Source organism: Chroococcus sp. FPU101 (assembly GCF_017312365.1).
Classification (GTDB): Bacteria; Cyanobacteriota; Cyanobacteriia; order Cyanobacteriales; family Microcystaceae; genus Chroococcus.
Window position 1 is genome coordinate 402982 of sequence record NZ_BLJI01000001.1, and the last position, 57671, is coordinate 460652.

45 protein-coding genes, 1 tRNA gene and 2 pseudogenes (2 of these 48 only partly in view) are annotated in these 57671 nt (G+C 37.6%); 31 read left to right on the forward strand and 17 right to left on the reverse strand.

The features are described from left to right. Positions 1 to 190 carry the 3' end of an MFS transporter gene (locus CFPU101_RS01695; RefSeq protein WP_206813594.1) on the forward strand. Its footprint begins 953 nt before the window's first position, so the window shows 190 of its 1143 coding nt (coding positions 954–1143); the start codon falls outside the window, past its left edge; it ends in the stop codon at positions 188 to 190. A gap of 153 nt (positions 191 to 343) precedes the next feature. Here the strand turns inward: CFPU101_RS01695 and CFPU101_RS01700 are convergent, their stop codons facing one another. Genes CFPU101_RS01700 through CFPU101_RS01715 form a run of 4 tightly spaced genes read right to left on the reverse strand, consistent with a single transcriptional unit; the run spans position 344 to position 5513 of the window. After that, positions 344 to 1102: an aspartyl/asparaginyl beta-hydroxylase domain-containing protein gene (locus CFPU101_RS01700; RefSeq protein ID WP_206813595.1), complete on the reverse strand. Its 759-nt coding sequence runs from the start codon at positions 1100 to 1102 to the stop codon at positions 344 to 346. A 2-nt stretch (positions 1103 to 1104) separates the two neighbouring features. Then, positions 1105 to 2181: a WG repeat-containing protein gene (locus CFPU101_RS01705; protein ID WP_206813596.1), complete on the reverse strand. Its 1077-nt coding sequence runs from the start codon at positions 2179 to 2181 to the stop codon at positions 1105 to 1107. Positions 2182 to 2198: 17 nt separating this feature from the next. Further along, a complete protein-coding gene (locus CFPU101_RS01710) occupies positions 2199 to 3818 on the reverse strand; it encodes a glycosyltransferase family 39 protein (RefSeq protein ID WP_206813597.1) in 1620 nt (539 codons plus the stop codon). Between the two features lie 9 nt (positions 3819 to 3827). Next, on the reverse strand, positions 3828 to 5513 hold the full coding sequence (locus CFPU101_RS01715; RefSeq protein WP_206813598.1) for an alpha/beta hydrolase: 1686 nt from the start codon (positions 5511 to 5513) through the stop codon (positions 3828 to 3830). A gap of 132 nt (positions 5514 to 5645) precedes the next feature. Here CFPU101_RS01715 and CFPU101_RS01720 point away from each other — a divergent pair, with 132 nt between their 5' ends. The 6 genes from CFPU101_RS01720 to CFPU101_RS01745 all read left to right on the forward strand — a co-directional run bounded on the left by CFPU101_RS01720 (position 5646) and on the right by CFPU101_RS01745 (position 11341). Next, complete coding sequence (locus CFPU101_RS01720) at positions 5646 to 6515, forward strand: alpha/beta hydrolase (RefSeq protein WP_206813599.1); 870 nt, start codon at positions 5646 to 5648, stop codon at positions 6513 to 6515. Between the two features lie 85 nt (positions 6516 to 6600). After that, positions 6601 to 7530 carry a hypothetical protein gene (locus tag CFPU101_RS01725; RefSeq protein WP_206813600.1) on the forward strand — a complete coding sequence of 310 codons (930 nt, stop codon included), beginning with the start codon at positions 6601 to 6603 and terminating at the stop codon, positions 7528 to 7530. A gap of 193 nt (positions 7531 to 7723) precedes the next feature. Further along, positions 7724 to 8197, forward strand: a complete 474-nt coding sequence (locus tag CFPU101_RS01730; protein WP_374191918.1) for a hypothetical protein — start codon at positions 7724 to 7726, stop codon at positions 8195 to 8197. A 156-nt stretch (positions 8198 to 8353) separates the two neighbouring features. Next, entirely contained in the window at positions 8354 to 9688 is a 1335-nt protein-coding gene (locus CFPU101_RS01735) for a Mur ligase family protein (RefSeq protein ID WP_206813601.1), read from the forward strand. 5 nt (positions 9689 to 9693) lie between these two features. Then, entirely contained in the window at positions 9694 to 10488 is a 795-nt protein-coding gene (locus tag CFPU101_RS01740; RefSeq protein WP_374191923.1) for a type 1 glutamine amidotransferase, read from the forward strand. A gap of 70 nt (positions 10489 to 10558) precedes the next feature. Then, positions 10559 to 11341, forward strand: a complete 783-nt coding sequence (locus CFPU101_RS01745; protein WP_206813602.1) for a hypothetical protein — start codon at positions 10559 to 10561, stop codon at positions 11339 to 11341. A gap of 52 nt (positions 11342 to 11393) precedes the next feature. On the opposite strand, the gene fabZ is transcribed toward CFPU101_RS01745, so the two are convergent. After that, on the reverse strand, positions 11394 to 11879 hold the full coding sequence (fabZ, locus tag CFPU101_RS01750; RefSeq protein ID WP_206813603.1) for a 3-hydroxyacyl-ACP dehydratase FabZ: 486 nt from the start codon (positions 11877 to 11879) through the stop codon (positions 11394 to 11396). Between the two features lie 422 nt (positions 11880 to 12301). Between fabZ and CFPU101_RS01755 the strand changes: the two genes are divergently transcribed. Further along, entirely contained in the window at positions 12302 to 13117 is an 816-nt protein-coding gene (locus CFPU101_RS01755) for a squalene/phytoene synthase family protein (RefSeq protein WP_206813604.1), read from the forward strand. Positions 13118 to 13169: 52 nt separating this feature from the next. Here the strand turns inward: CFPU101_RS01755 and CFPU101_RS01760 are convergent, their stop codons facing one another. Continuing rightward, positions 13170 to 13742 (reverse strand): manganese efflux pump MntP family protein, encoded by a 573-nt coding sequence (locus CFPU101_RS01760; protein ID WP_206813605.1) that lies wholly within the window; start codon positions 13740 to 13742, stop codon positions 13170 to 13172. Between the two features lie 291 nt (positions 13743 to 14033). On the opposite strand from CFPU101_RS01760, the gene CFPU101_RS25335 reads away from it, so the two are divergent. Then, positions 14034 to 14183 carry a hypothetical protein gene (locus CFPU101_RS25335; RefSeq protein WP_242577714.1) on the forward strand — a complete coding sequence of 50 codons (150 nt, stop codon included), beginning with the start codon at positions 14034 to 14036 and terminating at the stop codon, positions 14181 to 14183. Beyond that, a pseudogene (locus tag CFPU101_RS01765) lies at positions 14161 to 15011 on the forward strand (2-hydroxyacid dehydrogenase). Before CFPU101_RS25335 ends, CFPU101_RS01765 begins: the two are co-directional and overlap by 23 nt. Positions 15012 to 15104: 93 nt before the next feature. On the opposite strand, the gene gyrA reads toward CFPU101_RS01765, so the two are convergent. The 3 genes from gyrA to CFPU101_RS01780 form a co-directional block, all read right to left on the reverse strand. Continuing rightward, positions 15105 to 17678 (reverse strand): DNA topoisomerase (ATP-hydrolyzing) subunit A, encoded by a 2574-nt coding sequence (gene gyrA, locus CFPU101_RS01770; protein ID WP_206813606.1) that lies wholly within the window; start codon positions 17676 to 17678, stop codon positions 15105 to 15107. Between the two features lie 212 nt (positions 17679 to 17890). Then, positions 17891 to 18223 carry a phosphomannose isomerase type II C-terminal cupin domain gene (locus tag CFPU101_RS01775; protein WP_206813754.1) on the reverse strand — a complete coding sequence of 111 codons (333 nt, stop codon included), beginning with the start codon at positions 18221 to 18223 and terminating at the stop codon, positions 17891 to 17893. A gap of 94 nt (positions 18224 to 18317) precedes the next feature. Next, positions 18318 to 18698, reverse strand: coding sequence for a DUF4359 domain-containing protein (locus CFPU101_RS01780; RefSeq protein ID WP_242577715.1), 381 nt, complete (start codon positions 18696 to 18698; stop codon positions 18318 to 18320). Positions 18699 to 18789: 91 nt separating this feature from the next. On the opposite strand from CFPU101_RS01780, the gene CFPU101_RS01785 reads away from it, so the two are divergent. Beyond that, positions 18790 to 18862 (forward strand) — tRNA-His (locus tag CFPU101_RS01785). A 502-nt stretch (positions 18863 to 19364) separates the two neighbouring features. Here the strand turns inward: CFPU101_RS01785 and CFPU101_RS25935 are convergent. Next, the gene (locus tag CFPU101_RS25935) at positions 19365 to 21884 is read right to left on the reverse strand and encodes a calcium-binding protein (protein ID WP_206813607.1); all 2520 of its coding nucleotides are present in this window, start codon (positions 21882 to 21884) and stop codon (positions 19365 to 19367) included. Positions 21885 to 21990: 106 nt separating this feature from the next. Then, positions 21991 to 22131, reverse strand: a complete 141-nt coding sequence (locus CFPU101_RS01795; protein ID WP_206813608.1) for a hypothetical protein — start codon at positions 22129 to 22131, stop codon at positions 21991 to 21993. A gap of 471 nt (positions 22132 to 22602) precedes the next feature. Between CFPU101_RS01795 and rpsB the strand changes: the two are divergent. The 10 genes and pseudogenes from rpsB to cax all read left to right on the forward strand — a co-directional run bounded on the left by rpsB (position 22603) and on the right by cax (position 37455). Then, a pseudogene (rpsB, locus tag CFPU101_RS01800) lies at positions 22603 to 23405 on the forward strand (30S ribosomal protein S2). 73 nt (positions 23406 to 23478) lie between these two features. Next, a complete protein-coding gene (tsf, locus tag CFPU101_RS01805) occupies positions 23479 to 24219 on the forward strand; it encodes a translation elongation factor Ts (RefSeq protein ID WP_206813609.1) in 741 nt (246 codons plus the stop codon). Between the two features lie 152 nt (positions 24220 to 24371). Beyond that, positions 24372 to 25241, forward strand: coding sequence for a hypothetical protein (locus CFPU101_RS01810; RefSeq protein WP_206813610.1), 870 nt, complete (start codon positions 24372 to 24374; stop codon positions 25239 to 25241). A gap of 21 nt (positions 25242 to 25262) precedes the next feature. Further along, positions 25263 to 27719: an ATP-dependent DNA helicase RecG gene (recG, locus tag CFPU101_RS01815; protein WP_206813611.1), complete on the forward strand. Its 2457-nt coding sequence runs from the start codon at positions 25263 to 25265 to the stop codon at positions 27717 to 27719. 16 nt (positions 27720 to 27735) lie between these two features. Beyond that, a complete protein-coding gene (locus tag CFPU101_RS01820; protein ID WP_206813612.1) occupies positions 27736 to 30618 on the forward strand; it encodes a glycerol-3-phosphate acyltransferase in 2883 nt (960 codons plus the stop codon). A gap of 137 nt (positions 30619 to 30755) precedes the next feature. Beyond that, on the forward strand, positions 30756 to 32198 hold the full coding sequence (glmM, locus tag CFPU101_RS01825; protein WP_206813613.1) for a phosphoglucosamine mutase: 1443 nt from the start codon (positions 30756 to 30758) through the stop codon (positions 32196 to 32198). Between the two features lie 112 nt (positions 32199 to 32310). Further along, the gene (hpsL, locus tag CFPU101_RS01830; RefSeq protein ID WP_242577716.1) at positions 32311 to 34017 is read left to right on the forward strand and encodes a hormogonium polysaccharide biosynthesis protein HpsL; all 1707 of its coding nucleotides are present in this window, start codon (positions 32311 to 32313) and stop codon (positions 34015 to 34017) included. 27 nt (positions 34018 to 34044) lie between these two features. Next, the gene (gene hpsN / locus CFPU101_RS01835) at positions 34045 to 35079 is read left to right on the forward strand and encodes a hormogonium polysaccharide biosynthesis glycosyltransferase HpsN (RefSeq protein ID WP_206813614.1); all 1035 of its coding nucleotides are present in this window, start codon (positions 34045 to 34047) and stop codon (positions 35077 to 35079) included. A 39-nt stretch (positions 35080 to 35118) separates the two neighbouring features. Continuing rightward, on the forward strand, positions 35119 to 36288 hold the full coding sequence (gene hpsO, locus CFPU101_RS01840) for a hormogonium polysaccharide biosynthesis glycosyltransferase HpsO (RefSeq protein WP_206813615.1): 1170 nt from the start codon (positions 35119 to 35121) through the stop codon (positions 36286 to 36288). An 84-nt stretch (positions 36289 to 36372) separates the two neighbouring features. After that, positions 36373 to 37455, forward strand: coding sequence for a calcium/proton exchanger (gene cax, locus CFPU101_RS01845; protein ID WP_206813616.1), 1083 nt, complete (start codon positions 36373 to 36375; stop codon positions 37453 to 37455). 211 nt (positions 37456 to 37666) lie between these two features. Here cax and coaE read toward each other — a convergent pair whose 3' ends face one another. After that, positions 37667 to 38260, reverse strand: a complete 594-nt coding sequence (coaE, locus tag CFPU101_RS01850; RefSeq protein WP_206813617.1) for a dephospho-CoA kinase — start codon at positions 38258 to 38260, stop codon at positions 37667 to 37669. Between the two features lie 137 nt (positions 38261 to 38397). Here coaE and CFPU101_RS01855 point away from each other — a divergent pair, with 137 nt between their 5' ends. From CFPU101_RS01855 to CFPU101_RS01880, 6 genes are all read left to right on the forward strand, one after another. After that, a complete protein-coding gene (locus CFPU101_RS01855; protein ID WP_206813618.1) occupies positions 38398 to 38751 on the forward strand; it encodes a phenylpyruvate tautomerase MIF-related protein in 354 nt (117 codons plus the stop codon). Between the two features lie 121 nt (positions 38752 to 38872). Further along, the gene (gene bchH, locus CFPU101_RS01860) at positions 38873 to 42556 is read left to right on the forward strand and encodes a magnesium chelatase subunit H (RefSeq protein ID WP_206813619.1); all 3684 of its coding nucleotides are present in this window, start codon (positions 38873 to 38875) and stop codon (positions 42554 to 42556) included. A gap of 21 nt (positions 42557 to 42577) precedes the next feature. Continuing rightward, positions 42578 to 43228 carry a phosphorylase gene (locus CFPU101_RS01865; protein ID WP_206813620.1) on the forward strand — a complete coding sequence of 217 codons (651 nt, stop codon included), beginning with the start codon at positions 42578 to 42580 and terminating at the stop codon, positions 43226 to 43228. A gap of 72 nt (positions 43229 to 43300) precedes the next feature. Next, on the forward strand, positions 43301 to 44392 hold the full coding sequence (gene rseP / locus CFPU101_RS01870; protein WP_206813621.1) for an RIP metalloprotease RseP: 1092 nt from the start codon (positions 43301 to 43303) through the stop codon (positions 44390 to 44392). Further along, positions 44393 to 45073: an endonuclease III gene (nth, locus tag CFPU101_RS01875; protein WP_206813622.1), complete on the forward strand. Its 681-nt coding sequence runs from the start codon at positions 44393 to 44395 to the stop codon at positions 45071 to 45073. 231 nt (positions 45074 to 45304) lie between these two features. Next, positions 45305 to 45862 carry an HPP family protein gene (locus CFPU101_RS01880; protein ID WP_206813623.1) on the forward strand — a complete coding sequence of 186 codons (558 nt, stop codon included), beginning with the start codon at positions 45305 to 45307 and terminating at the stop codon, positions 45860 to 45862. A gap of 28 nt (positions 45863 to 45890) precedes the next feature. On the opposite strand, the gene CFPU101_RS01885 is transcribed toward CFPU101_RS01880, so the two are convergent. The 4 genes from CFPU101_RS01885 to ftsH4 all read right to left on the reverse strand — a co-directional run bounded on the left by CFPU101_RS01885 (position 45891) and on the right by ftsH4 (position 49866). Then, on the reverse strand, positions 45891 to 46334 hold the full coding sequence (locus CFPU101_RS01885; RefSeq protein ID WP_206813624.1) for a pentapeptide repeat-containing protein: 444 nt from the start codon (positions 46332 to 46334) through the stop codon (positions 45891 to 45893). Between the two features lie 186 nt (positions 46335 to 46520). Then, positions 46521 to 46706: a hypothetical protein gene (locus CFPU101_RS01890; protein ID WP_206813625.1), complete on the reverse strand. Its 186-nt coding sequence runs from the start codon at positions 46704 to 46706 to the stop codon at positions 46521 to 46523. A gap of 165 nt (positions 46707 to 46871) precedes the next feature. Then, the gene (locus CFPU101_RS01895; protein ID WP_206813626.1) at positions 46872 to 47840 is read right to left on the reverse strand and encodes an SGNH/GDSL hydrolase family protein; all 969 of its coding nucleotides are present in this window, start codon (positions 47838 to 47840) and stop codon (positions 46872 to 46874) included. Positions 47841 to 47994: 154 nt separating this feature from the next. Then, positions 47995 to 49866, reverse strand: coding sequence for an ATP-dependent zinc metalloprotease FtsH4 (ftsH4, locus tag CFPU101_RS01900; RefSeq protein ID WP_206813627.1), 1872 nt, complete (start codon positions 49864 to 49866; stop codon positions 47995 to 47997). A gap of 308 nt (positions 49867 to 50174) precedes the next feature. Here ftsH4 and cobA point away from each other — a divergent pair, with 308 nt between their 5' ends. Further along, the gene (gene cobA, locus CFPU101_RS01905; protein ID WP_206813628.1) at positions 50175 to 50942 is read left to right on the forward strand and encodes a uroporphyrinogen-III C-methyltransferase; all 768 of its coding nucleotides are present in this window, start codon (positions 50175 to 50177) and stop codon (positions 50940 to 50942) included. 74 nt (positions 50943 to 51016) lie between these two features. Here the strand turns inward: cobA and CFPU101_RS01910 are convergent, their stop codons facing one another. Beyond that, positions 51017 to 51514, reverse strand: a complete 498-nt coding sequence (locus CFPU101_RS01910) for a hypothetical protein (RefSeq protein ID WP_206813629.1) — start codon at positions 51512 to 51514, stop codon at positions 51017 to 51019. A gap of 392 nt (positions 51515 to 51906) precedes the next feature. On the opposite strand from CFPU101_RS01910, the gene CFPU101_RS01915 reads away from it, so the two are divergent. The 3 genes from CFPU101_RS01915 to CFPU101_RS01925 all read left to right on the forward strand — a co-directional run. After that, positions 51907 to 55548, forward strand: a complete 3642-nt coding sequence (locus CFPU101_RS01915) for an AAA family ATPase (RefSeq protein ID WP_206813630.1) — start codon at positions 51907 to 51909, stop codon at positions 55546 to 55548. A gap of 128 nt (positions 55549 to 55676) precedes the next feature. Continuing rightward, positions 55677 to 57353: an ATP-binding protein gene (locus CFPU101_RS01920; protein WP_206813631.1), complete on the forward strand. Its 1677-nt coding sequence runs from the start codon at positions 55677 to 55679 to the stop codon at positions 57351 to 57353. A 39-nt stretch (positions 57354 to 57392) separates the two neighbouring features. Beyond that, a protein-coding gene (locus tag CFPU101_RS01925) for a response regulator (RefSeq protein WP_206813632.1) crosses the window boundary here: on the forward strand, positions 57393 to 57671 show its 5' portion. 117 nt of this gene lie beyond the right edge of the window; 279 of the gene's 396 nt are visible here — the first part of the coding sequence; the start codon lies at positions 57393 to 57395; its stop codon lies beyond the right edge, outside the window.

Sequence of the window (57671 nt, forward strand, 5' to 3'; positions counted from 1 at the left end):
TTTTGTCCAAGGTGCGATCGCTACAGCAATTGGCATCGGTGCCTCTCTAAGTAATTTGATGACTGGATTTATTGTTCAACAAGCTGGCTATAAGACTGGATTTCTAACGCTGGCTGGGATTGCTGCGATCGCGTTTTTAGTCTTTAGTCTAGCTATGCCTGAGACGAGACCAAAACGAGAAAAAGCATAAAATATATTGGTTATGTATCCATATAATAAATTTTATGTATCAAAGCTAAAGTCGGTTAAAACCGACTAATTTTGTAGGTTAAAACCTTTTTATGGCCTTTTAGCTGTTTGCTCTCGAAAATTCATTTTACGGTAGATTTCGTAAACTAGCATTTCAAGAATTAAACTGTCTTTCCCAATCATCTAATCTTTTCTTACCTGTGCGAACATAGGGGGAAATGGAAATCAGCCAGATAAAAAATGAATTGAGTAAAGAGACTGGAAAACGTAAGGGTCTGACGATATCTAAAAACAAAACAACTCGAATTTCATCGGTATCGTTCCAAACCTCATGGGGAAAAGTATCATCAAACATCATGCTTTTGCCTTCTTCCCAATATTGATAATCATTGCCGACTCTAATGCGACATTTTTCTTTTTCTCTGGGAACTTTTAACCCCAAAAGATAGCGAAGAACTCCTTTATGTGGCCCGCGATGGTCTGGAATGTGTTTATGAGGGAGTAGGATCGAAAAGAAAGCGGTTTTCATCCCTGGTATTTGTTCAATTAAACGAGTTGTTTCTGGACACCGTGCGCAGTTTTTTTCCGCTTTTAGACCATAGGCATAGAAAAAATAAGTTTTCCAGCGATCATCATTGGTAACATCGTATTGATCGGGTGAAACATCTTGAAAATTGGGAACGGTTTCTAATTTATTTAAAATTTGATCGACTTCTTGTCTAATAATCTTCCAATTTGATTCGATCTCTGTTGTCCATGCAAACTCTTTAGGATCAAAAAAGGTTTTATCTCCAATAATGGAGGATTGAGCATATAAAAATTCTAGCCGTCTTACAACATTTTCGCCTTGAGCAATGACGATCTGTCGTTGTTTAGCCTTAAGTTCTGATAAAAATTTACGAATCGATGCCATAGTTATTCAATATATCCCCAAAGATCTCCTAATTTTACTTGAGCAAGTCCTTCTTTAAAAGAACCAGCTTCATTAAATTGTGGATTAACGATATATTGTCCAGTTCGATCAATATATCCCCAGCGATCCCCTAACTTTACACCAGCTAATCCTTCACTAAAAGAACTGACTTTATTAAACTGAGGATTAATTACATATCTCCCTTTTTTATCAATAAATCCCCATTTGTCTCCCAATTTAACCCCAGCTAATCCTTCTTTATAAGATTCTGATTCATTAAACTGTGGGTTAATAATATATCTTCCCGTTTTGTCGATAAATCCCCATCTATCTTGTGTTTTAACTCTTGCTAAACCACTACTAAACGAATCCGCTTCATTAAATTGTGGATTCACGGCAAATCTACCTGTAGTATCAATAAAACCCCATTTGTCTTGTACTTTTACTTTAGCGATTCCTTCTTTAAATGATTCTGCTTCTTGAAATTGTGGATTGATTACAAATTGTCCTGATGTATCAATGAAACCCCAGCGATCATTGACTTTTACTTTAGCCAATCCACCGCTAAATGATTCAGCTTCATTAAACTGTGGATTAATCACAAATTGACCTCCTTTATCGATATATCCCCAACGATCTTTAACTTTTACTTTAGCTAATCCACTACTAAATGATCCTGCTTCTTTAAACTGTGGATTAATGACAAATTGGCCATTTTTATCAATAAATCCCCAAAGATTTTCGGTTTTGACAGATGCTAGACCTTCTCCAAAACTATTCGCTTTTTGGAATTGCGGATTAACTACAAATTGTCCTTCTTTATCGATAAAACCCCACTTATCTTGTAGTCTCACTCTAGCAAGTCCTTCTCGAAACATATCAGCTTCTTTAAACTGGGGATTAACAACATAATTAATACTAGATGGTGTTGGACGATTTGTTCTATTTCTTTGAGAAATTATAACTTGATTAGATTTAAGTACAATTTCTTGAGCATAGCTAGATTCTAAAAAAAATAACGGGTATCCAGTAGCGACAACGATTGGTAAAACTGATAATTTCCAACGATACTTAAACATATCTACAACTTCTCCAGCTAATGAGTTTGAGAACAAACCTGATTAGATTCTTGAATTTTCCACAGCGATATAAAAATTTCATTTGTTACCATTAATTTAGGTTGATAAACTTTCTCTAACTGTATTTGTTGATTTTCCTGTTTTATTTTATCTTGAAATTTTACAGAGGGATTAAATACAAAGATATTGTTACATTTCTCTAGAATTTGTGATAAGTCTGGGTTAGAGTTGATATTAACTTGAGTTGTTTTATCCAATAAATAACTCATTGAAATAATGTCAATTGCTTGTTCTGGTTCTGCTAGTAAAATAGAGTTATGACTTTGGTTAATTATGGATGCGATCGCAGGATTATAAACATTACGAGTTTTTTGATACCTTGGTGATTTATCCCAGAGATAGATACAAGAACAGACACCAATCAAGATTAAAATAATAAAGCTTCTTTTCCAAAAACGTTGATCTTTTAAGAAAATTTTATGAGCAAATAAATGCGCTACTGCTAATTGAATTCCAATATAAATAGGAATCATATACCGAATAGCTGTTGAACCTTGTCCCCCTGTCACTAAATCATATAATCTGAAAATAATCATTGAAGCAAAAATCTGTATAAACACAAACAACCAAATTGATTTAGACGTTTGGCGATACAGAAAAAACAGAGAATAACAAATTAAAATTAGTAAAGTCAAATCAATCGTTGCTCTAGTCACTATCAAGGGGTCAAAGGCTAAATAAATCGGCGTTTCGATAAAAATAATAAATGTACTATAAAGCCAAATAATAGCAACCGCTAAAAGTCCGATCTTAACTCTCATCCAAGTTGTATTATCTTGAATCCGTTGTAAACTATGAAAAACAATCCATAACCAAGGACTAAAAGAAATTAAACCAAGACTAACTGCAATCAGATGATTTTTATATTTTTGACTAAACTGAAATTTCTCTAGCAATAAAACATAAATTTGATGTCCCAATAAAACTAAAATAGAAAGTAAAGATGTATATAAACTTAAAATTATACTAATGAGATAAAAAAGCCAATTGAAATAATTATTTAAACGTAAGGCTCTTAACAACGTAATACTAGATACTAATAATGTAACAATCCATAAACTATAGGGTCGTGCTTCTTGAGCATAAGATACATAAAAAGGAGAAACCGAAACAAGAGAAAGAGTCACCCAACCCACTAAATTTGAGTTAAATAATTCTTGACATAACCAATAAAAACAAGGTAAAGCGAGTAAACTTAAAATAAGTGATAAACTTCTAACTTCTGCTGGATTTCCACCGAAAATCTGTACCCAAAATCGCGTAATAATAAAATAGAGTGGCGCGTGTTCTGGACTTTTAATTAAAGCCTTAAAAGTATCATTAAAGTTTTTGTCTGGATTTAATTTTTGATAATATTGCAAATCTTTAATATTGATCAATCCTTTTTTTGACACATCTTCAATTATGTCTTGTTTGGTATAGCCCGAAATTCGTGCCGATGTCAATACTTCATCAACCCAATAAATTTTAGTTCCTAAATTAGCACAACGAAAAATTATGCCTAGAACAAGAAGAATAATAAAAAAGCATAACCAACGAGGTATTTTTTCATAAGAATCACTCCACCTATTTTTCATGACTGAATTTCAATTTTTTAAAGCTCGACTATTTTGAGTCATTTGAATTGATTGTAACAAGATTAAATCATAAGGTTTTTCGGTCAAAATATCAGCATAGGGTTGTTGTAAGTATGAACGATACTCCTCATCTTGTTCCAGATAGACTTTAAAAAAAGCGAGATTTAAAGCACTTAAATACTTATGAGTTAATGCTAATAATTGTTCAGCCGATAATTGTCGATCCATTATTTTATTCAGTACACTTAAACCAATTCTGGTATGAGGGAGTTTTTCAGCAATGGAAAAATATTTATTAGGAGTTGTTAGCCAACTAAATGTAGGAGTTTGTTCAATGAGCAAAGGGGTAATTAAATCTTCATCACTCGCTTGCCAAAAAACAGGTATATCAATTTGACTAATTCCTGTTTGTCCATAAAGACTTCTACCAAAGGGAACCAGCACATAAATAGCTTTAACTCTGCTATCTTTTAAATTATAATTTTTTCGAGGTAATTCTAAAGCTCGACATTGATGAACAATCGAAATATTAATTAAACTTTTAGTTTCCTCACAATCTTGTTCTAACTGCTTAAAATCAATTGTTGCACCAGCTAAAGCGAGAGCCGTCGTACCTCCAAAAGAATTACCAAAAACGCCCACTTGTTGTAAATTGAGTTGATTATTAAATTGATTTGAATTTAGTTTTTCAAGTTGATTAAGAACATAAGTAATATCTAACGGACGATCAATATATTCTGTTGCATCAAAAGATTCTTTATAATAACCTTGATAAAATTCTTTTTGTCGTAGAGCATTACTACCCACATGATCTGGAATAATAACAGCAAAGCCATATGAAGCAAGATGATGCGCTAATTGTTCAAAACGATCAAGATTAGCACCCAACCCATTAGAAATAACAATAACAGGAAGTTGAACTTGTGTATTTTTAGGTAAATATAAATCAACAACAATCTTACGGTTTCGTTGAGAATCAAAAAAAGTTTGAGTTTGCTTGCTTGTACTCAATTGTCCTAATTGTCGTAAATCTAATGGTGAAGACATCGCCTTGGTCATTTCTTGACTTTTAGAACGATTTTCAGACACATCTACAATTGATTGAGAATTTTCATTACTACCGTTGATTTCTCCAAGCTGTTTGACAAATAAACTCGTTTTGAGAGCTAAATCTGTTGCTTCTCGAATAAGCTGTAAACCCTTTGCTACATCAATTTGAACCTCGGTAGTTGGAAACTTATGTAAAAAATTAATAACATTGAGTCCTTGAGGGTCTGCGGATGCTTGAATCATCGCTGCTCGTATACCATAATAACCGCTACGACCGCCTGGAAGTTGTACAACATTACCGACAAAGTTAAGAACTCTATGTCCTGAATAACTATGACCTAATTGATGTAAAACAACGGGACTAATTGGATATGAAGTTGTTAAAAAGGATTGTAGCTGCTTTTTTTGTTGACTGGTCAAACGATTAATAAAAAATGCTAGATCTGATTTGACTTTTCCTTGAGTTGCAAAGGTTTCTAAGGACTCAACCGAAACTGACCAATTAAAAGGGCCATATTTTAGATTAATATTTTCTGCAGCATAAACTGGTAATGCTGTCAAGACGGTTGTCAAGATTCCTGCTAGACTAAACAGATTTTTGGGTTTAAAAATTGCTAATTTTTTCATTAATTTAATTGATGTCATTAAAATAAACCGTCTCCCATCTTGGCACGTTCCTTCGTTTTAAAGTCTGCTGCGTATCCTAATCAGCCCCGCTCTATAATTTAAGGTAAATATTGCTCAATAGACAAGCCTTATTTAGGCTCTAATCTTGTCATGTCTTTCGGAGTTAATCATTATTTGCTTAAAAAACTCTGTATTTCAGGAGGAATTTGTATTTTAATTTATCTCGGTTTGATTCTATCTCTGAGAGTCTGGCAAACTCGTTTAATGTTTTTTCCGTCCGAAGTGTTGAGAAATAGACCTTCTGCTGTTGGTCTCCATTATGAAGATGTTTGGATTCAAGTACAACAAGAAAAAATAAATGCTTGGTGGATTCCATCTACTCACCCCAATAGTCCAGTTATCTTATATCTACACGGCAACGGCAGCAATTTAGGAGATTTACCCGAAAAAGTTTTATTATTACATCAATTAGGCTTATCTGTACTGGTGATCGATTATCGGGGGTATGGACTCAGTAAAGGTGATTTTCCTAGTGAACAAAGTGTTTATCAAGATGCTGATGCTGCTTGGAACTATCTTACCGTACAGCGCGGTATTCCTCCTGAGAAGATCGTTTTGTATGGTCATTCCCTCGGTGGTGCGATCGCTATCGAATTAGCCTACCGACATCAAGACGTAGCAGGGGTTATTGTTGAAGGAACTTACACCTCGATGCGGAAAATGGTCGATTATACCTTTCCTTATCTGTGGCTACCGACTGATTTAATTCTGACACAACAGTTCAACTCAATTGAAAAAATACGTGTGCTAAATATTCCTTTTTTGTTCATACATGGTACTGACGATCGCGTTGTCCCCTATCAAATGAGTCAAGAATTATACGCCGCCGCCTCATTCCCTAAAACATTACTTCTCATTCCCAATGCAGGACATAATAACCTAGCTGCGACTGGTGGACAAAAATACCTTAAAGCTATTTCAGATTTTATTCAGAGTGTCAATTTAGAAACGACTCGCTAGAAGCAGTTCTTGAAACAAAATACAGAATTATTCAGGTTCATGGACTATTATAATTCAAAAACCCTCATTTCTTAATATTATCTTTATGATCAATCGCTCTCTCAAAAAAATGATTGTTCTAACGACTATAACGATCATTTTCTTGTTGTCCCTTCATACTATTTCTTTTTCAAACAACCTACAATTACCTGATATCAGTGGGGTGGCGTGGGTAGAGGGGAATTGCTTTATAGTGATTCACGATGCTAAGGATAGTGGTTCTGATCCATCACCTAGAATTAGTCTATTACAAATCCCCTCTGAGCAAGACAAACTGAGATGGCAAGCGTTACCGATTAATTGGCCAAAATCATTAGGTATCAGTAAAGATCTTGAAAGTATTACCGCTATTCCAGAAACGAATCTATTTTTAATAGCAGAAAGTGGCGATAAAAAAAACTATCAACGTTTGTTTTTATTAGCCTATGAAGAAGAGGTTAAAGGACAATGCTTAAATAATACTCAAATTCCACAGGTTAAAATCATTGCCGAGACGACTTGGCCTGTGAAAGTTGAAAATGTGGAAGCGATCGCCGTTACAAAAATTAACAATCAGTATCTTTTCCTTTATACTGAACGCGCTGACAGTCAAGCGAGTACGGAGATTCATTGGACGACTTTAACCTTAGACCCCCTAAAATTTGGTGAATTTCGCTCGATTTCTTTTCAAAGTTCCTTTGGTAGTGGCAAAAATATCCGCCAAATTTCTGATTTAGCGATCGATAGTCAACAGAATCTTTACATCGCTTCTACCTACGATCTTGGCAATACTGGAGCATTCCGCAGCGCAATCTATCGTATTGGGCAAATTTCAGACGACAATAATCTTATTCTTGAGCCACTTCCTCAAAAGATGGGCGAAATCAATGGATTAAAAGTAGAAGGGATCGCAATTCAAAAATTACCGAGTGGGGATCAAATCTTCTTTGCGACAGATGATGAAAATTATGGCGGAGTCTTGCGACCACTTTTGTAATAAATAAGTTACAAGATTTTCAAACAACCAGTAATTAGCTTATTTAAGCGAGAAAATCTAATAATATTACAAAAATATTAAAAAATCGAATAAATCTGCGATAAGCTACTCTAATTGTGAAGTAGATCTTTGCTAACTAGGTAAAGATATCATCTTTCTTTGTCAATAATTTTTGTAACAAAACAATATTTTTATGTTTTCCCGTATAACCGTATTAGGACTTTTAGCTTCATTCCTTGGACTAAGCTTACCCGTTCAGGCTCAAAACTGTACCCCTATCCCCTTAGTCGGTAAACCACAGACTAATGAAGTAACTAAAACGGTCGCACAACCGACGATACCCGGCCCTTTTGGCATTAAGATTACTCGCAATAACTGGAATACAGATTGGGCAGTTTCTAGTGATGCCAATTTTACTCGCTATGTGGCTACCATTACCGCCAGTGATGGAGGTACCTTTGATATCAAGTTTTTTCTTAAATACAGCGACCAAACCGAAGATGAATTCTTTAATAATCGTGAGAAAAGACTAGCTGCTGGGGAAACCTTAACGATAGAAGCTGTACCTCGTTCTGCTACTGAACAACCATTTCATGTCAATCTTTTCGTGAATGGGATACCTGCACTAGGAAGAACTTACACCGTTTCTGTTGTTGGTTGTCGCTAAACAGATCTATTTTAATCTCCTCTCCAACTTCAACGATTAGATTAAGTTGGAGATGTTTCATCATGTCAGGAGTTCGTGGAACTTCACCGATCAACCCAATATCTATAGCAGTAAAGTATTCTAAATAAGAATATAGAAACTGATTATATTAACCTCATGCAACTGTTTGATCGGATTCGCTTAGGTTTGGCAGTTGGAACCGCTAAAACCGTTACCGCTATTGTCAAACAACTTCGTCTCGGCGCAGCCAGTGTGTTACCTGGTGAGATTGCGCGTCGTCTGCATCCGCGTTTATTACCCTTATTGTGTGAACAGGTTCGCCAAGGGGTGATTTTAGTCGTGGGAACCAATGGCAAAACGACCACCTCATTACTTTTAAGTACTATCTTAGAACGCCAAAACGCGAAAATTGCTCATAATATTACGGGTGCTAATTTAATTAATGGTCTAATTACGACTTTACTCGGAAATACGAATTTATTTGGTCAATTAAATGCCGATTACGCGATTCTAGAAGTCGATGAAAACGTTCTACCACTGGTTTTAAAAGACTGTCGCCCACGTTTTATCGTTGGATTAAATTTATTTCGAGATCAGTTAGATCGTTATGGTGAAGTCGATACGATTAGTCGTCGTTGGCAACAAGCGATCGCACCTTTACCCAAAACAACAACAGTTATTCTAAACGCTGATGATCCGACACTTTCCTATTTAGGGCAAAATCTCCCCCAAAAAGTTCTCTTTTTTGGCTTAAGTGAAACAAATTTGTATTTAGATGAAATTCCTCACGCCGTAGACTCGATTTATTGTCCGAACTGTGGTCATTCTCTAGACTATCAGGGTGTTTATCTGTCTCATTTGGGTGATTTCCATTGTCCATCTTGTGGTTTTGAGAAAAGCCAGCCGACTCTAAATAGCAAAGACTGGCCGCAAATTCTGATCGGTGTTTACAACAAATACAATACCTTGGCTGCGGGTTTAGTCGCTAAGGAAATTAGCATCGATATTGATACCATTTTTGATACCGTGAAAAACTTTAAAGCGGCTTTTGGACGCGCCGAAGAATTAACGGTTAATGGAAAAAAAATTCGGATTCTGCTGTCTAAAAATCCTGTAGGAATGAATGAAACGATCCGCGCTGTCAAAGATCTACAAATTCAAGGAAAGCCATCGACTACTTTAGTAATTCTAAATGACCGTATTCCTGATGGTACCGATGTTTCTTGGATTTGGGATGTAGACACTGAGAAGTTAGCTAGTATTGGTGGAACGCTCATCGTTTCAGGCGATCGCATTTACGATATGGCACTTCGCTTACAATACAGTCAGAATTTAGCTAATCAATCTAATTTAATTGTTAAAGAAGACCTCAGAGAAGCGATAGAAACGGCATTAGAATCTACAGAAATAGGTGAAACACTGTATATTTTGCCAACTTATTCAGCTATGTTAGAAATTAGAGAAATCTTAACAGGAAGAAAAATTTTATAAAAATGATGGAATTAAGAATAGGCTGGTTATATCCGACTTTAATGAGTACCTATGGGGATCGCGGAAATGTGATTACCTTACAGCGTCGTTGTCAGTGGCGGAATATTCCCGTAAAAATCATCCCTCTCGAACAACAAACCGAGATTGATGCTTTTAACGAGGTTGATCTGATTGTCGGTGGAGGGGCGCAAGATCGACAACAAGAAATCGTCATGCGCGACCTAAAAGGGGCAAAAGCAGACGCAATTTCTACCAGAATTGAAACAGGAGTCCCAGGTGTGTTTACCTGTGGCTCACCGCAATTGCTAGGACACTACTACGAACCCGCTTTAGGGCATCGGATCGAAGGTTTAGGGATTTTGGATCTCGTTAGTAAACATCCCGGCCCTGATGCTAAACGTTGTATCGGTAACGTTGTTTTTGAGATTACAGCCTCTCCTCTTGCTTCTGACCTAAAAACCCGATTCGGTGAGTCTCCAGTGGTGATAGGCTTTGAAAATCACGGTGGGAGGACATATTTAGGACAGGTATCCCCCTTGGGAAAAGTTATTCAAGGCTATGGCAATAATGGAGAGGATGGATATGAAGGGGCTTTTTATCGTCATGCGATCGCTACTTATTCTCACGGCCCATTATTACCCAAAAATCCTTTTATTGCCGATTGGTTAATCCAAAAAGCCCTCGAAGTAAAATATCAAACTTCAATAAATTTAACAAAACTTAATGATTCTTTAGCAAATCAAGCCCGTCAAGCCATGTTTAAGCGATTAGACTTAACGAGCATGGCCAATAACCCCTAAACTGTTGATATGGACTATATGGCAGAAGCGATATTTATTGCCATCGATATCTATTGGCAAATCAACCATTATGACTGCAAACGCATTTGATCGTACTACGGCTGGCTTTTTGATCGTGATCCTTCCTTTAGCGATCGTGATTATGATTCTTTTCACGGCGTGGAAATTGATCTTACTATTAGTAGGATTAAGCCTAGTCTGGACAATCTGGCAAAACTATCAATGGACGAAATGGTCAAAAACCATTGATCCCGTTTTTCATCAATTAGTGACCGAAAATCAAGGCTGTCTCACGGTAATGGATTTAGCTCAAAAAACCAATCTAAGCGGATGGACTGCCAAAAAGTTTTTAGAAAAAAAAGCTGACGAATTTGGCGCACAACGCAAGAATTTAGGGGATGAAGGCGTTGTTTACTACTTTTTGACGGCTAACGCATTAGGAAGTATTTTTGCTGATAGTGATCCCGATGTAGAACAAGATAACGAAATTGTTGAGCCTAAAAGTTCTTCGGCTAGTTCTGCTGAACCCTCTGTCATGAACATTTCTAAGATTCTTGATTTTGAAGAGGAATCAGAAAATGTTGAAACCACGGCTAATTTAGCTTTGACTGAAGAAGATGAAGAAGATGAAAACGAATTAAGTGATCCTGAAGAATCTCACACTCAAACCACTCAACTATCTCTCATTCAATCAGAATTAGCTAAACGACTCGATACGAATGCCAGTACCATTGGTAGACGGAAATCTGAGCCAGACTTTGCTCAATGGAGTCAAAGTAGAGATCCTGAAGGTCTAGCTTGGAAGTATCTCAGAAGAAGCAGAACCTTTGTTCCGATTGAGCAAGGAAAATAACCCCCCATGAACAGGTTATACACTTTCGTAGAGACGCGATCTGATTGGGTCTCTACTCAAACAAAGAAAAAATCATCTCACCTTGGACAACCAATTGATCATCAACGTATCCAGATCCTTGCATCTTCGCAATTCGGTTCATTTTAAAGGAAAGAAGTTCGACCGTCATCACTAACTGATCCCCTGGAATGACCCGACGACGAAAACGAACTTTATCAATTCCAGCAAAAGCAAAAAACTTTCCTCGCATTCCTGGTAATAAAACTAAAATAATTCCCCCGACTTGAGCCATCGATTCAACAATCAAAACACCAGGCATCAAAGGCATCTTAGGAATGTGTCCTTGGAAAAAAGGTTCATTCATTGTTACATTTTTAATACCGACGGCTTTTTGACCTGGAACATAATCGACAATGCGATCCACCAAAGCAAAAGGGTAACGGTGAGGCAGTAAGTCCTGAATCTCTTGGATGTTAAAGGTAGTTTGAATCGGTTGCTCTTGTTCTTGGATGACTGTGTGATCAGCGATTGTAGACATGGGGATTCTTTAAAAGAGATACTTTAAACGAGCCAGCCTTGAAAGAAACATCGTCAGCTAATTTCTGGCTAGATTTATCAGTTTAAAATGATTTGGCCCATTTGAAAACTGTTCTATCTAAAGGTAGATTAAGAATTCAGCCTTAAATCAATCATTAAATGATTATGAAACCTTTTTTTGGATATTTTATTCTTTATTGGATAGATGAGTACTACTATAAAAGTGAATTCTTACAAAAGGAAAGAACAGGCTTTGCTTAACCCCAGTCTTGCTTCAATCGAATTTATGTTCTCTTGCTATTTCGTCTAATCGTAATACAATAGACAGCATCTTGTCGTCATAAACATCAAAATACTCGGATTAGATCTAAGGATATATTACTTGTATGCTATTGCATCAGGAAAGTGTGAGGAGTGTATTAAATGAATTTGCGTGATAATGCTTTAACCATTCTCCAGCAAACCAGTCGAACCTTTTATATACCGATTAGTCGTTTACCCTCGCAACTACAAGAGGCTGTAGCTTCAGCTTATTTGTGTATGCGAGCGATCGACGAAATTGAAGACCATCCTACTTTAGACAATTTTACTAAAGCAAAACTACTGAGAAACATTAGCTTAAATTTGCAAGCTGCTGTTGAAAGTTCTACTATTGACGACTTCTCTCTTGATTTATCTCTTCACCAAAAAAACCTTCTTCCTGAAGTGACGCAAAGAGTTGGAGAATGGGCCCTTTTAGCCCCTCCTAGCATTGCACCTCGTGTTTGGGATGCAACGGCGGCAATGGCTGATCGGATGGCTTATTGGGCGGAATCAAACTGGGAAATTCAAACCGAATCTGATTTAGATAAGTATACCTTTAGTGTGGCGGGTGCTGTAGGTTTATTACTCTCTGATCTGTGGGCTTGGCATGATGGAACTAAAACGAATCGTTTACACGCGATCGGTTTTGGTCGAGGATTACAAGCCGTGAATATCCTCCGAAACCATCGCGATGACAGAGGACGAGGTGTTAATTTCTTTCCGACTGGCTGGCAAGCTAAGGATATGCTGTTCTATGCCCGTCGTAACCTCATCCTAGCCGATTACTATACCGAATCGCTTCCCAAAGGCCCAGCACTCGATTTCTGCCGAATTCCCTTGGCTTTAGCTCATGGTACTCTAGATGTGTTAGCCCTTGGTAAAGAAAAACTCAGCCGTAGTGATGTGATGGCTTTAGTTGAAAAAATTACTGCTTAACTCAAGTTAACTGATCGATGTTTAGGGTGGGCCAAGCCTACCCTTTTATTTTTCAACTAAACAACAAATGCTCACATAAAATCTTACTGCCAATCAGAATTAAAATTAGTCCGCCAATTATTTCGATTTTTTGATTAAACAACCCACCAAAGCGATGGCCGAGGAAAACAGCCATAAATGACAGAACAAAGGTAATTACACCAATCAAACTACACGCTAAAATAATCGAACTTTTGAGCATCGATAAACCCAAACCCGCCGCTAAAGCATCGATACTTGTGGCGATCGCTAAAGCCAACAATGTTGAATTATCTAAAGGATTAAACTTTTCTGCTTCGTCTTTTTGAAAGGATTCATAAATCATTTTGCCGCCAATTAATCCCAATAAAACAAAGGCAATCCAATGATCAAAACTGGTCATGAAATCTCGAAAAGTTAGACCAACAATCCAACCAATCATCGGCATGATCGCCTGAAATACACCAAAGAAAAGAGCAATTTTTAAAGCTTTATTAATTTTAATATGGCGAATCATTAAACCACTGGTCATCGAGACAGCCATTGCATCGGCAGAAAGGGCTAAAGCTAAACAAGATGTTGTTAAAAATTCGGCAGAAGTTAGCATTCTAATTTTTATTAAATATCATTGCTATATCTTACCTAACTTTTTCTTCAATTAATCATCATAGTTTTTTCATTTTTTTATCATTAATAATTCATAGTTGAGCCTTGCAGTGCTATTGAAAAATGCTCTTAAATGAAATTTTTATAGAATAATTTCTTTAGTGTTTTGTAGATGACGCTGTGAATTTAAAGCGATAATCTATGATTAAGTGTGGCTTGCTAAAACCATAGAGCAATCTAGCTACGAGCATTTACTATTATATATAAGAAAAACTCATCCATTATAAAAAAAATGAAAATCGCTGTTTTTAGTACTCGTTCTTATGATCGTCCATTCTTGCAAACTGAAGTCGATCGTTACAATCATGAGTTAGTTTTTTTAGAACACCATCTCACCCCAGAAACAGCTAGTTTAGCACATGGTTTTCCTTGCATTTATTAATGATCAAGCAGATGAAGCGACTCTACGCACTTTAGCGAAGGGTGGAACTCACATGATTGCCTTGCGCTGTGCGGGATTTAATAATGTTGATTTAAAAGTTGCCCAAGAATTAGGGATCAATGTTGTACAAGTTCCTGCTTATTCCCCCTATGCGGTGGCAGAGTTTGCGGTGGCTTTGGTTTTAATGCTCAATCGTAAACTCTATAAAGCTTATAATCGTGTGCGGAATGAGAATTTTATTTTAGATGGGTTACTCGGATTTGACCTTAATGGTTCAACAGTGGGCGTTATTGGTACGGGAAAATTGACTCAATCTTTGCTCAGATTATGAAAGGCTTTAATTGTACGATTTTGGGATATGATGTCTATCCTAGTCCCCAGTTTGAAATTGGAAAATATGTATCTTTAAACGAATTATTACAGAAATCTGATATTATCTCACTCCATTGTCCTTTGATGAGCGAAACACATTATTTAGTCAATTCTGAAACAATATCTCAAATGAAAGATGGTGTAATGATCATTAATACCAGTCGTGGCGGTTTGGTAGATACTAAAGCAGTAATTGAAGGCATTAAATCGGGCAAAATTGGGTATCTTGGTATTGATATTTATGAACAAGAAGCCGATCTTTTCTTCAGAGATTTGTCAGATACGATTATTCAAGATGATGACTTCCAGTTATTACAGTCCTTTCCAAATGTTGTAGTTACTGCACACCAAGCCTTTTTTACCCGTAACGCCCTACAAAATATTGCTGAAACGACGATCGCTAACATTACCGATCTCGAACTTGGCAAAGACTGTTCTAACGTGGTGAAAGAATAATTTTAAGATCGCAGGGGTTGAGGATGAGAATAGATCAGCCTATCCTCAACCATTTCTTAGATTAGACAATACGAGCAATATCTTTTTTCGCTCTTATTCGCTTTCTCCTTCTTCTTCGTCATCTAACTCAGAGGGAGGAACTAAAGCAACGGCGGCGATCGCATCATCTCCATCTAAGCGTTGTAATCTGACACCAGTCGCAGTACGAGATTGCAGGGAAATTGCTTGTAAGGCTTGTCGAATCACAATACCTCGGCTAGTGACTAACATTAATTCGTCTTCTGAATCTACGACTCGTAGGGCGATTAATTGGTCACCAGAGACACGGAATTTGATGGCTCGTACCCCCATACCTGCTCGATTTTGCAGACGGAACTGGGTCACTGGAATGCGTTTGCCAAAGCCATTAGCGGTAACAGCTAGTAACCAGGGGCCTTGTTGTGTTCCTTCTTCGACTAAAATTTCTTCCATGTCGTCGACTGTCTCTTCCTCTAAACTATCAGTATCAGAAGCGATATTTGCGACGATTTGGGCGGGTAGAATATCCATGCTGATCAATGCGTCATTAGCCTTAAGTTTCATGGCTTTTACGCCTTTAGTCGCCCGTCCTAGAGGTCGTAATTGTTGGGCATCGGCTTTAAAATGAATCGCCATTCCCTGACGCGAGCCAATAATAATACTATCTTGATCTTTGGCTAATCTAACCCAACGTAGTAGATCACCTTCTTCTAGGGAAATTGCAATTAAACCATTAGAACGAATATTGCTAAATGCAGAAAGGGCGGTTTTTTTAATGAAACCGTTACAAGTCAACATGATGAGATATTCGTCTGCGGTAAATTCTTCTACTGAGACCATTGAGGTGATTTTTTCCTCTTTGGATATCGGTAGCATTTGCACGATGGGAATACCTCTAGCGGTTCTAGAACTCGCAGGAATTTGATAGGCATTAACGGTATAAACCACACCGCGATCGCTAAAGAATAAGATATTGTCGTGATCTTTACAACTGATAAATTGTTCAACTACATCATCTTCTTTAATTTTAGCTCCCGATTTTCCCCTAGTGGCTCGACTTTGTGCGCCAAAGGTATTAGCAGGCATCCGCTTGATGTAGCCTTGTTCAGTCAGTAAAATGATTGCTTGTTCGTTGGCAATTAAATCAGCTTCTTCAATTTCGTCTTCACTGGGAACAATTTCAGTCAGACGGGGTTTAGCATGAAGGGTTTTAATTTGTTGAACTTCATCGATAATAATTGCGTCGATGCGTTCCCGTTTGTCTAGAATATCTTGTAGATCGGCGATCTTCGCTTGTAATTCTTCGTGTTCTGCCTGGATTTTTTCAGCTTCTAATGCAGTTAAACGCCGTAGTTGCATTTGTAGAATAGCATCAGACTGGGCTTCAGTTAGACTAAATTGGGAGACTAATTCAGCTTTAGCTGTAGCCGTATCCGCCGCCGCACGAATCAGATGTATGATCTCATCTAGGTTATCTAATGCTACTAATAACCCTTGTAAGATGTGATCTCTTTCCGATGCTTTGCGGAGTTCGTATTGGGTTCTGCGGATGATCACTTCAACGCGAAAATCAAGGAAAACTTGTAGGAATTGCTTGAGGGTTAATAGTTGCGGTTCACCATTAACGATAGCTAACATATTCGCCCCAAAGTTAGATTGTATGGGGGTTTGTTTGTAGAGATTATTTAAAACAACTCTTGGATAAGCATCTCGTTTGAGTTCAATAACGATCCGCATCCCATCACGATCGCTTTCATCTCGGATATCTGAGATTCCTTCTATCCTTTTATCGTTAACCAATTCAGCAATTTTTTCAACTAAGGCGGCTTTATTGGTCTGATAGGGAAGTTGCGTTACAATAATGGCTTCTCTGTCTGGTCTTCCGCGATGTTGGATCGTTTCAATACTGGCTACACCGCGCATCGTAATAGAACCGCGTCCACCTGTATACGCTTCTTTAATGCCAGATGTTCCTAAAATTTGTCCACCTGTGGGAAAATCGGGTCCTGGTATAATTTTATTGAGTTCTGCGTTGGTCATTTCGGGGTTTTGGATCAGTGCGATCACGCCATCCACCAATTCACCTAAGTTATGTGGGGGAATATTGGTCGCCATCCCAACGGCAATACCAGAGGAACCGTTTAGTAATAGTTGCGGAATTTTGGCGGGTAAAACGACGGGTTCTTGTTGCGATCCGTCAAAGTTGTCGATAAAGTCTACGGTTTCTGCTTCGATGTCTTGTAATAATGCTTGACTCGATAATGCTTGTAGGCGACACTCGGTATAACGCATCGCTGCGGGGGGATCGTTATCAATTGAGCCAAAGTTCCCATGACCTGAAATTAATGGACTCCGCATCGAAAAATCTTGCGCCATCCTTACTAAGGCATCATAAACGGCTGTATCACCGTGTGGGTGGTATTTCCCTAATACTTCCCCGACGACACGGGCGCATTTACGAAAAGGACGATCGGATGCTAAACCTAATTCATACATAGCGAAAAGAATGCGACGATGAACAGGTTTTAAACCATCTCTTGCATCAGGTAACGCCCTTCCGACAATCACGCTCATGGCGTATTCTAGATAAGAGCGAGACATTTCATTACTCAGATCTGTGGGGACTATCCGATCTTGGGCAAAAGTCATATAGGAAAACTCCGTAGAGGAAGCGTTAAAATATTAAAATGGATACTGTATGCTAATAGACGACTGTCTTTTAGATGAAATGTCTTTTAGAGGAAAATTTGCTGCTTAAAAGCTCTGCAAGATCATAAATATTACAAGACTTGTTAATATTTTAACACAATTGGTATGACCAATGACTGATGACCGTTTACTCACTGTTGACTGATGACTAATTAATCTTCTTCGTTGGGAAAACGGATAATATCATCATCACCGAGATATTCGCCGTTTTGGACTTCAATCATTACCAAAGGAATTACCCCAGGATTTTCAATACGATGGGCGGTATTCATTGGCACATAAGTCGATTCTTTTTGTTTTAGTAACGTTTCGTCACCATTACAAATCACTCTAGCCGTTCCAGAAACGACCACCCAATGCTCACTCCGATGATAGTGCATTTGGGTACTCATGTGATGCCCTGGTTTAATGACTATGCGGTTGATGCGATAACGGGGGCCTTCTTCTAAAACTGTCACCGTTCCCCAAGGTGGAGTTCTCGTCATCTCGACTTCTTGAGGAGAAAGAGGAATATCTATATCTGGGGTTAGATTGTCTGCTGGCTCACTCATGGTTTTAGAAAAATCATTTACCCTTAGTTTACATCTCCAGCACTTGATAGGTGTAAAAATTTTGTAGAACACCAATCGTTTCAAATTGATAGCTAGGAACAGGTGAGGGTAAAGATAGTTCCGTTTGGTAGATACTAAACAAAAGGAAATTTTGGCGTTTTGTGGTTTGAGTAATGACTTCTTGAAGTTGAGGTTGGCCCGTATCGACTAAATTTTTACACTGACTTCGCACAACACTCAGAAAATCGCCTTTTCCTTCAATCTGCATACACAGATCTTCTTTTAAATATGTCGTCATTTGATCTGTTGCATATTTTTCATAGGCAACTTGTCCGGGGTTCGTTACTACCATCATCCCCCCAACACTGATCAATACTAGACCGATACAGGTATTTATCCAATGAGACAATCTGATCAATCCTCTTTGAATTTGAGTTGCATTAACTCCTATAGGACTTTCAAAAGTCCTATACTCTATGTTATAATGATTTAAGACAATGGCGAGTGTAGCCAAGTGGTTAAGGCAGTGGTTTGTGGTACCACCATTCGAGGGTTCAAGTCCCTTCATTCGCCCTTATTATAATCTGTAGCAGTCTGAGTTGCTCCAGAATTAGACTACTTTCTTAATGATTAGGTAAATTACAGATGGCAAGTGGTGAAAGGAAAAAAGGATTAGCCGACTTGAAGAGGGCTACCAAGAATTAGATAATATTGTAGACCCGCTTCGGATGGCTCGGGGAAGCTTTTAAACTACTAGAAGAAGTTAAATCGGAAGTACCATCGGCTAGTCGTAAGTTAGATTTGATTCTACAACATATTACAAGAATCAATGAGTAGTTTAAGTGTACTTGTTATTTGGATTAGCTTTTTTAGATGACAAATTCTCAATAAAACTTGTGATCACTGCTGTTTAGTTGTTGATTTGGAAACCCCACCCTGTACCATAATCGGTCAGGGTCGGGGAGTTGTCAAATGATTGTAATGTGTCAAAAAGCTACACTGTTGAAATCAATATGACTGGTTAAAGAATAATCTAAATTAAGAAAACAATGACACTTCAATTCATTGAAATGATTTAGAAAAAGGCAATATCCAAAGACGGCACAAAGCCAATTCCTAGATTAGCTTGTAGAGTTGCAAATTGACTCACTGTTCCAGTTGATGACGTGAAAAACAAACCTCCCGTTGTATTATTGTAGGCAAATTGGCTAGTCGAAAAAGCACCAAATCCAGTGGCAGAGATAAAAATGACATCATTTTCGAGGTAATTAAAGTCTGTAATTTGATCAATTCCATCAAATAGAGAGAAAAAGACAAATCCATCGGCACCTATACCACCCGTTAAAGTATCATTACCCGCTTCTCCATAAAGAAAATCACTTCCCGTTCCCCCAATAATACTGTCATTGCCCGTAAAGCCGAAGATATCGTCATTTCCTGCATCTCCGTTGAGGGTATCATTACCACCATCTCCATCGATAAAATCATTACCACTTAAACCATTAAGAAGATTACCTTGTACATCACCTGTAATCGAATCATTTTGATTGGTTCCAGTTACATTATCGAAATTAGTGACTGTAAAATTTAATGGATTAGCAGACGCTCCAGAAATATTAAAAACTTGAAGACTTCCCGTCAACAAATTTGCGGTAATTGAGACTGGAGAAGCCGCAGTAGAGGCATTAATCGTATTATTAGCAACGGCAGCATTTGCAATAATCGTTTCTACTTGAAAGAGTTGATCGCTCCCTGCACTCCCTTTTTTTACTGTACCAGTGGCTAGTAAAGTAATAGCTTGAGTGAGACTAGAATAGTTTACTGTGTCAATGCCTGCATCACCCTTAATTTGATCGGTACCTGTATTTCCAAAAAACAAATCATTACCATTACCACCGATTAAAGAATCATTACCTGATAATCCTCCAGCGATCGTATCGTCGCCTAAACCTCCGTTAATCGTATCGTTACCTGAACCCCCATCAATGCTATCATTACCTCCATTGCCATTGAGGATATTATTTTGAGTATCACCAATGATCGTATCATTCTGATTTGTTCCACTAACATCATCAAAATTGCGGACAGTAAAGCTGAGAGAAGAAAATCCAGGAACACCCGACACCACTAAACTTTGAGTTAGTAGGTTAGCGTTAATGGTAGCTGGAGAAGGAGCCGTTGAAGCATCAATCAGGTTATGGGTAACTCTGGAATCAACGATAATGGTTTCTATTAAAAATAGTTGATCCTGTCCTCCACTTGCTTTGGTCAGTGTCCCTGTAGGTAAAAGAGTAATTTTTTGGTTAAGGCTGGAGTAGTCAGCGATATCAGTCCCTGTACCACCACTGAGAAGATCATTACCTAAACTTCCTTTTAGGGTGTCATTACCATCGCCACCGACTAGACTATCATTTCCTGTACCGCCGTCAATAGTATCATTCCCTGCACCGCCATCAATGGTATCATTTCCATCATTGCCCAGTAAAAGGTTATTTTGTAAATCACCAATAATCGTATCGTTTTGATTACTTCCTGTGACATTATCAAAGTTAATAACGGTGCGAGTCACGGAGGGTACATTGGGAATGCCGAGGACTGATAAGGTTTGAGTAGTTAGGTTGACATTAATCGAAACAGGAGTCAGCGCACTAGAAGCATTGATCAAATTATTAGCGGCGGTGGCATCTGCAATAATTCTTTCAATTTGGGTAATGTCATCTGTACCGCTACTTTTTTGAATCAGACCTGTAGGTAACAAAGTAATAGCTTGTCTTGTTCCAGTATAGTTAACGGTATCTATTCCGTTGCCACCATTAAGCAGATCACTACCCACACCACCAACTAGAGAATCGTCTCCGTCACCCCCTAATACAGTATCATTGCCTAAACCGCCATCTAAGCTATCATTGCCTAAACCACCATCTAAGCTGTCATTCCCACCATTGCCTTTTAAAATATTGTTTTGAGCATCACCAATCACCGTATCATTTTGATTAGTTCCTGTCACATCATCAAAATTGGTGACGGTGAAAACTAGAGGGTTTGCCGAACCAAAAGGAACATTAAAAACCTGTAAGCTTTGAGTTGTTAAATTTGCATTGATGAAAATAGTAGGATCATTTGTCGTTGCATCAATCAAGTTATTGCTAATGGTACTATCAGCAATAATAGATTCTATTTGAAAGAGTTGATCGAGCGAACTGGTACTAGTTCCTTTCAAAACGCTTCCAGTGGCGCGTAGTGTAATTTTTTGTTTGATAGCGGAGTAATCAACAGTGTCAAATCCTGTTCCTCCATTAATTTGATTAGCTCCTAGACTACCTAAAAAGAAATCATTTCCTAGTCCACCACTTAGAAGATCATTGCCTAAACCTCCATCTAGGTAATCATTGCCATCACCTCCATCAAGACTATCATTTCCACTGCCACCAAATAAACTATCATCACCCAATTCTCCCGAAAGGGTGTCATTAACATTTCCTCCAATTAATAAATCATTACCGCCACGTCCAAACATCAACCAATTATCAGCTAAAAAAGGTGTAGCCGATTTGATATTGTTAGAATCATCTCCAACAAAATTTTGTAAAGCCATGTACTTGCTCTGTTTAAATCAAAAACTTTTAAAATTGTTTAATTCTTTCATTATTATTTATAAAAGTCAATTCATATATTTCAGTATTATTAAACTAGGTAGTATTTTAAATATTATTCTTTTCAAACCAAGCTGATAAACTAATTAACGTCAGTTCTGGATAAAGCAAGCAAGACGTATGAGACGACGTTTTAAGCGGATTGATCTCCCCCGCTAATCTTCCCAAAGGTTGTAACTTAGCTGTCATGAAGGTTAAATATCTTTTTGCCCAAGAAGTCAAACACCGTCAAGCGGAACGAGAATATCAACAACGTCTAACCCAAACCCAACAATATATTATTTAGAGAACTAAGACTATTATTCAAAACCACTTGATCACAAGACATCAAAAGCCAGATCAACATCTTAGAAAAAGCCTTTAGTAGTCCCCTCACTCAAGTCATTAACCGAGAACTCAACATCCTACGACGTAATAGCATCACTGGAGAGAATTTATTAAAACAACATCAGATGCGCCAATGGAGCAACGATCGCCGCTTATCCCCACTATCCCCTCCCGTACCGCAAATTATTTGTAGTGAAGCCTTGATTTAAGGTTAACAAAATGATAGTATTAAAAGGCTGTAAAAAAAATGCACATTTAGGAATTCGGGTGTTTCTAAACCTAGAGAAATCCCCCTGAATGGAAGCTAAACCCGAATAGGAGTCAAAATCAAAAATGCCAGTAGTTACACTTGCCGAACTGTTAGAGTCAGGCGTTCACTTCGGTCATCAAACACGCCGTTGGAACCCGAAAATGTCTCAGTACATTTATACTGCCAGAAACGGGGTACATATCATTGACCTCGTTCAAACAGCCGAACTGATGGAAGAAGCTTACGACTATGTGCGTAAAGCATCAGACAAGGCAAGCGGTTTTTATTCATTGGAACCAAGAGACAAGCGGCGGGAATTGTTGCCTCTGAAGCCGTAAGATGTGGTTCTAACTTCATTAACCAACGTTGGTTAGGGGGAATGTTAACCAACTGGGAAACCATTCGAGGTCGTGTTGAAAGGCTCAAAGAACTTGAAGAACTCGAAGAAAGTGGCGCGATCGACAAACGACCCAAAAAAGAAGGTGCAGTATTACGTCGAGAACTCGGTAAACTACAAAAATATTTAGGCGGAATCAAAACGATGCGCCGTTTACCTGATATTGCGGTCATTGTTGACTTACGTCGAGAATACAACGCCATTAAAGAATGCCAAAAACTCGGAATACCGATCGTATCTATGTTAGATACCAACTGTGACCCCGATGCCGTCGATATTCCCATTCCTGCGAATGACGATGCAATTCGGTCAATTAAATTGATCATCGGTAAATTAGCCGACGCAATTCACGAAGGTCGTCACGGTAAACTAGAAGGCGAAGAGGAGTACGAAGAGTTTGAAGATAACCTCGATGAAATAGAAGATGATTACGAGGAGGAAACTCCCGACTGGGCAACTGGATATACTGACGAAGACGACGATAAATAAGACAAAATAAACGGAGGGGTTAGAATAAATCCCCTCCAAAGAAGAAAAACGATCTTGGTAGGATTAAATCAACATGGCGGAAATTTCGGCAAAACTGGTTAAAGAACTACGCGAAAAAACTGGCGCGGGCATGATGGACTGCAAAAAAGCCCTAGCCGAAAACGACGGCGACATGACAAAAGCCGTTGAATGGCTACGGCAAAAAGGAATTACTTCCGCAGAAAAAAAAGCAGGTCGAACCACCGCAGAAGGGATGATCGGTCAGTACATTCATACTGGTAGCCGTATTGGTGTACTGGTAGAAGTCAACTGTGAAACCGACTTTGTTGCCCGACGTGAAGAGTTCAAAGATCTAGTCGGTAACATTGCGATGCAGATTGCCGCTTGTCCTAACGTAGAATACATTAAGGTTAGCGATATTCCCGAAGCAATCATCCAAAAAGAAAAAGATATTGAAATGGGACGCGACGACCTTGACAATAAACCCGAAAATATTAGGGAAAAAATTGTACAGGGACGTATTGAAAAACGTTTGAAAGAACTTTCACTGTTAGATCAACCTTATATTCGGGATCAGAATATCACAGTAGAAGAGTTGATTAAACAAACTATTGCAGCCATTGGCGAAAATATTCAAGTACGGCGTTTTGTTCGGTTTGTTTTAGGGGAAGGTATTGAGAAGCAAGAAGTTAACTTTGCTGATGAAGTTGCCGCCCAAATGGGACAATCTATAGCCGAAAAAGAAGCTGAACCCCCCAAAGCAGAAGTACAAGAAGAAAAACAGGCCGCAAAATCGAATAAAAAGAAAAAATAACTGCTAATCTTTCAAGGTTAAAACGAGGGTGGGTCTGACTCACCCTGTTTTCATATATTTAACGTGAGGTCACGTTAAAATTATTTAGGGATTTGGTTTATTTGATCTAACCCCTACAATCATCTAATTATTAAGTTTCCTCACTAACTCACATGACTGGCAAAATACATCATTTAAAACAAGAATTAGCAGCTTTAGAAGCAAAGACAACAGAATTTGTAGAAACATTCCGTAACCTCTATCAAACTTATTTAGATACACTTAGTCAATCAGTATCTAAACAACTCATTTTAGCGAGTTATCAACTCTGTACACATAAATATCCTCAAGAATTTATACAACTGACCTACAGTCAAAGACAAAAATTACAAGAAGAAGTTAAAAAAATTGGTAAAAATGCCAACAATAAATTATTAGAATTATTGACTAGAAAACCTCAACAAGTTAAACGAGAAACAATTAATATTTTAGAAGAAATGTTAATGGGGATCGAATCAACACAAGATTTAAATAATTCTCCCAAAGAAGAAGTAGAAGAAGATTTGAATGATTTCAAAAAACCTGATGTTTTACTAGACTGGATTCAACAAATAGATAAGGGAATTATTCAAGTATTAGATGAGCTTTCAATGGAACTCAATGAGCAATTACAGAAATTTAAAATATTACCTCCTCAGCTTCCGAAACAAGTAATTAATCTGGCAATTCAAGCTGAAGTCCCCGAACATACATCAAGTGGCAATCCAAATTTATTAGATGTATTAATCGAAACAGAGAATAAAACAAGTGAGTCAGAAAAGACCGAAGAGGAAACGACTAATTCTCAAATTACAAAATTAATCGCTATTCATCTAAGATTAACTGAAATTGAATTTGCTGACCCCAACCTAACATTACAACGAAAGCAGATTCGTCATTTATTAGACCAAACTATACAACTGAAAAAACAGTATTACAAAAAACAAAAAGAATGCGCGATCGCTGAAGCCGAATCAGCATGGCGAGCATCTTGGTATGACTAAAAAAATGTTAAAATATTGGATATGAAAGAGGAAACCGACTGGATTAGATTGCAAAAAGCCCTATCAGTAGAAGCGGAAAAAGGATTTACTAACCTACAAGGAAATCAATACCGCTTTCATGAATTTATGTGTCTTAGCTTTGGTCAATCTCCTCCGTTTGGAACTCCCCTAGAAGCGCGGCGAAGATGGTTAGATTTAGCAGTTCAATTTTCCCGCTATCCCCAATATTCAGAATCACTCCGCCAAGAATTAGTCATTAAAACAAGACAATTTTTACAAGATTTAAAACAAACCTTAGAAAATCCGCCAGAACCTCCTAAACCGAAAATTCCCAACATAACACCCGTTACTGAAACCGCTAAAATTGTTCGCACAGTAACATTAGATCAACCCCTAGCGCATCTAACCGCAGTTGGGACAAAAAAAGGTCAAGGCTTAGAACGATTAGGACTCAAAACTGTTAAAGATATTCTGTTTTATTATCCTAGAGATCATATTGATTATAGCCGTCAGGTTTATATCTCAAATTTAGAAGCAGGGGAAACTGTAACCTTAGTCGGAACCGTAAAACGATGTAACTGTTTTACCAGTCCAAAAAATCCTAAATTAACCATTTTTGAAATTGTTATTAGCGATCGCACTGGACAGCTTAAACTTAATCGCTTTTATGCAGGAAGCCGTTACACTAACAAAGGATGGCAAGAAAGACAAAAACGCTTTTATCCCCCTGGTTCAACCATTGCTGCATCAGGATTAGTCAAAAAAAGTAAATATGGCGTAACCTTAGATAACCCAGAAATTGAAATCCTAGATAGTTCTGGGTCACAAATTGAATCGATTAAAATTGGTCGTGTTTTACCCGTCTATCCTTTAACTGAAGGAATCGCGGCTGATCTCATTAGAAAAGCCGTCGTCGAAGCATTAACCGCAATCAATCAAATTAAAGATCCTTTACCGATTAATCTTAAAAAACTTTATGGATTAATGGATTTAAAAGAAGCGATCGCTAACATCCATTATCCTGAAAACTCCGATCTATTAACCCATGCTAGAAGACGATTAGTTTTCGATGAATTTTTCTTTCTCCAACTAGGATTTTTACAACGTCGTCACAAACAACAGCAAACTCAAAGCAGCGCAAGCTTTAACCCTAGAGGGCAAGTCATCGAGCGTTTTAACGAAATTTTGCCGTTTAGCCTGACAAATGCCCAAAAAAGGGTGATTCAGGACATTTTACAAGACCTATCCACCACCACCCCAATGAATCGTTTAGTACAGGGGGATGTCGGTTCAGGAAAAACGATCGTCGCCGTTTATGCGATCTTAGCCGCCATTCAATCGGGATATCAAGCCGCTTTGATGGCCCCTACTGAAGTTTTAGCCGAACAACATTACCGAAAACTCGTCACTTGGTTTAATCTCCTTCATCTTCCCGTCGAACTGCTAACTGGATCAACCAAAACTGCAAAACGTCGAGAAATCCATAGCCAACTCGAAAACGGCGAATTACCCTTACTCGTTGGTACACACGCACTAATCCAAGATCCCGTCAACTTCCGAAAATTAGGTTTAGTCGTCATCGATGAACAACACCGTTTTGGGGTACAACAACGGGCCAGACTACTATCTAAAGGCGAATCTCCCCACGTCCTCAGCATGACTGCGACTCCCATACCACGAACTCTCGCATTAACCCTACACGGTGATTTAGATGTCAGTCAAATCGATGAACTTCCCCCAGGACGACAACCCATCCACACCACCGCATTAACAGGACAACAACGAACTCAAGCGTATGAATTGATTCGGCGAGAAATTGCTCAGGGAAGACAAGCTTATATTATCTTTCCGATGATCGAAGAATCCGAAAAATTGGACTTACGGGCCGCAGTTGAAGAACATCAACGACTCTCAGAGGTGATATTCCCTGATTTTCAAGTTGGGTTATTGCATGGTCGAATGAATTCTGCTGAAAAAGAAGCCGCTTTAAACGCTTTTCGGGATAATCAAACTCAGATTATTGTTTCAACCACTGTGATAGAAGTTGGGGTTGATGTTCCCAATGCTACAGTTATGTTAATCGAAAATGCCGAACGGTTTGGCTTATCTCAATTGCATCAATTACGTGGGAGAGTTGGACGCGGTTCACATCAGTCCTATTGTTTGCTGATGAGTAGCAGTAAAACAACCGATGCGCGTCAAAGACTCAGTGTATTAGAACAATCTCAAGATGGCTTTTTTATCTCAGAAATGGATATGCGTTTTCGAGGGCCAGGAGAAGTGTTAGGGACTCGTCAGTCTGGTCTACCCGACTTTGCATTAGCTAGTTTAGTTGAAGATCAAGAGGTTTTAACCATTGCTAGAGATGCTGCTGAAAAAATCATGTTAAGCGATCCAACCTTAAAATATTCTCCCTCATTGAAGAGAGAATTAGACGACCGATATCAGAGAATGTTAGGGTCAGATATTTTAAATTAACTGCTATATTCAAAACATGGAACAAGTTTGGGGTTCTCTAATTATCTTTTTGATCTGTCCTTTACTAGGGGGTCTTCCGCTAATTGACTGGATCACCTATGGACTGAGTAAAAAACGATTGTCTAAAATAGGAACAAAAAATATTTCTGTATCAGCCGCATTTTATCACGGTGGTCAGTTAGCAGGAATTTTAGCCGTCCTGTCCGAAGCAGCTAAAGGAATTATCGCGGTCTTACTCACTAGACTATTTTTTCCATCAGGTTCAGTGTGGGAATTATTCGCTTTAATTGCCCTCGTGATGGGACGCTACTGGATGGGAAAAGGCGCAGGAACCACTAATGTTTTTTGGGGCGTTTTGGTACATGATCCAGTCGGGGCAATTTTAACCCTTGTGTTAAGTTTAATTAGTTTTACCCTGTTCCGCGATCGCAAATCTGGTAAATTAGTTGCCTTGTTTGTCCTAGCCTTGATTTTAACCCTACGTCATCCCAATCAAAGCGAATATATCATTGGTGCGATCGCTCTTACCTCACTTCTTGCTGGAATCTATCAAAAAATTCCAGATGATTTAGACTTACCCCAAACGAATGTTAATCCAGAGTCTAAAAAAATGTTTCGTTTTTTTCGAGGTGATCACGCTATTCTGACCTTAAATGATCCTTTAAATCCTCAAAAAGTAGGACAAAAAGCCGCAACTTTATCTAAATTAAAACGTTTGGGCTATGCGGTTCCTGATGGTTGGATTTTACCCGTAGGAGATGACTTTTTTTCTTTAATTAATACTCTTAATCCTACCCTTGATGATCCTTTAGCCGTTCGTTCATCTGCAATAGGGGAAGATGGAGAAACTGCCTCGGCTGCGGGACAATATACCAGTATTGTAAATATTACCAACTCTGAAGAATTAGAATCGGCTATTTTAATCTGTCAGAACTCCTATAATAGTCCTGCTGCATTGCAATATCGTCAAGATAAACAGCAAAAAGATACTGGGATGACGGTACTCATTCAAAAACAAATTAAAGGTGTTTTTTCGGGTGTCGCCTTTAGTCGTGATCCCGTCAATCAACTGAATACAGATGTCGTCATCGAAGCATTACCAGGGGATGCGTCGAGAATTGTTTCTGGAAAAGTTACCCCCGAACGATATCAAGTTGAAATTAGTGATCTTAAAAATAGTAACTTAGATGAAATAGAGATTTATATCTCTGGACAAGGTGATGTTCCTCAACATTTAATTAAACAAGTCGCTATTCTGACTCGACAATTAGAAGATTTATATCAAGGACAACCCCAAGATATTGAATGGACATATGATGGTCAAACACTCTGGTTACTACAGTCGCGTCCTATCACCAATTTACATCCCATTTGGACACGGAAAATCGCAGCAGAAGTGATACCTGGGGTCATTCGTCCGCTTACTTGGTCAATCAATCAACCCTTAACCTGTGGAGTTTGGGGTGAAATTTTTCAAATTGTATTAGGGAAACGTGCCAAGGATTTAAACTTTGAGCAAACCGCTACACTACACTTCCAAAGAGCTTATTTTAATGCAACTTTATTAAATACTATTTTTCAAAGAATGGGACTGCCACCTGAAAGCTTAGACTTTTTAACCAGAGAGGCAAAACTTTCTAAACCTTCCTTGTTATCGACTCTTAGAAATTCACTCGGTTTACTGCGTTTAGCTTTTCGAGAATGGCAGTTAGAAAAAGATTTTCAGCAAGATCTACAGCGTTATTTTCTTCCAACTTTAAATTATTTTAACTACCATAATTTAAACAATTTGTCAATTGAAGACTTATTAAATCAAATTGAACAAATTTTATTAGTTCTCAAAAAAGCCACCTATTACAGTATTTTAGCCCCCTTAAGTTTTGCCATCAGACAAGCAATTTTAAAAGTTCCCTTAGAAGAATTAGATAACACCGCCGCCCCCGAAGTTGCATCAATCCAATCGCTGGCAAATTTAGCCGAAGAAGTGCATCATCTACTGCCGATCTCTACCATTCAAGCAGATGATTATGCGTCCCTTTTTGCCCATTTAGCCGAAATTCCCGAAGGCAAAAACATACTTAATCGTTTTCAAGAATGGCTAGAAAGCTACGGTTATTTAGGAGAAATTGGGACAGATATTGCCGTACCTCGTTGGCGTGAAGATCAAAGACCTATTAAAGCATTGTTTTTTAAATTTCTCTTAAATCCTGAACCCACATCAATTCCTCAGTCAGCCACACAAAATCAACAAACATTATGGCTACAAAAACGACTCGCTTTAAAAAACAAAACCACCGAAATCTACTCGAAATTACTATCTAACTTACGTTGGCATTTTGTGGCGTTAGAAAACAAATTAATTGCATCTGGGCAATTAAACCAAGTCGATGAGATCTTTTTCCTCAAATATGACGAAATAAAAGCATTAACTCAACAATTATCCAATCTTACTGATTTAATCCAACAACGACAATTACAATTCCAAGAAAATCAAGAACTAACTCAAATTCCTTATGTTGTCTATGGACAACCTGCATTAACTAATAAAATACTCTATTCTAAATCTTCCTCCCGAAAAAGATTACAAGGCATTGGCGCATCGCCAGGACAAATTGAAGGAACCATCAAAATCGTCAAAACCTTACAGCAATTACCCATTATTGACGCACAGACAATTTTAGTTATACCCTATACTGATTCGGGTTGGAGTCCAATTCTAAGAAGTGCAGGAGGAATTATTTCAGAAGTCGGCGGACGTTTATCACATGGTGCCATTATTGCTAGAGAATACGGTATCCCTGCGGTGATGGATGTTCATCATGCTACCGAACTTCTAAAAAACGATCAACGGGTTCGTATTGATGGACAAAAAGGAATCATCGAAATTTTGGAGAGCTAGAAACATATCGATAATTCCGTCGTCATGCCGAATTATACCATAGAATAAATTTTTCGCTATATACTTTAAGCTGTAAGTAGCAATCTTATAAAATTCTTAAATCTCGTGTGTGTGATGTGTGAGGAGCTTTTTTTAATATGGTTACTTCTATTTCTTATAAAGTCAAAGGTCATCGAGAAGAATATCATCAAACATTGAACTCAATTCTCGCTTTACCTAAATCCCCTTTGTTTGGAACCGATGGCATTCGTGGGTTAGCAGGGGATTTGTTGAACGCCCCTTTTGCCATGCAATTAGGATTTTGGGCAGGACAAGTTTTAAAAGAATCTTCTTTAACAAACGGCCCTGTCATTATTGGACAAGACTCTCGTAACTCCAGTGATATGTTAGCAATGGCGATCGCATCGGGTCTAACCTCTGCGGGTTTGGATGTCTGGCAGATTGGTTTATGTCCTACCCCTTGTGTTGCCCATCTGACAAGAGTTACAAATGCGATCGGCGGGATCATGATTTCCGCCAGTCACAACCCACCCGAAGATAATGGAATTAAATTTTTTAGCCATCAAGGAACCAAAATCTCATCCGACCTTGCTGGACAAATCGAAGTAGGATTAAGAGGATTAGCGACGAAACAGGGGGCAAATACTAATCAATGGGGGAAATCTTACTATTACCCTGAAATGACGCAAAATTATGCTCAAAACCTGTTAAATGCTTTGCCATCGGGTTTAGATTTTACAGGGATGAGAATTGTTTTAGATTTGGCTTGGGGTGCTTCGGCAAAAATGGCACCAGATCTATTTAAACAATTAGGGGCTGAGGTGATCGCTTTACATGATCAACCTAATGGCGATCGCATTAATGTCAATTGTGGTTCAACCCATCTAGAATCTATACAATCTGCAGTACAAGCGTATCAAGCCGATCTCGGTTTTGCCTTTGATGGCGATGCGGATCGCGTGATGGCGATTGATGCAATGGGTAAAGTCGTTGATGGAGATTACATCCTTTATTTGTGGGGACAATATTTAAAAAATCACAATTTACTCCCCAATGACCTGATTATTGCTACAGTGATGGCTAATTTAGGGTTTGAACGAGCTTGGCAAAAGTTAGGCGGTCAGTTCATTCGTACTGCTGTAGGAGATCAACACGTTCAAGCTCAAATGTGGGATACTGGGGCAATGTTAGGTGGCGAACAGTCTGGACATATCATCTGTCATCATTACGGTGTATCAGGGGATGGTGTACAAACAGCATTACAGTTAACCGCTTTAGTGCGTCAGTTAAATGTGTCATTAGATGAATTAGTCGCCCAAAGTTTTCAAACCTATCCCCAAATTCTAAAAAATGTACGGGTAGAAGATCGAGATACGCGCTGTAACTGGAAAAACTGTGATCCTTTACAGAATGCGATCGCCCAAGCCGAAACAGCAATGGGAGAGCAAGGACGAATTTTAGTTCGTGCATCGGGAACAGAGCCTCTAATTCGAGTCATGGTAGAATCTGCGTGTGCTAAGAAAGCTCAATATTGGTCAGAACATCTCATTCAAGTTGTGCAACAGTACCTAGCCGTTTAATCGTCGTGCTAAACTTGAGCAAATTGATTGAAACACCACGACAGATGTACAGAATTGCTCGTTGTGGTGTATTAATTGATGAAGTCAAAAAAGCTCATGGTCGAACCACTCCATGTTAAAAAGAAAAATTAAACCTCTAAAAAGAGCGAAAAAAAAAGAAACGACAAAACTGAGTCTGCAAGAGCAATTAGCTCAAAAACGTCAAGCTAAAGAAAACCAAAAAAAGCTAGTTACTGTTTTATCCATTGCGATCGCGGCAGGTTTAGTAATGGCTTTACCATTAGCCTTAATCACTAAACCTCTTTATGGTCTAGTTGTTGCGATTGCAATGCCAATCGCTATCTTATCTTTTTGTTATCCTCGTGCTGCTTTATGGGCATTCCTCATTTATCTACCTTTTAATGGAACGATTACTTACTGGATTTCTAACGACAATCCAATTATGCAAGTAAGTAAAGATATTTTTTATATTCCAGCCTTATTCGGTCTAATAGTGGAGTGTGCCAAGAACAAGAAACCCATTTTTGTTCCTAAAAAATTGATACCTACATTAACACTATTATTTGTTTTTTGTCTCTTAGCTTTATTTGTAGTTAGCTTATCTAATGAACAGTTACCCTTCTGTGAGTCATTGACAGTCAAATTTTTAGAAAGGCCAGAAGGTGGGTTGCCAATTCGGGTTCCTTGCAAAGAAGGTAGTCCTTTTCTTCAAGGTGTACTTGGATTAAAAGTTTTAATTGGTTATATTCCTCTGATTTTTTGTACTTATTATTTTTTAGATAGTAAAGACAAATTATTAAAAATTGGTCGGCTACTTGTTGTTCTCGCCATTATTTGTTGTAGTTTGGCATTTGTTCAGTATTGGTTACTTCATACGGGACGCTGTGCAGGAACAAGAGAAATGACGGGAAACGATTTGTTCCAAGCCCAAATTGCGGCGCGATGTTTTATCGGTGGTTCGGTTTTATTTAGTCCAGAATACGGACAAATTAGATTACCAGGAACATTTGCTTCTCCTTGGCACTGGTCATGGTTTTTAGTTGCTAATAGTACAATTTGTTTTGCAAATGCTTTTAGTGAAATCTCCTTTTTTTGGAGAACAACATCGCTAGTGGGATTAGCGTTAGTGTTTATTAATGCGATTATTTCTGGCCAACGAGTTGCTTTTCTGTTAGTTCCGCTTCTCATCGTTATTTTGTTAATTCTGACGGGACAATTTAAAAATCTTAAACAATTAATGTTGATTGTTGGTTTAGGTGTATTGTTATTTATTGGCTTTTCCCTCTTTAAACCTGAATTTATTCAAGAACGAGTTGATAGTTTTGTGAGTCGTTGGAATGAAAGTCCACCCCAAGAGTTTATTGTCAAACAATTGCAATTTGCTGCTGAGGCACAAGGTGGATTTTTAGGAAGAGGTTTAGGTAAAGGAACATCTTCAGCGCGGGTATTTGGCCCGATTACCTTTTTGGAAACATTTCATAGTAAAGTAATTTTGGAAATAGGTTGGATTGGATTTTTTATCTATATGACCTTTTTGACCAGTTTACTGATTTTTGCTTTTCAAGCCTATCGTTCGATTCGTGATCCGAGTCTGAGAAGTTTTGCATCTAGTTTTTGGGTCTTTTTGGTCATCATTAGCTATTTACCTTATTGGTATCCTCTAGATACAGATCCAGTAGGGATTTACTATTGGTTTTTTGCGGGTATTATTTTTAAATTACCGATCATCGACAAACAAGAACAACAATTAAAAGAAAATCCCTCTTTAAATCTGACAGAAACCTTAAAACGTAAGCGCAAGAAACTATCTTTAGCTTAGTTAATCACAGAACCCTTGCTTAAATTTATGACACTTCCTTTGATCTCTGTAATTATTCCAACTTATCGCCGAGAAGAACCTTTAAAGGATACTCTCGAAGATGTTTTGCAACAAGACTATCCCGCTTTGGAAATATTGGTAGTTGATCAAACTCAAACCCATACCAATGAAGTACAATCCTATCTCGAAAACTTAGCACAGTCTAAGAAAATTCAATGGTTTCGTGTGAATTGGGCAAGTCTACCTGGGGCGCGAAATTATGGGGTAAGGCGAGCTTCTGGAGAGATTATTCTGTTTATTGATGATGATGTCAAGCTTCCTGAAGGCTATTTTCAGGCTCATGCCCGTAATTTTTTAGAACGTCCTGATGTGGGTGTTGTTGCGGGGCGAGTTTTTGATCGGATGAAACTGGCTGACTCTCAGAAATTGAGTACCAGTAAATCTTCCTATGAAATTGAATACTTACCCCCCGAAGCAATGAACCCGGGGATTGCTTGGTATTATATTGATTTAGTTCATACTACTAAACCTCAACAGGTTATATCTCCTAGAGGCTGTAATATGTCGTTTCGGCGCGATATTTTTATTAAATATAATATTTGGTTTGATGAACGTTTTAGAGGCAATGCGGTTCGAGAAGAATCCGATTTTTCTCTGAGATTACGGGCTACAGGTTATCATGTTTGGTACGATCCAGAAGCTTATTTAATCCATATTGGTGAGGAAACGGGCGGTTGTCACGATATTAATACTCGCTCGTTGTCCTATCAAATGACGTTTTATCATAATCATTTTTTAATGGCTTTAAAAAATTTAACGCCAAGCCAACAATTTAGTCTTTATAGTAAGTTATTTGATTGTCATGTTTTGGGTAATCCACCTTGTAATAAAAGTGGTTCACCTCTAAAAATTATCTCTCGTGGAATTTTTTATAGTTTAGGTTTTTTAGACGCTGTAAAATCTCAAATTAAATCTTTTTGGGATGATGGACAGGTTTATACTAAACAAGACAAAAATCAGGTTCAATTAATCAAAAATGAACCTTTGTCTTTAAAGAGTTAATTTGTCTCCAAATCAACACCAATAGATGCAGAGCAGTTTATGAAGATTTTAGTCGCTAGTCATACTTATATTGTTGAGCTCAATTGTGAAAAATTAAAAGTACTGACTCAAATACAATCTGATATTGAAGTAACTGTTGTTGTTCCAAAACGCTGGCAACCAGGAGGAGTCCAAAATAAACTTATTGAAGCTAAACCTTGGCAAGATGGAAATTTTCGGGTTGTGCCAATTTCTAATTTTAGTCAAAATAATCAGCCTTTATTGACGTTTGGAACGGATATTATTACTCTCTTAAAAGAGTTTCGTCCTAATATTATCCAAGTTGAGCAAGGTTCTAAATCAATTGGTTATGCAGAATTAATTACGCTAAATAATTTTTTGGGATTAAAAGCTAAAAATTGCTTTTTTACTTGGTGGAATTTACCTTATACTAATAAATTTCCGATTTCTTGGATTGAATCTTACAATCTAAAACATACAGATGGTTTGGTAGCTGGTAATCAAGATGCAGAAGATATTTTACGCGATCATGGTTATACGGGCCCATCTAAAGTTATGCCTCAATTGGGGGTTGACGAGAAACTATTTTCACCTGCTCCTCAAAGTGAATTAGCCGCTAAACTTGGGATTAAAGAAGGAGAATTTATTATCGGTTTTGTCGGTCGTTTTGTTCCCGAAAAAGGCATTTTAACTTTAATTAAAGCTCTTGCAGGGTTAAGTGATTTTTCGTGGAAATGTCTACTTTTAGGCCGTGGCACTCTTAAAGAAACCATTTTATCTGAAGCGACAGCCGCAGGAATTCAAGACCGCATTATTTTAGTTGAAAGTGTGCCTCATGATGAAGTCCCTTGTTACATCAATTTAATGAGTACATTAGTTCTTCCGTCAGAAACCAGTTATCAAGTCAAAACCTTAACGGCAGTTGGCTGGAAAGAACAATTCGGTCATGTTTTAATTGAAGCAATGGCTTGTAAAGTTCCTGTGATTGGCTCAAATTCGGGCGAAATCCCTTATGTAATTGAAGAAACGGGGTTAATCTTTCCTGAAGGTGATAGTGAGGCATTACAAAGCAGTTTACGTCAATTGCTCGAACAACCCGAACTCTGTCAAAAATTAGCTCAACTGGGTTATGATCGCGTTATGAATCAATATACAAATCAAGCTTTAGCAAAAAGTTTACTAGATTTTTATCAAGAAATTAGCCAGTAAATACAACTCCATAGAGTTAATCTTGTAAAACGGTGAATTCCTGCTATCTTTTAAAGGAAATTTCATAAACTAAATTATTAGCTCATGACAACTCAGAAAAAAATTCTGTTAGGGATGCTCGTTTTTATCCCATTAGCGATCGCGGCTGAATGGTTTAAGTTTCCTTCCACCTTAACCTTTGTATTTGCTGCTTTGGGAATTGTACCACTGGCGGCGTTGATTGCGGAATCGACAGAAGAAATAGCGGACGTAATTGGGCCAACTTTCGGCGGTTTACTAAATGCAACATTTGGTAACTTAACAGAAATGGTCGTATCGATCGTTGCTTTAAGATCTGGATTGATTGAAGTGGTTAAAGCCAGTATCTTAGGGGCAATTATTGCTAATATGCTACTCGGTTTGGGTTTAGCGATGTTGTTGGGGGGTTTGAAGTTTAAAGAACAGGTGTTTGAGCCGAAAATTGCCCGTTTAAATGCGTCTGCTTTGTTGCTTGCTCTTTTAGTCCTACTTACGCCTAGTGCCATTCAATTTACCTCGGTTGGTTTGACTGGCTCTACGATTCAAGAGTTTTCGGTGGTTGCTTCGATCCTGTTGCTCGTTTTTTATGGCTTTAGTGTCTTTTTCTCCGCTAAATTTCCTCTCACTTCTACATCTGCGGAAATTATTGAAGAAGTTTTAGAGAAGGAAAAGAAAGAACACCATGACAGCAAAGATACGATTAAACAAGTTGCGACCCTACTCGGCTGTACAGTTGTTTTAGTGTTTGTTTCAGAAATTCTGGTAGGTAGTCTTGAAGAAACGGTTAAAGTGTTCCATTTAACGGAACTGTTTACAGGGGTTATATTACTACCTTTATTTGGTGGTTTTGTGGAATATCTAACTTGTATTTCCTCATCCCTCAAAAATCAGATGGAATTATCCGTATCTGTGGCGATTGGTTCGACGTTACAAATAGTTCTACTGATCACACCGATTTTAGTACTGATTAGTCCATTATTCAATCAACATTTAACCCTAGAGTTTAACCTATTTGGGATGTTTGCGGCAGGGGCGGCGGTTATTGTGACAAATTCCATTAGTTCGGATGGTCAATCAAATTGGTTAGAAGGTTTATTACTCCTAATTCTATATGCAGTTTTAGGAGTTGCGTTTTATCTACATCCGTAAGCTAACTTGTAAGCTGTCCTTTGTTTTTCACTAGCAAAGGACAAAAAAAACCCCAGCTAGTTGACTGAGGCTGCTGTTGTAGGAGAACTCAAGCAAATCCAATCGGGAGATACCAAAACAAAAACGCGTTTTGGTGATTCGCTTACTATAAATTGTAGTCAATTTTTTAAAGATTGTAAAGTTTTATTGACAAAAATGAGATGGTTTAGAATTATTTTGGAGGCTTGAGATAATACTGCTCAATCTGCTTAAATAATTGCTCTGAAGTCGATGAATTCTCTAAAATCACATCGGCTAAAGCCATTTTTTCTTCAATTGGCCATTGATTTTGAATTCGGATAATTGCTTGATCGGAGGAAATGCGATCGCGTTCTACTAAACGTTTAATCTGTTCGTCGTAAGAACAGTAAATAACCCATATTTCTGTGACTAAATCAGTCATTTTGGCTTCAAATAGCAAAGGAATCACGATAACGATGATGAGTTCATTCGTTTCATCAAGTATGCTTTGAATCTGATGTCTGACATAGGGATGAATCTGATTTTCTAGCCATGTTTTCTCGTTCGGCTGACTAAAGATAATTTCTCCTAATTTTTTGCGGTTGAGTGTTCCATCAGGCAATAAGATAGAATTATCATATCTCAAAGAAATTTGCTTAAGGATGGGTGAGCCATATGATACCGCATCTCTAGCCAGTAAATCAGCATCAATAATCGGAATATGATAAGTATCAGCTAAAAAACGAGAAACAGTCGATTTTCCTGTGGCTATTCCTCCCGTTAAACCAATAATTCGACGCGACATTATTTTCCCAACGTTCTGCTACGTGTGCATAGATAATTGTCGTCTAAGAATCTGCATAAATTAAGATGACTTCATCTTGACACAGTTTGATTCATAGGATGTATAAAATAGGGAATATCCATCGCTCACCGTTTAGTATGCCATTAATCAAAGTTCAATCCTCTGTCAAAACTCCTTCATCTGAAGCTGTAGAAACACTTTTAACCAGTTTATCGAGTAAATTAGCGAAACATCTGGGTAAACCTGAGTCTTATGTCATGACTTCTTTTGAACCAGAGATTAAGATGACTTTTGGCGGAACTTTTGAACCTGTTTGTTATATTGAAATAAAAAGTATAGGTCGCATGACTCCAGACATTACTAAAGCAATGAGTCAAGATTTTTGTCAAACAGTAGAAGAACATTTAGGGGTTCCTAAAAATCGGATTTATCTTGAGTTTGCCGATGCCGAGAGAGCAATGTGGGGATGGAATGGTGGAACGTTTGCCTAATTTAAAACTAACAATTAGCTTTAAGAAAAAGACTTAATTTAATCTGTGTGTATCATGTGTTTAATTAAATAACGTTAGAATGGTCAGTAAAGTTTAAACTCATCGTCTCAAGTTTTCTAGGATGAAAAGTATCGTTTTAATTACTGGTTTTGAAACCTTTAATACAGATTTATATCGACAAGCAGCCACCTTAGCTATGTCTCGCTGTACTGGTTTGGATGTTAAAGTATTTAGCGATCGTATTTTAACTACTCATCCTGAAATTGTTGAAAATGCACTAAATAATGCTGATGTTTTTTTTGCGAGTCTCATTTTTGATTATGATCAAGTGATGTGGCTACGTGAGCGAGTTCAAAAAATACCAATTCGTCTTATTTTTGAATCTGCTTTAGAGTTAATGAGTTTAACCCAATTGGGTAAATTTGTGATTGGGGATAAACCGAAAGGGATGCCAAAACCAATCCAATTTATTTTAAGTAAGTTTTCGAGTGGTAAAGAAGAAGATAAACTTGCAGGTTATTTAAGTTTTCTCAAAACTGGGCCGAAACTTTTAAAACTAATTCCTGCCAAAAAAGTCCAAGATTTACGCAATTGGTTAATTATTTACGGCTATTGGAATGCTGGAGGAACGGAAAATGTTGCGGCGATGTGTTGGACAATTGCCCAAAAATATTTAGATTTATCAATTGCTGATATTCCTCCCCCAATTGAAACACCAAATAAAGGTTTACTTCATCCCGACTATCAGGGATATTTTACTTCACCGCGTGATTATCTAAACTGGTATAAAAGTCAAAAAACAATTGAAGATAAACCGATTATTGGAATTTTACTTTACCGTAAACACGTTATTTCAAAACAACCTTATATTCATCAACTGATTCGCTATTTTGAAGCAGAAAATTTGATACCTGTTCCAATCTTCATTAATGGTGTCGAAGGTCATGTCATTGTTAGGGACTGGTTGACGACATCTTATGAAACACAACAGCGAAAAAATGGCAATATCGAAACACTTTCATTATCAGATGAAGCGATAGAAATTGATGCGATTGTCTCTACAATTGGTTTTCCTTTAGTAGGTGGGCCTGCGGGTTCAATGGAAGCAGGAAGACAAGTCGAAGTCGCTAAGAGAATTTTATCGGCTAAAAATATTCCCTATTTAATTGCCGCCCCTTTATTAATACAAGATATCCACTCTTGGACAAGGCAAGGAATCGGAGGTTTACAAAGTGTTGTTTTATATGCTTTACCTGAATTAGACGGTGCAATAGATACGATTCCAATTGGGGGTTTAGTTGGAGAAAATATTTACTTAATTCCAGAACGTATTAAGCGTTTAACAGGACGTTTACACAATTGGATTAAACTTAGAAAAATACCGCATTCAGAACGTAAGATTGCCATTATCTTATATAATTTTCCTCCTGGTTATGGTGCGACAGGAACAGCAGCATTACTCAATGTACCTCGCAGTTTGATTAAGTTTTTACAAGCTTTGAAAAACGAAGGTTATACAGTAGGTAATTTACCAGATGACGGGGAATATATTATTGATAAAGTTAAAGAAGCGGATGAGAATATAACTTTAGATGAAAATACGGTTAATGTACAAACTTTAGAAAAATGGCTTGGTTATTTATTAACAAGTCGTGTTGAGAAGCAATGGAAATCATTAACCCATACAGGTATCAAAACCATTGGTGATCATTTTAGTATCGGAGGCGTTCAATTTGGCAATATTTGGATTGGAGTACAGCCACCGTTAGGACTTTCAGGTGATCCAATGCGATTAATGTTTGAAAAAGATTTAACCCCACATCCACAATATACTGCTTTTTATAAATGGTTACAAAATGAGTTTAAAGCGGGTGCTGTAGTACATTTTGGAATGCACGGTACAGTCGAATGGCTACCTGGTTCACCACTGGGAAATACGGGCTATTCTTGGTCGGATATTTTATTAGGAAATCTGCCTAATCTTTATCTTTATGCAGCGAATAATCCATCTGAATCAATTTTAGCTAAACGTCGTGGTTATGGTGTCTTAATTTCTCATAATGTTCCTCCTTATGGACGTGCTGGATTATACAAAGAATTAATGACGCTACGTGACTTAATTGCAGAGTTTCGGGAAGACCCAGAGAAAAATTTAGCTTTAAGAGATGTCATTTGCCAAAAAATTATAGATACAGGTTTAGAGGTTGATTGTAGATTTGAAGATAGCCTTGAATTTAATGTAGAAAATGCTCGTTTATTTAGCAAAAATACAATCATTCAATATTTTGTTAAGGTCTATGAATATCTACAAGTCGTTGAACAAAGATTGTTTTCATCGGGGTTACATACATTGGGCGAAGTTCCAAGTAATGAAGCTCTAAAATTTTATTTAGAAGCTTATTTTGCTGATGGGATTTCTGAAAATCATATTGATTATATTGTCAACCGTCGAGAATCAGAAATTATTAGTAGAAATGGTACATCTGAAAAAATTCCAGAAGCAATTAAAATTCGAGATTTATTAGAACAAAATACTGATGAAATCACCAATTTAATTAAAGGGTTAAATGGCGAATATATTCCACCCGCACCAGGGGGAGATTTACTTAGAGATGGGATTGGAGTTTTACCAACAGGACGAAATATTCATGCTTTAGACCCCTATCGAATGCCTTCTGCTGCTGCTTATCTTCGCGGACAAGAAATTGCTAAAAAAGTAATTCAACAAAATTTAGATGAAACAGGAAATTATCCTGAGACTATTGCAGTCATGTTATGGGGTTTGGATATTATTAAAACAAAAGGAGAATCATTAGGCATTTTATTAGAATTAGTCGGTGCAGAACCCATTAAAGAAGGAACGGGTCGAATTGTTCGCTATGAACTTAAACCATTGACAGAAATGAGTCATCCAAGAATCGATATTTTAGCGAATCTTTCGGGGATTTTTCGAGATACTTTTACCAATATTATTGATTTACTAGATGATTTATTTTTACGGGCTGCGGAAGTTGATGAACCTGAAGAAATGAATTTTATTCGTAAGCATTATTTAGCTTTAAAACGACAGGGTGTTGAAAATGCTTCAGCTAGACTTTTTTCTAATCCTGCGGGTGATTTTGGTTCTTTAGTCAATGATCAAATTGTTGATGGAAACTGGAATACTCAAGAAGAATTAGCGAATACTTGGGAAAAACGCAATATGTTTAGCTATGGAAAACAAGATAAAGGAAAAGCTAGACCTGAAATTCTCAATCAACTTTTACGAACCAGTGAAAGAATTGTCCAAGAAATTGATTCTGTAGAATATGGACTAACGGATATTCAAGAATACTACGGAAATACAGGAGGATTAAAATTAGCTGCCGAAAAACAAAGCGGAAAAAAGGTAACTGCGAGTTTTATTGAAAGTTTTTCTAAAGATACCACACCACGAAAGTTAGAAGACTTATTGCGTTTAGAATATCGTACCAAATTATTAAACCCAAAATGGGCAGAATCAATGATTAATCAAGGTTCGGGAGGTGCTTACGAAATCTCACAACGCATGACGGCTTTGATTGGTTGGGGTGGAACTGCAAATTTTACTGATGAATGGGTTTATAATCAAGCAGCGGATACTTATGCTTTGAATGCAGAGATAGCGGAGAAATTAAGAAAAATTAATCCTGAAGCATTTCGGAATATTGTCGGAAGATTATTAGAAGCAAATGGTCGTGGTTTCTGGGATGCAGATGAGGAAAAACTGAATCAATTACAAGATTTATACAATTTAAGTGATGAAGAAATAGAAGGTGTAGAATAATGGTTCTTTGTGTTTATTTCTATGACCCTTTTTCAAAACAATTTTGATCTCATTTTTATTCCTCAAGGTTCTGAATACCGCTCTGTCTGTCGAGTGAGCAAAATACCCGTTGTTTCTATTCCGATGGGTTATACTGCTTCAAAACTTTTTTTGCAGCAATGGTTAGAATCTTGTCCTAATTTTCCGCGTCAGGTTTTATTAATGGGTTTAGCAGGAAGTTTATCCCCCCGATATCAAAGTGGGGAAATTGTTGTCTATCAACAGTGTGGGAATTTAGAAAATAATCAGGTGAGATGGCGAGATTGTCATGTATCGGTGGGAGAAAATGTTAATCTTGTTAGAGGTTGGACAAGCGATCGCATTATTTGTACTACATTAGAAAAACAACATCTATACAAAACATATGATGCTGAAGTCGTGGATATGGAAGGATTCGCTATTTTAGAAGTGTTGCAACCAATGGGAATCAAAGTCACTCTTCTAAGAGTAATTAGTGATGATGCTCAACACAATTTACCTAATTTAGAAGGAACGATTAATACTAATGGTCAGCTTCAACCAATACCGTTAGCGATTAAAATGTTACAGCAACCTCTCGCATCTTTAGGATTAATTCAAGGATCTTTAAAAGGATTAAAAGTTTTAAAACAAGTCGTTAGAGAGATTTCTTAAATAGCAGTATCTTTATTTGATGCTTTACAATGGTCAGAAGTAAGCTACTTTACCAATTATTATAAATTGATTATGTCTGTTTTGGCAGCGATCGCAGTCTTAGCCCTTCTTATTGTTGTACACGAACTTGGACACTTTTTAGCCGCCCGTCTTCAAGGCATTCATGTTAATCGTTTTTCGATTGGTTTTGGCCCCGTTTTAGCCAAATATCAAGGAAAAGAAACTGAATACGCCGTTCGTGCCTTTCCTTTAGGAGGCTATGTTGGCTTTCCTGATGATGATGACAATAGCCCAATTCCAGCAGATGACCCTGATTTACTTCGCAATCGTCCAATTTTAGACAGAACAATTGTCATTAGTGCGGGTGTCATTGCTAATCTAATTTTTGCTTATTTTCTCTTGACTGGACAAGCGGCAACAGTCGGTTATCCAGATATTCAATATCAACCTGGTGTCTTAGTTCCTCAAGTCATGGGACAAGAATTATCAGTAGCAGCTAAAGCAGGAATAAAAGAGGGCGATATTGTTTTATCAGTCAATAATCAAACTCTTGACGCATCACAAAACGCTTTAATCTCCCTTAGAGAAACGATTCAAAAATCACCCGAAAAACCTCTAGATTTAGAAATTAAGCGTGGTGCAGAGACTTTAAATTTCACAGTGACCCCAGAACGTAGCTCTGACGGTAAAGGTAAAATTGGTGTCGTTTTATCACCGAATGGGGAGCAAATCAGACGCAAAGCTGATAATATTTTTAAAGCTTTTGTACTCGGTGCCGACGAATTTCAACGCATCGCAGTCTTAACAGTTAAAGGGTTTTGGCAATTGGTGAGCAACTTCCAAGAAAACGCTCAACAAGTCGCAGGCCCTGTTAAGATTGTAGAATATGGTGCTGCGATCGCACGTAATGATATTTCTAATTTAATACAGTTTGCGGCACTGATTAGCATCAATTTAGCGATTTTGAACATTCTCCCTTTACCTGCTTTAGATGGAGGTCAATTAGTCTTTCTTTTAATTGAAGGAATTATTGGAAAACCGCTACCGATGAAAATTCAAGAAAGCATTATGCAAACTGGGCTAGTTTTGCTCTTAGGTTTAGGGGTTTTTCTTATTGTTCGAGATACCGTCAACTTAGCGGTTTTTCAAGGACTTTTTCAATAGATGAGTCTAACGAGATTAGGAGCAAGTACAAAACAACGGGCGTTAGAAATTTTATTGATTTTAAAACGCCTCTATCCTGATGCTACCTGTAGCTTGACCTACGAAACTCCAGTACAGTTACTCGTTGCAACGATACTTTCTGCCCAGTGTACTGATGAACGGGTGAATAAAGTAACTCCAGCTTTATTTGCTCGTTTTCCTAATGCTGAATCTTTGGCCAATGCAGATAGGGAAGAACTGCAAAACCTCATCCGTTCCACTGGATTTTATCGCAACAAAGCCAAAAATATCCAAGGGGCTTGTCAGAAAATTATCACTGAATTTGCGGGGGAAGTTCCGCAACAGATGGAACAATTATTAACATTACCTGGTGTTGCCCGAAAAACGGCTAATGTGGTTTCAGCCCATGCCTATGGTAATATTCAAGGAGTGACGGTAGATACTCATGTCAAGCGTCTCAGTGGACGTTTAGGATTAACCGAAGAAACCGACCCCGTTAAAATAGAACGAGATTTAATGCGTTTGTTACCCCAAAGCGACTGGGAAACTTATTCAATTAGCATCATTTTTCATGGTCGGGCAGTTTGCAAAGCGAGAAACCCCAACTGTGCAGGGTGTGACCTAGCGCATCTGTGTCCGTCTGCGACAATGCCAAAATTAAATGAAATGACATCTATCTAATGAAAGATTAAATAAAACTGATAAATAGTATTAGAAAAATCTGTATAATTAGATACATTTTTGCGTGTTTTCTTCTAAATTGTTAGGATATAATGACATTTAGAAGAATTTTTTGTATCTTTTTTTACAAAATTGTAGTCAAAACATCTTTATCTAAACAAGTTAATCTCTATTGAAAAAGTTAAAACACACTTCAATTAATCATAAAATTAGATATAGGCTGATTAATCAATGCTGAATCACAAAAAAGTTCGTTTGAAATGGGAAAGTTACTGGTTTAAGCTTTTTGGTCGATGGAGGTCTTGTTCTCTAACTTGTCCTGTCAGTAGGCCCCATCGTCGCTATGTTTTTTGGACTTGGTTCGGGAGTTTCATAGCCATAGCTGCTACGTCCTATCTTTCTGTCAAAACGAATTCACCTTTATTAATGGCTCCTTTTGGTGCAACCAGTGTCTTAATTTTTGGTGTGCCAGAAAGTCCCTTAGCGCAACCCCGTAATTTAATTGGCGGTAATCTTTTATCGGCCCTTGTTAGCCTAACCATTTTGCATTATCTGGGTGCTTCTCCTTGGGCAATGGGTCTAGCGGTTTCTACTGCAATTGGAATGATGCAGCTTACAGGTACACTACATCCCCCAGCAGGTGCAATTGCCTTAGTTGTAATGATGACCCAGCCTAATTGGAGTTTTCTGATTCGGCCAACCTTAGAAGGTTCATTGATTATGCTGTCGTGTGCTGTAGTGTTTAATAACTTGGCTGAAGATAGAACTTATCCTAAACATTGGTTGTAAGATACTTTTTACATCACAGCACGATATTCTATTTCTTGGGTTTTTCTCCACCAACACTAATATCAGTGTTATAGATTTGTGCATTTGTCAGGTTGAGTTGCTCTAAAGAAGCCCCAGTAACATCGGTATCGTAGAGCATAGCCTGTGTTAAATTAACCTGATGTAGGGTAGTGTCGTTTAAACTTGCATTAGTGAGTAAAACTTGGCTTAAGTTGGCATTCGTCAAATTAGCCCCCGTTAAATCTGCACCTTCAAGGTTAGCACCAGTTAGGTTAGCCCCTTCGAGATTCGCTTTTCTTAAATCTGCACCGATTAAATGTGCGCCTCTTAGATCGGCACCACGTAAATCGCATCCTGCACATTCACCCGTTTTCAGGAGTTGGTTAAATTGGGCTTGATTTTCGGCTGTGGCTGGATTCATGATCAGCCAAGGTGTTAAGATAATGACACTTGATAAAATAGCCCGTAACATCTATTTTCCTCCATACTATGCGACTTTTCGCTGTCTTTCTAATATTGATCATACTACTTTCATCCCTCACAGCAGTCAGTCAATAGTTAAGTTTATCCGCTACACCCCTGGAACGATAAAGACGCGCCGATAGTAGCACGTCTTCTTGATGTTATCTATATTTTGAAGCATAAAAAGCGCACCGTTTTATTGTTTTAGCCAGCGACACATCAGTTTACCTGTTTCGTCTTTAACCCAATGTGCAACCAATTTTTGAGTTGGTATTGCTTTAGCCACTTCTTCAACGATTGTAGGTATATTTTCGATGACCTCTGGTACGATGCCTGTGTCAAGCAAAGAGGTAATGGGTTTGGTAATGACAAGCAGCAGCATGGATTCATCCCCCGTTTACATAGCTTTAAAGTTTGATTAATGCTTTCTTAACCTTATTTTAACCATAAGAATTTAAAAAAATTTGTATCTTTATAGACGATCGTCAAAATTCTTCCCTAAGATGTATGAGAGGGTGGGTTTTGCTACCCTACCCCGACCAAACTACTATTTAGATGACTTTTGTTTTGAAAAGCGGACAATTTGAGAAACGCCCCAAATACCAATAATTGCGACACCTGGAACAAAACTGGGTTCTGGAACACCTAATGTTTGAGCAGCCAAATTCCCAATTAACCGATGTCCTGCGGTGGTTGGGTGAATTTGATCCCAGAATAAATACTCATTGGGATTACTGCAAATATCGAAGTTAGTGGGGTCAATGAAGGTTAAACAGCGATCGGTAACATTGGTAAAATTAAACCTAGCTGGATTATTGACGACATTATCAAACAAAGTATTAACATCAAGGGTTGTAATCTCAACATCAGCAGGTAGCAGTAAACTAGAGAGCGTTTGAGACAGTAAAGTGTTATGCGCTTGAGTTAAATCATTTAATCTGTTTGCATCAGAAGTGGTATTGGTTCGAGGTAGTTCACCTAAATCTGGAAGATTAGCCACTAAAATATTTTTGGCCCCTACAGTGGCTAAAGCCGTAACCACAGAGGCTAGATTATTAACTGTGGTAGTGGGTTCCGTGTAGGGTGTAAACGTTGTACTTTCAGTAGGCAGATAATCATTAGCCCCAGCCCAAACGACATACAGGGCATCTGGGTCAGCCGTTGGATTATTGTTTAGATAGCCTAAAACCTCTTGTTGTAGTCCAGGTAATGCTGGATTTACTGTATTATCAAAACCCGTTGTAGCACCAATAAAGGCAAAATTAGTACCACTGGGGGTACTCGGTTGAATAGGTAAATTCAATTTATCTGCTAGATATTCTATCCAAAGTTGCCCATTAGAAGCACGACCATTAAAATAGGGATCAGTTGGCTGACCAGAAAGGTTAAAAACATTACCCGTATCGGTCAGACTATCGCCAAACGCATAAATTCCTGTAAAGTTAGCGGCTTGGGCATCAAATGGAGCTAAAGTAGAGAGAACGAGGAAACCTGTTGTTAATAACTGTTTATTCATTGACGGATTTTGCTATGGCTAGAAAATATTTTTATTATCATTAGATTGATTAAATAAGTCATTAAACAGAAGATTTACTTAAGATAAGTTTATAATCATGAATAAAAAAAGACGTACTTTTTAGCACGTCTCCACATTAATATAGATAAGTTAATTACACAGCAAGCGCATGAGGTTTATCAAATTGAACCCGACCAAGATAACTTTGTAATTCCTCACCCTCAATCACTTCTTGATTTAAGATTTTTTGGGCTAATTCTTCAAGTAAATCTCGGTTTTTCGTCAGAATTGATAACGCTTGTTGATGACCCCCTTCAACAATATCTTTAACTTCTGCATCAATGGCTTTGGCTGTATCATCACTGACCATACGACGCGGGTTCATGCCATCCCCTAAGAAATTATTTTGTTGTCCCTTTTCATAGGCTAAGGGGCCTAAGACCTTACTCATACCGTAAGTTGTCACCATGCGTTCAGCTAGGTCGGTCGCCCGTTGTAGGTCATTAGCCGCACCAGTGGTAATCGTTCCAAAAACAACTTCCTCAGCAGCGCGTCCACCCAACAGAGTCGCAATTTGGTCGCGTAATTCGATATCATCCATCAAGAAACGGTCTTCGGTTGGCATTTGCAGCGTATAACCGAGTGCAGCCATCCCACGAGGAACAATCGAAATCTTAGCCACTTTACCACCGCCAGGCATTGCAGCACCGACTAAAGCGTGACCGACTTCATGATAAGCAACAATTTTCTTTTCTTTATCAGAAAGAACACGGCTTTTCTTCTCTAGTCCAGCAACTACCCGTTCAATGGCTTCATTAAAATCTGCTTGAGCAACCGTTGTCCGTTGGTTTCTCGCTGCCAGTAAAGCCGCTTCATTGACTAAGTTGGCTAAATCTGCACCCGCAAAACCAGAGGTACGAGTTGCAATCTCTCTTAGGTCAACTCCTGGAGCCAATTTTACTTTATTAGCGTAGATTTCGAGGATTTTCAAGCGTCCACTTAAATCGGGACGGTCTACTAATACTTGTCTATCAAAACGACCTGGACGTAACAAAGCAGGGTCTAGGGTTTCGGGACGGTTGGTTGCAGCGAGAACAATAACGGTTGCATCACCCGCACTAAAACCATCCATTTCGGTGAGTAACTGGTTCAGGGTTTGTTCCCGTTCATCATTACCACCCATAAAGTTACCAGAGGCGCGTGATTTACCAATGGCATCTAATTCATCAATAAAAACGATACAAGGGGCTTTCTTTTTCGCTTGTTCAAATAAATCTCGAACTCTCGCAGCACCTGCACCGACGAATAATTCAACAAATTCTGAACCCGAAATACTAAAAAAGGCCACACCCGCTTCACCTGCTACAGCTTTGGCGAGAAGAGTTTTACCTGTTCCAGGAGGGCCAATTAAGAGAACCCCTTTCGGAATTTTGGCACCAATTTGAGTATATTTTTGGGGAGATTTGAGAAATTCAACGATTTCTTCAAGTTCTGTTTTGGCTTCTTCAACGCCTGCCACATCATCAAACGTGATTTTAGTTGAATCGCCTTCTACATAAACTTTAGCCTTACTTTTCGTGATGGATAAGGCACCCGCAGGGCCACCCGCACCACCTGAACGACCTAAGAAAAACTGCCAAATACCAACAAAAATTAATGGCGGAATTACCCAACTAAGAATATTAGATACCCAGCCATTTTTCGGAGGAGGCGCGGCGGCAAATTCAATTCCTTTAGCTTCTAAGCGTTTGGGCAATTCTAAATCGAAAATTGGCGTAGTACTAAAAACTTGTCCTAGTTCGCCTTCGGGGGTTTTCACCTGATAGCGAATTTCATTTTGACCCACAGAAACGCGAGACACATTACCGTCTTCTACTTGGTCGATGAATAGACTATAAGGCATTCTGGGAATGGGAGTACCAAATAGTTGTGGTGCAAAAAGATTGAGCAGTAGAAATAAACTCCCAACAGTCAGTAAGACATTACCGATGATGCGGGAGCGAGAGGGGGGATTTTTTATACTCATTGCCAGTTATGATTGTTAAATTCATGCAGCTTATATCTATATTGACCATTGTAGGTGGATTTCGACCTCTGTCTGGAGTTCGGTCATGATGGATGTTACACCCTAAAGGTTCGGTAATTAACCCAATACAGATTAATCCTGATTTGAAATCTAGCTAAGACAAGTTTTTATGAAAAAATTGCATGGGGATCAAAATCCTGTATTATAAGATACTAAATTTATTACAAATCTTAATAGAGTAATAGTTATAGACCTACTCATCGAAATTCAATTCAATGAGTGTAGAAGGATTGTGTAGCCCAGTATTTATGAATCAATCGCATTGCCTCGGTAAGGTATATTTGGTTGGCGCAGGGCCAGGAGACCCAGGACTCCTCACCCTCAAGGGAAAAGTCTTACTTGAACACGCTGACGTAGTTGTTTATGATGCGTTGGTTAGTCCGCCAATTTTGGAGATGATTAACCCACAAGCAGAAAAAATTCATGGTGGAAAGCGTCGCGGTCGTCATTCAATGACGCAAGAGGAAATTACTCAGTTATTGATCGAAAAGGCGCAAGATAATGCTGTGGTCGTTCGTTTGAAGGGGGGAGATCCCTTTGTTTTTGGACGCGGTGGAGAGGAGGTAGAAGGCGTTATTGAAGCAGGTATTGAAGTGGAGGTGATACCTGGTATTACTTCGGGGGTTGCGGTTCCTGCTTATGCGGGTATTCCTCTAACCCATCGCAATTATAGCTCTTCGGTGACGTTTGTCACAGGACACGAATCAGCAGGGAAATATCGTCCGCAAGTGGACTGGAATGCGATCGCAAAAGGGTCAGAAACGATCGTTATTTATATGGGAATTCATAATTTAACTTATATTGTTGAGCAACTGGTTTTAGCGGGACGCAGTTTAGAAACCCCTATTGCTTTAATTCGTTGGGGTACCACGCCTCAACAAGAGGAGTTAGTGGGAACCTTAGCTACTATTATCAGACAGGTTGAAGAGACTGGATTTGAGGCACCTGCGCTCGCTGTTATTGGTGGTGTCGTGGGTTTACAGTATGCTCTGAGTCAACCCAACATAAAAGCCTAGCTTTTGAGGTTTCCCCCCTTATTAAGGGGGGCTAGGGGGATCTGAACCCTTTCACTATTGCATGAAAATTTGTCTTACTCTGCTGTAGGAGGAGTGGGAAGCAGTTTCGCCAGTTTATCAAGGCTGTCTACCACTTTATCATAAGTAGATTTGACCGCATCTTGATAGGTTTTAGTGGCTGCATCATAGTCTGATTTAGCAGTAGAGTAAGCGGCTTTAGCATCATCATATTTAGTAGAATAGCTATCTAACTTGGTGGTGATGCTATCATATTTAGCTTGAGTGGTGGGAATAACGACTTTAGAGCTAAAATCACTCAAACTAGAACGAATATCTTTAAAAAATGCGGGCAATTGCTGTTCAATATCTGCCGAAGTGTCATCATCAAATAAGTCATCAAAAGCATCAAGGCGCGTTTGTAAATCAGTAATTTGAGTTCTGAGTTTCAAAGCGTCTTCGGGTGCAATAGTCGGTGCAGTAGCAGTTGCTGCCCAAGCCGTTGTATTAAATGTTAATACAAAAACACTAATTAAAGCCAAGAATGCTGTTAAAAGTTTTTTCGGGTTAGTCATCACAATTATTCCTCGGTTAAAGTTAACTTGCGAAGGGCAAGCGGTGAATGGGCGACTTTAATCTAAACGTTGAATAAGATTCTATCTTTTCAACAATTTTAGAACTCTGCTCATCAATAAGTCTAAAATTAATTCATTTGTCAAGTGTATAGATTACATTTTTGATGTAACAATACATCATTAGTAGAACAAGCAAGGATTTTTTCTATATGTATACAATATCATTCCATCATCGGTTTTTTTTTGAGTTTAAGTCTTTTTTAAGGTTTGAGATTAGTTAAGATTCTTTGACAACCTGTAATAGATCAACAGCTTATTTCAATATCTTCTATAACCCGAATAGAAGACTCAATCTGTTTAGTATAATAGGATCACTTGAAGCTTACAACACTATGGAAATCGGAAATGTCAAAATAGTAACTCAAATTCATGAGAGTTCTAATTCGATTATTTATCGAGGAATTTGGCAAGAAAACCAACAAAGCGTTATTCTCAAAGTTTTAAGACTAGATTATCCGACTCCCGCACAACTACACCGCTATCAACAAGAATATTATTTTACGCATCATTTAAACATTAATGGTGTCATTAAGGCTTATCAATTGCAATCTTATCAAAGAACACAAGTTATTCTTTTTGAAGATTTTGGCGCATCTTCTTTAGCACAACTTTTTCATTTGAAAGCTTTACCTTTGGAGCAATGGCTAGAAATAGCAATTAAACTAAGTGAAATTTTAGGATATATTCATGCAGCCAAGATTATTCATAAAGATATTAATCCTGCTAATATTGTTTTAAATACTGAGACTAAACAGCTTAAATATATTGATTTTGGGATTGCTACCCAACTCAATCGAGAATATCCGATTTTACAAAATCCTAATCTTTTAGAAGGGACATTAGCTTATATGTCTCCCGAACAAACAGGACGAATGAACCGTTCTTTGGATTATCGTACTGATTTTTATTCTCTTGGTATTACTTTTTATGAATTACTAACTGGACAACTTCCTTTTCAAAGTAATGACCCACTGGAGTTAGTTCATTGTCATTTAGCTAAATATCCGATTCCACCTCATGAAATTAACTCGGATATTCCTGAGATCATTTCGCAAATTATCCTCAAAATGATTGATAAAAATGCAGAAAATCGTTATCAGAGTGCTTGGGGAATTAAATCAGATTTGGAAAAATGTTATCGACTTTTTACATCTCAATCATTACTAATTGATTTTTCATTAGGACAAAAAGATATTTCAGAAGCGTTTCAAATTCCACAAAAACTTTATGGTAGGGAAAAAGAAATACAAACATTACTTGATACTTTTGAACGAGTCAGTCAAGGTCAAAAAGAAATCATATTAGTGGCTGGTTATTCGGGGATTGGAAAATCAGCTTTAGTTCAAGAAATTTATAAACCGATTACTCGTCAAAAAGGTTATTTTATTTCTGGAAAATTTGATCAACTTCACCGCAATATCCCTTATGCTTCACTAATTCAAGCTTTTTCCGAATTAATTCGCCAAATATTAACTGAGACAGAAGAACAAATTACACAATGGAAAAAGAAGATATTAGAAGTATTGGGAATTAATGGACAAATTATTGTTGATGTGATTCCAGAAGTTGAATTAATTATTGGCAAACAACTGAGTATAGCAGCTTTACCACCAACAGAAGCACAAAATAGATTTAATTTAGTTTTACAGAATTTTGTAACCGTTTTCGCTAAAGAAGAACATCCTCTTGTGATCTTTTTAGATGATTTACAATGGGCAGATCGAGCGTCATTAAAATTTTTAAAAACTTTAATGACTTCTACTAAGATTCAATATTTATTTTTAATTGGTGCTTATCGAGATAATGAAGTAAAAAAAGGTCATCTTTTAAAACTATTACAAGCTGAGTTAGAACAAGAAGGAATCAACATTCATTCTCTGATTCTTCAACCCTTAACAGAAAATGATATTAATGCTCTTTTGATAGATACTTTTAAGAGCGAATTTTTGGAAACTCAGATCTTAGCTCAAGTCGTTTTTCAAAGAACTCAAGGTAATCCATTTTTTATCAATGAGTTTTTAAAATATTTATATACAAAAGAATTGATTTATTATCATTTACAGTTAGGTCAATGGGAATGGAATATTGCTGAAATTCAGAATGTTCCAATTACTAATAGTGTAGTCGAATTAATTGCCGACAAAATTAAAAAGTTATCAGAGTCTACGGCAAATGTTATCAAAATTGCTTCTTGTATTGGTAATACCTTTGACTTGAATACATTAATTATTGTTGCTCAAAAATCCAAAAAAGAAATTGTTAATAATCTTTTGGAAGCGATTCAAGAAGGTTTAATTATTCCTCTAGGAAATGACTATAAATATTTAACTTTAGACTTTCATGAGCCGTTAAAAGTTACATATAAATTTATTCACGATCGCGTACAACAAGCTGCTTACTCTTTGCTTTCGCCACGTCAAAAACAAGAAAATCATTTACAAGTTGGTGAGTTAATACTTAAATATAGTTCGGTGGATGAACGAGAAGAAAAAATCTTTGATATTGTTAATCATCTTAATTTTAGTCTTCCTTTAATTACTGCTCACGAACAACTTGAAGAAATAGCACAATTAAATTTAATGGCTGGACGAAAAGCCAAAAAATCGGCCGCTTATGATGCTTCTTTTAGATATTTAAAACAAGGTTTAGAATTATTACCTGCTGAACGTTGGCAAAAACATTATAATTTAACGCTTGAACTCTATTTAGAAACAGCCGAAGCTGCTTATTTATGTGTCAATTTTGAAGAAACAGAAAGATTAGTTTTAATTATTATTAAAAATGCTCATGATTTATTAGATAAAGTTAAAGCTTATGAAATTGAGTTAGCTTCTTATATCTATCATCATAAATATCTTGAAGCAATAGAAATTGGTTTATCAGTTTTAAGGCTATTAGGGATTAAATTTCCGCAACATCCCAATCAATTTGCTCTTTCAACAACTCTTTTAAAAATACGTCTCAGTTTGATAGGTAAAAAGATTGACGATTTAGTTAACTTACCCACCATGACGAATTTAAAAGCACAAGCAATTATTAGAATCATTATTGTGATTGCGCCATCAATTTATATGGCTAATCCAAGTTTACTTTTTATTGCTATTGTGCAAGGTATTCAATTATCTTTAAAATATGGTAATTCTAATGAATCTGCTTATCTCTATTCAATTTTTGGCTTGATTTGCTGTGGTGCGCTTAAAGATATTAATACAGGCTATCAGTTTGGAAATCTAGCTTTAAAATTATTATCTAAACGACAAATAAAATTTTTAGAGTCCAAAATTGTTTTATCAATTAATATGGGGATTACATTTTGGAAAGAACCTATTCAGCAGACCTTCTCATCCTTAAAAGAAAATTATCAAGTAGCGATGCAAATTGGTGATTTAGAATATGCAGGTTATTCAGCATCAGTTTTTTCTAATCATGCGTTATTTAATATTGAACAATTAAATTTAGCTGAACAAGAGATGAATTCGTTTAGCCAATCTTTGCAAAATCTTAAGCAAGAACGCAATGTTAATTTTGTAAATTTAACCAGACAAGTCGCTTTAAATTTTATGGGGAAAGCTGATGACCCTTGTTTGATTGTCGGTGAATCGTATAATGAAGATGAACTATTACCACTAGAACTAGAAATTGGCGATCGCAATAAACTTTTACAAATCTACACTCATAAACTACTCTTGAATTATTATTTTGAAAATTATCAAATTGCTTTAGAACATTCTCAAATTGCTGAACAGTATATTGATGGTGGACAAGGTACAATTACTATACCAACTTATTATTTTTATGACGCTTTATGTAAACTCAAGCTTTACTCTAAATTAAACCCCAAACAAAAGCAAAGTATTGTTAAAATTCAGCAACAATTTAAACTCTGGAGACAATTTGCTCCGATGAACTTTGCTAATAAATTTTATCTCATTGAAGCTGAGAAATATCGTAACTTAAATCAAATACAACAGTAATCGATTGTTATGAAAAATCGATAGACTTAGCCCAAAAACATAATATCTTATCAGAAGAAGCACTAGCTTATGAATTAGCGGCTAAATTTTATATCTCTCAACACAAAGAACGTTTAGCGAGAAACTATATGCAGGAAGCCCATTACTGTTATGCTAAATGGGGAGCATTGGCTAAAGTTAAACATCTAGAACAAAACTATCCTCAATTACTCACACTGAATAAAGAAAAACAGATATCTGTAACGCTGACGAGTCAGGAAACGCATCAATTACTCGATCTTGCAACCGTTATGAAAGCGCATCAAGCAATAGCAGAAGAACTCGTATTAGATAAACTATTAATGAATCTAATGCAAATTCTGATCACCAATGTCGGAGCGCAAAAAGGTTACTTAGTTCTAGAAAATCAAGGACAGTTATCGATAGAAGCAGAAGGCAACGCGGAACTTAATCAATATACCGTCTTACAATCACTTACTTTAGAAAATCATTTGCCGATTTCTGTCATTAATTATGTCATGCGGATGCGAAATAGTTTAATTTTAGATAATGCGTTTCAAGAAGGTAACTTTATTTCAGATACTTATATTCAAACCCATCAAATCAAATCTGTTTTATGCACACCCTTAATCACTCAAGGACAATTTAAAGGGATTATCTATCTAGAAAATAACCTGATTTTTGGTGCATTTACCCCCGAACGACTCAAACTCATTCAACTGCTTTCAGGACAAGCTGCGATCGCAATTGAGAACGCACAATTGTATAATCAATTAGAACAGAAAGTTATTGAACGAACTCAAGAACTCACACAAACTCTAGAAACTCTTAAAACCACACAACAAGAACTGATTCAATCAGAAAAACTTGCCGCATTAGGTCAACTCATTGCAGGTATTGCCCATGAGATTAACACACCACTGGGGGTGATTAACTCCTCTATTGGAAATATTCGCTATTTCTTTGGACAAAACCTAAAACCATTTCTCGATTTTTGGGATACCTTATCGGTTGAACATCGTACCGACTTACTCGCATTAATCGAAAAAGTCAGCCAACCCTCTAACCCATTATCCACTAGAGAACAACGTCAACTCAAAAAAACCCTTATTACTGAACTCGAACAACATCAGATTAATAACGCATCTAATCTCGCTAAAATTTTGATTAATTTAGGAATCTATCAACAGATTAATCCTTGGCTATCCCTACTCAAAACATTTGAAGGGGAACAACTGCTAAAAACGGCCGCCGAATTTGCTAATATTCAAACCAGTATTAATAATATTGCCACTGCAACCGAACGAGCGTCTAAAGTCGTCTTTGCTCTCAAAACCTATGCCCGCTATGATCAAGGTGGGCAAAAAATACAAGCCGATATTATCCAAAGCATTGAAACTGTTTTAACCTTGTATCAAAATCTCCTGAAACAAGGAGTAGAAGTCATCAAACACTATCCCGAAGAATTACCCCAGATTTGGTGTTATCCCGACGAACTTAATCAAGTTTGGACAAATTTGATTTATAATGCCCTACAAGCGATGGACTTTCAAGGAACCCTCACCATCAAAGTCCGAAACCAAGACCATCGTTTATTCGTCAGCATCACCGATAGTGGTAAAGGTATTCCCGAAGAAATCATCCCCCGTATCTTTGAACCTTTTTTCACCACCAAACCATCAGGAGAAGGAAGCGGGTTAGGGTTACATATTGTCCGACAAATTATCGAAAAACATCAAGGTGAGGTTGAAGTATCTTCTAAAGTGGGAAAGACTACTTTTACGGTTGCTCTGCCAATAGATTGAGGAGATAGAATAAAAACTGGATAAATGATGTCATTGACTATGACCAATCTAGCCATCGTGTGCGTTGATGATGAAATTTCCGTGTTAAAAAGCCTCGAAATCGAACTAGAAAAGGCTTTCGGAGATACTTATCTATATGAATTTGCCGAAAGTGCGGACGAAGCTCTAGAACTTTTGCAAGAACTCGAAGAGAATAATATAGAGACTCGCATGATCATTTCAGATTGGTTGATGCCAGGGATGAAAGGGGATGAGTTTCTGACACAGGTGCATCGTCAGTATCCTCATATTGCCACCGTTTTACTCACAGGGCAAGCC

Coding starts and splice junctions, on each gene's coding strand:
- CFPU101_RS01735 (WP_206813601.1), top strand. CDS start 8,354: ATGCAACTGTTTGATCGGATTCGCTTAGGTTTGGCAGTTGGAACCGCT.
- CFPU101_RS01810 (WP_206813610.1), top strand. CDS start 24,372: ATGACTGGCAAAATACATCATTTAAAACAAGAATTAGCAGCTTTAGAA.
- CFPU101_RS01745 (WP_206813602.1), top strand. CDS start 10,559: ATGACTGCAAACGCATTTGATCGTACTACGGCTGGCTTTTTGATCGTG.
- ftsH4 (WP_206813627.1), bottom strand. CDS start 49,866: ATGAGTATAAAAAATCCCCCCTCTCGCTCCCGCATCATCGGTAATGTC.
- CFPU101_RS25335 (WP_242577714.1), top strand. CDS start 14,034: ATGAAAATCGCTGTTTTTAGTACTCGTTCTTATGATCGTCCATTCTTG.
- CFPU101_RS25935 (WP_206813607.1), bottom strand. CDS start 21,884: ATGGCTTTACAAAATTTTGTTGGAGATGATTCTAACAATATCAAATCG.
- cobA (WP_206813628.1), top strand. CDS start 50,175: ATGAATCAATCGCATTGCCTCGGTAAGGTATATTTGGTTGGCGCAGGG.
- rseP (WP_206813621.1), top strand. CDS start 43,301: ATGTCTGTTTTGGCAGCGATCGCAGTCTTAGCCCTTCTTATTGTTGTA.
- nth (WP_206813622.1), top strand. CDS start 44,393: ATGAGTCTAACGAGATTAGGAGCAAGTACAAAACAACGGGCGTTAGAA.
- gyrA (WP_206813606.1), bottom strand. CDS start 17,678: ATGACTTTTGCCCAAGATCGGATAGTCCCCACAGATCTGAGTAATGAA.
- CFPU101_RS01730 (WP_374191918.1), top strand. CDS start 7,724: ATGTTTTCCCGTATAACCGTATTAGGACTTTTAGCTTCATTCCTTGGA.
- CFPU101_RS01920 (WP_206813631.1), top strand. CDS start 55,677: ATGCAGGAAGCCCATTACTGTTATGCTAAATGGGGAGCATTGGCTAAA.
- coaE (WP_206813617.1), bottom strand. CDS start 38,260: ATGTCGCGTCGAATTATTGGTTTAACGGGAGGAATAGCCACAGGAAAA.
- tsf (WP_206813609.1), top strand. CDS start 23,479: ATGGCGGAAATTTCGGCAAAACTGGTTAAAGAACTACGCGAAAAAACT.
- CFPU101_RS01865 (WP_206813620.1), top strand. CDS start 42,578: ATGACCCTTTTTCAAAACAATTTTGATCTCATTTTTATTCCTCAAGGT.
- CFPU101_RS01720 (WP_206813599.1), top strand. CDS start 5,646: ATGTCTTTCGGAGTTAATCATTATTTGCTTAAAAAACTCTGTATTTCA.
- CFPU101_RS01880 (WP_206813623.1), top strand. CDS start 45,305: ATGCTGAATCACAAAAAAGTTCGTTTGAAATGGGAAAGTTACTGGTTT.
- fabZ (WP_206813603.1), bottom strand. CDS start 11,879: ATGTCTACAATCGCTGATCACACAGTCATCCAAGAACAAGAGCAACCG.
- CFPU101_RS01795 (WP_206813608.1), bottom strand. CDS start 22,131: ATGACAGCTAAGTTACAACCTTTGGGAAGATTAGCGGGGGAGATCAAT.
- CFPU101_RS01715 (WP_206813598.1), bottom strand. CDS start 5,513: ATGACATCAATTAAATTAATGAAAAAATTAGCAATTTTTAAACCCAAA.
- cax (WP_206813616.1), top strand. CDS start 36,373: ATGACAACTCAGAAAAAAATTCTGTTAGGGATGCTCGTTTTTATCCCA.
- hpsO (WP_206813615.1), top strand. CDS start 35,119: ATGAAGATTTTAGTCGCTAGTCATACTTATATTGTTGAGCTCAATTGT.
- CFPU101_RS01700 (WP_206813595.1), bottom strand. CDS start 1,102: ATGGCATCGATTCGTAAATTTTTATCAGAACTTAAGGCTAAACAACGA.
- CFPU101_RS01915 (WP_206813630.1), top strand. CDS start 51,907: ATGGAAATCGGAAATGTCAAAATAGTAACTCAAATTCATGAGAGTTCT.
- CFPU101_RS01775 (WP_206813754.1), bottom strand. CDS start 18,223: ATGACGAGAACTCCACCTTGGGGAACGGTGACAGTTTTAGAAGAAGGC.
- CFPU101_RS01855 (WP_206813618.1), top strand. CDS start 38,398: ATGCCATTAATCAAAGTTCAATCCTCTGTCAAAACTCCTTCATCTGAA.
- CFPU101_RS01910 (WP_206813629.1), bottom strand. CDS start 51,514: ATGACTAACCCGAAAAAACTTTTAACAGCATTCTTGGCTTTAATTAGT.
- CFPU101_RS01725 (WP_206813600.1), top strand. CDS start 6,601: ATGATCAATCGCTCTCTCAAAAAAATGATTGTTCTAACGACTATAACG.
- glmM (WP_206813613.1), top strand. CDS start 30,756: ATGGTTACTTCTATTTCTTATAAAGTCAAAGGTCATCGAGAAGAATAT.
- CFPU101_RS01705 (WP_206813596.1), bottom strand. CDS start 2,181: ATGTTTAAGTATCGTTGGAAATTATCAGTTTTACCAATCGTTGTCGCT.
- CFPU101_RS01890 (WP_206813625.1), bottom strand. CDS start 46,706: ATGCTGCTGCTTGTCATTACCAAACCCATTACCTCTTTGCTTGACACA.
- CFPU101_RS01885 (WP_206813624.1), bottom strand. CDS start 46,334: ATGTTACGGGCTATTTTATCAAGTGTCATTATCTTAACACCTTGGCTG.
- CFPU101_RS01895 (WP_206813626.1), bottom strand. CDS start 47,840: ATGAATAAACAGTTATTAACAACAGGTTTCCTCGTTCTCTCTACTTTA.
- CFPU101_RS01760 (WP_206813605.1), bottom strand. CDS start 13,742: ATGCTAACTTCTGCCGAATTTTTAACAACATCTTGTTTAGCTTTAGCC.
- CFPU101_RS01755 (WP_206813604.1), top strand. CDS start 12,302: ATGAATTTGCGTGATAATGCTTTAACCATTCTCCAGCAAACCAGTCGA.
- hpsL (WP_242577716.1), top strand. CDS start 32,311: ATGTTAAAAAGAAAAATTAAACCTCTAAAAAGAGCGAAAAAAAAAGAA.
- CFPU101_RS01820 (WP_206813612.1), top strand. CDS start 27,736: ATGGAACAAGTTTGGGGTTCTCTAATTATCTTTTTGATCTGTCCTTTA.
- recG (WP_206813611.1), top strand. CDS start 25,263: ATGAAAGAGGAAACCGACTGGATTAGATTGCAAAAAGCCCTATCAGTA.
- hpsN (WP_206813614.1), top strand. CDS start 34,045: ATGACACTTCCTTTGATCTCTGTAATTATTCCAACTTATCGCCGAGAA.
- CFPU101_RS01710 (WP_206813597.1), bottom strand. CDS start 3,818: ATGAAAAATAGGTGGAGTGATTCTTATGAAAAAATACCTCGTTGGTTA.
- CFPU101_RS01740 (WP_374191923.1), top strand. CDS start 9,694: ATGGAATTAAGAATAGGCTGGTTATATCCGACTTTAATGAGTACCTAT.
- bchH (WP_206813619.1), top strand. CDS start 38,873: ATGAAAAGTATCGTTTTAATTACTGGTTTTGAAACCTTTAATACAGAT.